The sequence below is a fragment of the Luteimonas sp. A611 genome, from assembly GCF_054072715.1.
In genome coordinates this window covers 1-48523 of the sequence record NZ_JBSVRP010000007.1, presented here as the reverse complement: position 1 = coordinate 48523, position 48523 = coordinate 1, and the positions used below count along the sequence as shown (strand labels likewise).

Here is a 48523-nt window from a genome sequence, read left to right as displayed (position 1 = left end):
CGGGGCGGGGGTTGCGGAAAGCAGCGCATGGATGCGCTGCGGCGGCGAGTCAGCCATGGATGGCTGACCGAGCCGAGGAGCAACCCCCGGCTCGCAATGACCGCCACCACAGGCACGAATCCAACCCGCTTCTTCGATGGCCGGAGCCCGGATCGCCCAGCCCGTCTACTTCTGGTCCGCCTCGCCCACTGCCGCCTCCAGCGGCACGCCGTTGGCCTTCAGCCACTCGACCACGGCCTTGCGCTCGGCCAGGGCGCGATCATTGAGGATGGCGCGGTTGTAGCCGAAGTAGTACGGCTGGAACGTGGTGCCGCCCGAGTTCGCGGCAAGCGGGGAGGCGCCCTTGGCGAGCAGCGCCAGGATCGCGCCGCCGTTGTTGGTGCGCGCGGCCACGTGCAGCGGCGTGTCGCCGTTGCGGTCGGCGATGTCGGGATCGGCGCCCGCTTCAAGCAGGACACGATACTGACCGGCATCGGGGGACAGCAGCGCCTGCACCAGCGGTGTGGCGCCGGTGTTTGGATTGCGCGCGTTGGCGTCGCCGCCGTGATCGAGCACCAGCTGCAGCAGTTCGGCTTTGCCCGAGAACGCCGCCGCGTGAACGGGCGTCTCGCCGCGCGGATCGACGCGATTGGGGTCCGCGCCGCCCGCAAGCAGCGCTTCCACGCTGGCTGTGCGGCCCTGCCGGATTGCCGACATCAGCAGGGTGCTGCCGTCGCTGCCCGGCGCGTCGGCGTCGATGCGTTCGAGCTGGCGGCGGATCTCGGCGGCGTCACCGCGGTCGACGGCATCGGCCAGCGGGCTCAGTTCGGAACTGGAGAAGGCATCGTTGCTCATGGACGGCCGGGCGCACCCTGCGGCAAGGCATAGGAAGAGCGCGGACGCGATCGCGGAAGAGCGGCGCATGCGCGGCATTGGAAACGCGATCATAGCGCCGCGCAAGCGGCCGACCGGTGCATGTGGCTATCGGCCAAACAGCCCGCCGACGAAACCGGCGAAGTCCCTGCCGGCATCGGCTGCGCCCTGCGCGACCCAGCCTGCGCCATCGGCGAGGGATTCGACTGCCTGTCCGCCGGCGTCGGCCACGAACTCGACCGCGTCGCCGCCGCCATCGACCGCGCCCGACAGCAGATTGCCGGCCCAGCCATCGACGCGCGCGTCGATCTCCGCCGCCAGCGTGTCGGCATAGCCGTCCACGGTGTCGCCGGCCGAATTCCAGGCCCCTTCGGCGAAGTCGCCGACCAGGCTCGCTCCGCCCTGCACGTAACGGCCGTTGGCGAACTCGTTGCCCACCACCGCCTCGATGTCGCTGGCGAAGTCATGCACGTTGCGCGCGTAGTCGTCCTTGGCTGCGTCCGGCAGCAGGTTCTGCAGGTCGCGGCCGAGGTTGGACGGGTTCTCGTACCCCGCCTGCCAGGGCTGGTGTTCGACCATGCCCGCGGTCAGCGCGTTGGGGCTGTGGCTGATCGCGCTGTAGGCGAGATTGCCCGCCAGGTTCGTGCTGCCGGTGATGACGCCGGTGACCGGATTGAGCGCCACGAATGGCGTGTGTCGTGCGGTCTCGACGCCGGCATTGAGCAGGGCCAACTGCTCGGGGGTCATCCCCTCGAGCTCCATCGGCCCGTACTGGTTGAACATGTCGTGCGCGTCCGCAGCGGCCGGCTTCACCACGATCTGCGTGCCCAGCGCGTCCGGTGCGAGCACACCGGTGATCCAGCTGTCCTGCAGGTTGGTCAATGCATCGGCTTCCAGGGAATAGGCGCGGATCTGCCCGCCCCCGGCGAGATCGCGCGCGCGCTGTGGATCGATTCCGATCCGGTCGAGGGTATTGGGATGGATGCCCGAGGCATCGAAGGTCACCGCCGGCACGCCGCTGGCGAGCGCGCCAACCGAAGCCAGTCCACCGCCCTGGGAATGGCCGGTGATGGCGAGGTTGGTCGACACGCCGCCCGGGTTGTCGCCGAACACGCGCGCGAACTCGACCGCGGTGTTGACCGCGGTGACGCTGAACTTGTCGCCGTCGGGTGTCTCGAAGCCGGCGCCCTGGTGGAAATTGTTGTCCCAGTCCGCGCCACCTTCGGCCGTGCCGCGGTAGGACAGCACGTAGTTGCCGCTGCCGTCGCTGTAGATCTCGGCGCGAAACTCCTGCGCATTGCTGCCCACCGCGTCGTTGGCGCCAAGGAACTGCAGGCGCCACGCCTGCGGATCCTGCACGCCCAGATCGCGCAGCTGCTGGTCGGTCACCGCGCTCCAGCCTTCCGGCGGCGCGCCCCGCGTGCCGTACACCGCGGTGGCCAGCTGCGACAGGGTCACGTCGAACGGCTGCGCCTGCGTGCCGCTGGCCACGTCGGCGAGGGTCTGGCCCGGCGGGATTCCGTGCGGGCCGCCTGCCTGTGAAGGCTGCACGCCGCCGGCGGGGGAGGTGACCGGCGGCTGCAGCTGGGGGTGGTAGCTGGCTTCCGGGCGATAGCCACCGGCGAAGGCGGCCGGCAGCGCCGCGCGATCGGCGGTCGACTGCGCCGCAGGCGGCAGCTGCGTGCGCGTGCCTGAATCGATGACCGGTGAAATCCCGCTGACCATGACGGTCTCCGTACCAGCTGGTACGGCCACGCTAGCGCGGCGGCACGCCGTTGACAGCTAGGGCGTCTACCAGGGCACGTGTTGATCGGACAACACAGGTAGAAACCTGCCGACCCGGTCGCGCTTCCGGGCCTGCCTGCTGCGGCGCAACATGCGTCGGGTTAGAATCGAGCGCAGCAATCGCTGCAGTTCTACAGGGGGACTTCGCAATGGAATCGATGCCACGCGTGTGGTCGCACGCTCGCCGGCTGTATCTCTTCGTCCTGCTCGCGGGGCTGTGCGCGGGCGCCGGCGCACAGTCGCTGCCGCGGCCTGCCGAGTTCTATTTCGACGAGGACAGCAGCGCGCGTCCGATCGTCGCCATCGAAGGAAACGACGAGGCCACCGTGGCGCAGCTGGTGCGCATGATGGAGCGCGGCGGCCGCAATGCCGAGCAGGCCGTCCCGCAGCTTGCGCACCTGTCGATGGCGGCGGGCCGCACCGAGACCGGCATGGCGCTGTATGCGCAGGGGCTGGCCTCGAGTTCGGAAGGCAGCCAGCGCCACCGCTCGCTGCAGTGGAACCAGGCCTGGGACCTGTACCGCGCCGGCGATGTCGAGGCCGCGCTGCCGCTGTGGCTGCAGGCGTCCAGTAACCGCGTGGTGAAGCCGTCCTGGGTGCCGCCGACGTTGGCGCTGGCCTTGTGGAAGCTGGGTCGGCGCGAAGAAGCCGTGGCCTGGTATGCCGCAGCTGTCCGCACCTACCCCGATCGCTGGACCAACGCCGGCGCGCTGCCCGGCCTGCTGCCCGACTGGAGCGACGACGACCGCGCCACCCTGGTCGAAGTGCTCGCGGCCTGGAGCCAGAATCCGCCGGCCTGGCCGTGAGCGCCCGCCTGCACGCGCCGCGGCTTCCGCGCTAAGGTGCCGCGCATCGACTCCCACCCAAACGGTGAACCGGTGCGCCAAACCGTCCTGATCATTGCGCTCGCCGCCGCCGCGGCGCTGGCGCCGCCGGCATCTGCCGCCGACCGCATCACCGGCAAGCCCTTCGCCACCCGCAGCGAAGTACATGCGCCGCAGGCGATGGCGGCCACGTCCCACCCGCTGGCCACCCAGATCGCGCTGGACGTGATGAAGGGCGGCGGCAGCGCGGTCGATGCCGCCATCGCCGCCAACGCCGCGCTCGGGCTGATGGAGCCGACCGGCAACGGCATCGGCGGCGACCTGTTCGCGATCGTGTGGGATCCGGCCACGCGCAGGCTGCACGGCTACAGCGGTTCGGGCCGCTCGCCGAAATCGCTGACCCTGGCCGAATTCGAGCGCCGCGGGCTGACCGAGATCCCCTCGCACGGGCCGCTGCCGGTCACGGTGCCGGGCGCGGTCGACGGCTGGTTCGCACTGCACGAGCGCTTCGGCAAGCGCACGATGGCGCAGAACCTGGCGCCGGCGATCAGCTACGCGCGCGACGGACATCCGGTGCACGAGGTCATTGCCTACTACTGGGATCGATCGGTGCCGCGGCTGTCGAAGTGGCCGGGCTTTGTCGAGCAGTTCACCATCGACGGCCGCGCGCCGCGCAACGGCGAGACCTGGAAGAACCCGCATCTGGCCAACACGCTGCAGCAGATCGCCGACGGCGGCCGCGACGCGTTCTACAAGGGTGCGATCGCGCGCACCATCGACGCCTACTTCAAGGCCAACGACGGCTTCCTGTCCTTTGATGACCTGGCCGCGCATCGCGGCGAATGGATCGAACCGGTCTCCACCAGCTACCGCGGCTTCGACCTCTGGGAGCTGCCGCCCAGCGGCCAGGGCATCGCTGCGCTGCAGATCCTCAACCTGCTCGAGCCCTACGACCTGAAGTCCTACGGATTCGGCAGCCCCGAGCACGTGCACCTGTTCGTCGAAGCCAAGAAGCTGGCCTTCGCCGACCGCGCCGCCTCCTATGCCGATCCGGACTTCTACGCGACCCCGGTCGAGCGGCTGATCTCGAAGGACTACGCGCGCGAACGCGACGGGCTGATTTCCATGGACCGTGCGATGCAGGCCGCCGAACCGGGCGTGATCCCGCAGCTCAACGAAGGCGACACCATCTACCTCACTACCGCCGATGCCAGCGGCATGATGGTCTCGCTGATCCAGTCCAACTACCGCGGCATGGGCAGCGGCATGGCGCCGCCGGGGCTGGGCTTCATCCTGCAGGACCGCGGCGAGCAGTTCGTACTCAAGGCCGGGCACCCGAACTCGTTCGCGCCGGGCAAGCGGCCGTTCCACACCATCATTCCCGCCTTCGTGACCAAGGACGGCAAGCCCTGGCTGAGCTTCGGCCTGATGGGTGGGGCGATGCAGCCGCAGGGCCACGTGCAGATCCTGCTCAACATGATCGACTTCGGCATGAACCTGCAGGAGGCCGGTGATGCGCCGCGCATCCAGCACGATGGTTCCACCGAGCCGGCGGGCCAGGCCGTGGCGATGGCCGATGGCGGCCGCGTCGAGCTGGAAACCGGCTTCCCCTACGAGACCGTGCGCGCGCTGATGCGCAAGGGCCACAGCGTGCGCTTCGCCGACGGCCCGTTCGGCGGCTACCAGGCGATCATGGCCAATCCGCACGGCGGCTGGACCGGCGCCAGCGAATCGCGGAAGGACGGGCAGGCGGCCGGCTACTGATCCGGCCGCGACGGGCCGCCGGTATCCTGTGGCGAACCTCCACGGATTCCGCACCATGAGCCCACGCCTGCTGCTGGTCGCCGCGCTGCTGCTCCTGCCCGTCGCCCAGGCGCAGGTCCCCCGTGACGCCGATACGGCGCAGATGGCCCAAGCCGATGCGCACCAGGCCTACATGCAGCGCCTGGTCACCGCGCTCGCCCGCGACGGTGGCGCCCGCGATCTGGCGCTGGCAGCGCTGCTGCGCCACGCCAGCGCTCCGCAGGCGCAGGCGCCCGACGACCCTACGGCGCCCCCGCCGCCGCCGCCGCGCGATGCCCAGGCCGAGGCCTGGCTGCGTGCGGCTGCCGCCAAGGCGGGCGACGACCTCGTCGCCAACCGCCTGCTCGTGCTGGCGGCGGGTGCCGATGATGGCGCGGTGCGCCTGGAAGCCGCCCGCCGCTGGCAGGCGGCCGAGCCGGACAACCTGATGCCGCTGCTGCATGCGGGCCTCACCGTCGATGCGCTGCTGGCGCAGGCGCGCAATGCTTCGCGTGCCGATGCGGGCATGTACCCAAGCGTGCGCTGGATTGCCTCGGCCTGGCAGCGGCATCCGCCGAACGCCGCCGAGCAGGCGGCGATGAGCCGCGGCCAGCCCTTCCACGGCGACGAGGCCGCGGCGGTCTCGGCCATGGCGCTGTGGGCTGCGAGCGCCGACCCCGGTTACGACGCCCTGGTCGAGGGCTGCAGCCAGCAGATGCTGCGGGCGATGCCGGCGCGGCGCGGCGACTGCGCGCACGTGGCGAGCCTGCTGGCCGACCGTTCCACCAACATTGCCGACGAACACGCCGGCCTTGCGATGCTGGGCGCGCTGGCATCGACCCCGGCCGAGCGCAGCGAACTGCAGGCGCGCCTGCGGCGCATGGACTGGCGCATGCTGGAGTGGGGTCGACTGGGACAACAGCAGCCGCGCTACGGCGCGGAACAGTTCGCGCGCCTGCTGGCCGATTCGACGATCACGACCGAGCAGCAGCTGGTGGAGCGCGTGCTGGCCGAAGGCGGCGTGTCAGCCGACCCGCCGCCCGGCTGGGCGCCGCCGCGACGGTGATGCACGCCGCCGCGAATGGCGAACGCGGCGAGCCTCAGTCCGCGGGCACCGTCCGGCTGCCGGCCCAGGCGCGCAGCGCGTCGACCTGTTCGCGCATCACCACCGACAGTGGCCGCGTGGCGCGCAGCTCCTCCTGCAGCAGCGCGTTGTCGACGCCGCGGCCGTCGGCGTGGGCCGAGTACAGCGCGGCGACGATGGCCTGCTCGATCTCCGCGCCGGAGAACCCTTCGGCCACCTGCGCCAGCGCAGGCAGGTCGAAGCGCTCGGGGCCCAGCTGGCGCCGCCGCAGGTGCAGTTCGAACACGTGCGCGCGGGTGTCGGCGTCGGGCAGGTCGACGAAGAAGATCTCGTCGAAGCGGCCCTTGCGCAGCAGTTCGGCCGGCAGCTCCTGCACCTGGTTGGCGGTGGCGACCAGGAACACGTTTGACTTGCGCTCGGCCATCCAGGTCAACAGGTAGCCCAGCACGCGCCGTGAGACGCCGCCGTCGCCGTCGGCGCTGCCGGCAGCCAGGCCCTTCTCGATCTCGTCGATCCACAGCACGCAGGGCGCGAGCTGTTCGGCCTGCGCCAGCGCCGCGCGCAGGTTGGACTCGGTTTCGCCGTGGTACTTGGCGTAGAGCGTGCCGAAATCCAGCCGCACCAGCGGCACGCCGAAGCCACCGGCCACCGCCTTGGCTAACAGCGACTTGCCGCAGCCCTGCACGCCCAGCAGCAGCATGCCCTTGGGCGGATCCAGGCCCGGTGGCGCGTCGCCGCCGGTGAACACGTGCCGGCGCTGCTCGACCCAGCGCTTGAGGCGACGGGCGCCGGCCACGTCGGCAAAGCGGGCGGTGTCGTATTCGTAGTGCAGGTGGCCGCTCTTGTTGAGCAGCTCGAACTTCAGCCGCATCAGCTCGGGCAGGTCGCCCGGGCCCAGCGCGCCGTCGTCGTGGATCAGGTGGCGCGCGATACGGCGCGCGTGCATCACGTCCAGGCCCTGCAGGTTGCGCACGATCCTGCGCACCACCGCTTCGTCGGCCTCGACCCGGCGGCCTTCGTGCTCGCGCTGCCAGGCGGCGATCTCCTCGCGGACCAGCTTGAGCAGGGCATTGCCGTCGGGCAGACGCAGGCGCAGGCGCGCGGCCCTGGCATCGAGCTCGCTTGGCAGCTCGATCCTGTGCCCGACCAGGACCACGGTATGCGCCAGGCAGTCGCGCCGCTGCAGGATGTCGCGCAGCTGCCGCTGGGTGCCGGCATAGCCCAGGTAGGGGTGGAAATCGAGCAACACGTAGACGCCACGTTGGTCCGCGTTGCGGATCGCGCCCAGGGTGGTGCCGGCGTCGGCGGGCAGCTGGGCCGGATCCTCGCCGTCCAGGTCCATGCGGCGCAGGCCCTCGGTGATCGACCAGCGGTACAGCGAGCGCCAGACGTGGGTCAATGACTGCCGGAACAGTTCCACCACCCGCATCTCGTCGGGTGTCTCGATCACGATCAGCGGCGTGTCGGCGCGAATCAGCGCCACGAGGTCCTGCAGGTCGCTCATGTACACGGGGTGGTTGCGGGGCCGGGCGACGATAGCAGACGCGACGGGCTGTCCGCCGGTCAGTCGCGTGGCAGGGCGGAAGCGCGCGGCCGGCCATTGAACAGCCAGCGCATCGTCGGGTGTGGGCGCACCAGCCAGTGGTGCATCGCCAAGGGCACCAGCGCGGCCACGGCCAGCACCACGCCGAACTTGGCCGGTGCCGCCCAGGGCATCGACAGCAGCACGCTGGCGGTGGCCACCACGCACAGGTGGTGGAACAGGTAGATCGAGTAGCTGGCGTCGGACAGGTAGCGGAACACGGGGCTGGGCGCGCCGGCCCAGCGCGAGAACCCCGCGAACAGCATCCGCACCAGGCACCAGGCCAGCCCGGTGCGCGCCAGGATCGTCACCGCCGCCGCAGCAGGCCCGCCCCCTTCGGGCAGGTGCCGCAGGGCGGCCCAGGTAATGCCGGCGCCGATCCACACACCCGCGCCGGCGCATGAGAACCGCCGCAGGAGTGCGGGCTGCACCTGCAGCAGGCAGCCGATCGCGAAGAACGGGGCGTGGTCCAGCAGTTCCTGGGGATTGACCAGGCCGGCCAGCTGCCGGGCCAGCATCGGCGCCAGGTGCGCCGCCATCGCGCTGGCCAGCGGCACCAGGGCGGCCGCCGCCAGCAGCACGGGCAGTGCATGCGGTTGCGCCAGCAGCGTGCGCCCCTGCCCGCCGGCACGGGCATCCAGCCAGGGTCGCAGCGCGGCCAGGGCGATGCAGTACAGCGCCAGGTCGACCAGGAACCAAAGGTGCCCGAGCCAGTCCCCGCGCAACAGGGCGGGCAGCAGCGCGCCGCGCCAGAACCCGTCCGCGGGCGCTGCGGGCGCCAGGAACCAGACCTGCACCAGGTTGAAGGTCAGCAGCACTGCCAGCGCCGGCAGCAGCGTGCGGCGCAGGCGCTCGCGCAGGAACACCGGCGGCGCCTGCCGCCCCAGCAGCAGCATCGAGAAGTAGCCCGCGACCACGAAGAACGCCGGCATCCGGAACGCGTGGATCGCGACCGCGAGCGCTTCGAGCAGCGGGCTGCGGCTGGCGTCGGCGACCAGCCAGTCGCCGTCCAGGCCGTAGGGATTGATCGCGTGCAGCACCACGCCCAGCAGCATCAGCACGCTGCGCATCGCGTCCAGCTCGTGCAGGCGGACGCCGTGCGTTGCGGTCGCCGCGACGGCGAGCCTTGCGTCCACCACGCCGGCCGTGGCCGCGCCGCAGTCAGGCAACGTGGCCAGGGGGGAGGGACGCTCGCTCATCATGTAAAGGTTGCGTCAAGAGCGTGGAGGGGTCGCCCAAGTAACGTGGTCCGGTGGTCGCTACGGCCACGCCGCCGGTGTACGCTCGCGGCACGTTCCCAGGCGGAGGCGATGCATGAAGACAGTGCTGGTGGCCAGTTCCAAGGGCGGTGTCGGCAAGACCACGATCGCGACCCATCTGGCGGCGGAGTCGGCCGTGGCGGGGCGCAGCACGGTCATCATCGATGCCGATCCGCAGGGCTCTTCCACGCGCTGGGCCGAACGCCGTGCCGTGCTGGAAAGCGCGGTCCTGCCGATCAACGGCAGCAGCCGCCACAAGACCGCATGGAAGTCGATCCCCGAAGGCACCGAGCGGGTGGTGGTCGATGCCCCGGCCGGGGCCCACGCCGATGCGCTGGAGGTCTACCTCGAGCACGCCGACGCGCTGGTGGTGCCGGTGCTGCCCTCGGCGCTCGACATCGACGCCACCGTGCCCTTCCTCAACGCCCTGGCCAAACACCCGCGGGTGCGCAGCGGCGCGCTGCCGGTGGGCCTGGTCGGCAACCGCCTGCGGCCCTGGACCAATGCCTCGCAGCAGGCGATGGAGCTGCTCGGCCAGTGGCCATACCCGCTGGTGGCACAGCTGCGTGACAGCCAGGCCTACGTGATGCTGGTCGGCTTCGGCAAGAGCCTGTTCGACTACAACTCGGCCCAGGTACGCGACCACCAGGCCGACTGGCAGCCGCTGCTCAAATGGCTCAGGCGCGCCTGAGCGAGACCTTCGGAGTACGACCGCCATGCGTGAATTGATCCTGTTGCGGCATGCCCATGCCGAGCTGCCGCGCACCGGCCAGGCGGACTTCGACCGCCCGCTCTCGGACGAGGGCCTGGCCGAGGCCGATGCGGTAGCCGCCTGGCTGCGCGAGAAGTCGCTGCTGCCCGACCTGGTGCTGTGCTCGCCCGCGCGGCGCGCCCGCGAGACCCTCGACGCGGTGACCCAGGTGGTCGGCGAACTGGACAAGCGCCTGGAGCCGTCGATCTACGAAGCCACGGCCGGCACCCTCGCCGGCCTGGTCGACAGCCATCGCCACGCCGACCGCCTGCTGGTGGTCGGCCACAACCCCGGGCTGGAGCGGCTGCTGGCGCTGCTGCACAGCGGCCAGTCCGGCGACTACCGTGGCATGCCACCCGCGGCGGTGGCCGTGCTGCACCTGCCTGAAGACGCACAGATCGAACCGGGAATCGCCTCCGTCTCCGCCTTCTGGTGGCCCTGAGGGCGGATGGGATGCGCAATGTCTGTCGACGGCTGCGGTGGCTGGTGCTACTGGCGGCCGGGATCGCCCTGTCCGCGCCCGCGGTGGAAATCGACACGGCACTGTCCCGCATCGGTTTCACCCTGAAGACGCGCTGGGGACAGACGCTGGACGGCACGTTCCCGGACTGGCACGGCGAGATCGTGGCGGTGTCCGATGCGCGCAGGCAGGTGCGCCTGCGCCTGCCCACGGGCGATGTGGAGATCCTCGATCATCCGCAATATTCCCGGGTCACCCGCGGGCGCGGTTTCTTCGACGCGGACCGGCACCCGTGGGTGGAGTTCGTGTCCGACCCGTACACGGACGAACTGCTGCGCGAGGGCGGGCTGCTGGGCGGCGCGCTGACCATCCGCGGCGTGCGCCGGCGCGAGGTGTTCACGCTCGAGCCCGCGACCTGCGCTCGCCCCACCATCGACTGCGCCGTGGTCGCCAGCGGCGTGGTCTACCGCAGCGACTACGCGATGGACCGCTGGGGCCTCGCCCTGTCCGACCGGGTGGTGTTCAACCTGCACATCCGCACGCGGCCCGCCGCGACGCCATGAGAGCGATGCGGGCGTTGTTCGCGCTGCTGGTCCTGGTCGGCAGCGGCTGCGGCAGCCTGTCCGCGCTGCAGCGCGACCAGGCTGCGGCGATCGCCGCGCAGGCCCGCTCGACCCTGGTCAGCTGCGATGCGGCCGACGCCTGCGCCCGGCCCTCGCCGCTGCGCGAGCTGGGCGAGCGCGCGATGGCCGACAGCACGCCGCAGCAGCCGCGCCACTACGCGCTGCTGCTCGATTACGGCCAGGACGCGCTGGTGTCGCGCCTGGACCTGATCCGCGGCGCGCAGCGCAGCATCGACCTGCAGACCTACATCTTCGACGAGGACGATGCCGGGCATCTGGTGCTCGACGAGCTGATGGCGGCGGTGCAGCGCGGCGTGCGCGTGCGCATGCTGGTCGACCAGCTGTCCGCGCTCAGGCAGGTCGATACGCTCGCCGCGCTGGCCTCGGCCCACGTCAACTTCGAGATCCGCATCTACAACCCGGTGCTCGACCGCGCCCGTATCACCTATCCCCTCTACGCCTGGGCGGCCGCCTGCTGCTGGCGCCGGCTCAACCAGCGCATGCACAGCAAGCTGCTGCTGGTCGACGGCCTGGTCGGCATCACCGGCGGGCGCAACTACCAGAACGACTATTACGACTGGAGCGCCGAGTACAACTTCCGCGACCGCGACGTGCTGGTCAGCGGGCCGGTCACGGCCGACATGGCGGAGAATTTCGAGGCGTTCTGGAACGCGCGCCTGAGCGTGCCGGTGGCGCGGCTCGACGACGTCGGCCGACACCTGCTGCGCAAGGGCGCGCCGCCGCTGCCAGACTGGCCCTACCAGCGTCCGGCGCGGGTGGAGGCGGTCTTGCGCGCGGCCGACGACCCGGCGCTGGTGCGCGAGCGCCTGGCCGATGCCGCGATCCCGGTGGGCGACGTGGTGTTCATCGCCGACCTGCCGCAAAAGCACCGGCGCGACCGCGAACTGGCGGCCAGCGCGGTCCACGCGTCGCCACTGCTCAACGAGCTGATTGAATCGGCGCGCACCGAAGTGCTGCTGCAGACGCCGTACCTGGTGCTCTCGCCGTATGCGCAGGACATGTTCCGGCGCATGCGCGCGCGGCCCTCGCCGCCGCGCGTGATCGTCTCGACCAACAGCCTGGCCGCGACCGACTCGTTCATCACCTACGCGCTGTCGTACAAGTACAAGCGCCGCCACCTGCGCGACTTCGGCTTCGAGATCCACGAGTTCAAGCCGTTCCCCGAGGATGCGCCGATCGATCTGGATGCGACCGGCGCGGTCGATATTTCCTGGAATGCCGACGGCAGCGCCAACGTCGGCGACGCCGCGCCGGCCGACACGGACGATGCCGACGACGATGACGACGATGACGACGAGCGCCGCACGCCACCGCTGGCGCGCGAGTACGCCGCGCTGCGCTACGCCGGCATCGGCGTGCACCAGCGCGTGCCGCTCAAGCGCGCCGGCGTGCGCTTCGGGCTGCACGCGAAATCACTGGTGATCGACGAGCGCATCGGCGTGGTCGGTACCCACAACTTCGATCCGCGCGGCGACGACTACAACACCGAGAGCGCGGTGATCATCGACGACCCGGCGTTTGCACGCGCGCTGGGCGACAGCATCCGCCGCGACATGGCGCCGGAGAACTCCTGGGCCATCGCGCGCCGCGACCGCCCGCCGGTGTTGTCCGGCCTCGAGTACTCGCTGAGCAAGGTGTCCGAACACCTGCCGGTGTTCGACCTGTGGCCGGTGCGCTACGCGACCAGCTACGAATTCCAGCCCGGTCCCGACTGCCCCGAGCCGCTGCCGGCCTTCGACGCCGGCTTTCGCGCCTGCTACGAGCCGGTCGGCGACTTCCCCGAGGTCAACCTCGGTTTCCGGTCGCTGCTGACGCGCATCTTCACCGCCTTCGGCGCAGGGCTGGCACCCATCCTCTGACCGGCCTCCGCGGCCGCACACCGGCTACGGCCGGGCCGCGAGCGGGCGGGGTGTCGTCAGTCATGCCTGCGCGGCTGCAACCCGTCGCCGCCTGACTCCATCAAATCAACAGGTTCCGGCCGATTCGCGGGCATTCGCGAGGACCGTGACTTCCGGCCCATGTCAGCGCTTGGCTGGTGTACTACTCTACCAACACACCGAAACACACTTCCCCCGAGGACGCCATGAACCAGCTCACCACCACCTCCGTCACCAGCCGCAATGTGAAGGTCGCCCAGATCGTCCAGCGCCCACTTCCGGCGTTCGAGCGCCGCGAGCGCGACTTCGGCATCGGCTACGGCAACAGCAGCGGCTACGCCAGCGGCAAGCGCTATACCCCGGCGACCGCCACCGCACGCTTCCGCTTCGCCTGATCCTGCCGCTGTGCGCGCGCACCTGCGCGCCTGGCGTGGACGATTGACGCACGCGCGCCGCCGGCCCTAGGCTGCGCATCTTTACGCCCCCCGGGACCCGTCATGTCGCTTTCGTTGACCATCGATCTCAATGACCAGGACCTGGAGCACTTCGCCAGTGCGCTCAAGGCCGCGCGCAAGGCCGCGGCCGACAAGAGTCCCGAAGACATCGTGCAGGCCGCGGCGGCGCTGCTGGAAGGCGCGCAGCAGGTCAAGATGCCCGACTTCATCCGCGAGCGGCTGGAGCGGCTGGACGACATGATCGCGATGGCCCGCGACGCGGGCTGGCACCTCGACGAGGGCGACCTCCAGCACGTGCTGTCGGCGCTGGTGTACTTCGCCGACCCCAAGGACGTGATCCCCGACCACGTGCAGGTGCTGGGCTACCTCGACGACGCAATCATGATCGAGCTGTGCGTGCGCGAGCTCAGGCATGAGCTGGACGCGTACGACGACTTCTGCGAATACCGCGAGCGCGAGGCCAGCAGGCGCGGCATCGAACCGTCCGCGGTCGGCCGCACCGACTGGCTCGACAGCCGCCGCGACGAGCTGGTCGAACGCATGCACGCGCGCCGCGAGCGCAGCGGCGACAGCGAATTCGGCATGGGCTACGGCGGCAGCAGCGGCTATGGCCGCCCGGCGTACTCGCGCGCCTGGCGTCCGAGCCTGTTCCGCTTCAAGTGAGCACGGCGCGGATGTTCCGCACCGACACCGGACTGGACGAACTCAACGCCATGTCGCGGGACACCGCGATCCAGGCGCTGGGCATCGTGTTCACCGGCATCGGCCCGGACTGGCTGTGCGCCACGATGCCGGTCGACGCGCGCACCCACCAGCCCCATGGCCTGCTGCATGGCGGCGCCTCGGTGCTGCTGGCCGAGACCCTGGGCAGCAGCGCCGGCGGGCTGTGCGCGCCGGAGGGCTGCGGCGTGGTCGGCATCGAGATCAACGCCAACCACCTGCGCGGCGTGCGCAGCGGCATCGTGACCGGCACCGCGCGCCCGCTGCACGTGGGACGCAGCACCCAGGTCTGGGAGATCCGCATCGAGGACGAGGCCGGGCGTCCGGTCTGTGTCTCCCGGCTGACGCTCGCGGTCGTCTCGCGCGCCTGACATCGCGCTACCGCATCGAAACCTTGGCACCGCGCCGTCTTCGTTCGCGGCTGAAGCCGCTCCTACACGCGGTGGTGTCGGGCGGCCGGGCAGCGCCGCACTGCTTCCACTGCGCCTCCCTTCTTCTGCAGGAGCGGCTTCAGCCGCGATCGTGGTCTTCGGCCTCCGCGCAAGCTGCCATGCCCGGGGCGTCCATCGCGGCTGAAGTCGCTCCTGCAGATGGGACGGAGGCGAGTCCGACGACGACTGCCCGGTGACGGCATCGCGGCGAAGGCAGTCCGCGACGGCTGCCCTCCGGGAACCGGCCCTGCACGCCCGTCTGCCCTCGCTGGCCCGCCATGGCACGCATTCGGTATCGTGGGCGGCTTCGGACTCCCCCGGTCCTGCTGGCTGCCCTCCTTCGTGCGCGTCCTTCGTTACACCTTTCGCATCCCCTTCCTGCTGTGGCACGTGCTGGTACACCTGCCGTTGACGCTGCTGTTGATGACGCCGCCGCTCGGCCGGCTGCGGGTGGCGGGTGACTGGCTCGACCACCGCGTGCTGCGCTGGTGGTCGGGTGGGCTGATGCGCGTGTTCGGCATGCGCGTGCGCCGCGTCGGCGAGCCGATGCCGGGCGCAGTGATGTTCGTGGCCAACCACGTCAGCTGGATCGACATCGTCGCCCTGCACAGCCAGCGGATGATGGGCTTCGTGGCCAAGCGCGAGATCGCCGGCTGGCCGGTGGTGGGCTGGGTGGCCTCGCGCGGCGAGACGATCTTCCACCAGCGCGGCAGCCAGGAATCGCTGGGCGGCGTGCTGCACGAGATGCTGGCGCGGCTGCGCGACGGGCGCGCGGTGGGCGTGTTCCCGGAAGGGCGTACCCGCGACGGGCGCTCGGTCGGGCCGTTCCATGCGCGTATCTTCCTGGCCGCGGTCGAGGCCGGCGCGCCGGTGCAGCCGGTGGCACTGCGCTATGGCGAACGTGCCAGTGCGCAGCCGGTGGTGGCGTTCGCGCCCGGCGAGAGCTTCTTCGGCAACTTCATGCGCCTGCTCGGCGAGCCGGTGCGCCCGGTCGAAGTGGTGTTCCTCGAACCGGTGGCGCCAGGTGATGCCGAAGGCCGCCGCCGCATCGCCGACACCGCGCGCGAGCGGATCATCGCGGCCATGCGCACATGAACCCGGCCGCTGGCGACGGTGGCGACGGCATGGCGGCCTTCGCGCCGCCGCGCTGGCTGCGCAGCCCGCACCTGCAGACCATCCTCGCCACCAGCGCCTGGCGTCGCAATCGCGGCGCGCAGGCACTGGGCGCGACCGGCGCGGTGACGCGGCCGCATGTCGTCGACGGCGGCGAAGGCGTGCGCCTGCTCGGCCTGCACAGCGCCGTGCCCGGCGTGCAGTCGCGCGGCCTGGCCCTGCTGCTGCACGGCTGGGAGGGCAGCGCCGAATCGAGCTACATGCGCCTGACCGCGGCGCAGCTGCTGACGCGCGGCTTCGAGGTGTTCCGCCTCAACTTCCGCGACCACGGCGACACCCACCACCTCAATCCCGACATCTTCCACTCCTGCCGGATTGAGGAAGTGGTGCATGCGGCCTGCGACGTCGCGCGCCTGTTCCCGGCGCGGCCGATGGTCGCCGCCGGCTACTCGCTCGGCGGCAATTTCGCCCTGCGCCTGGCGCTGCGCGCACCGGCTGCCGGCCTGCCGCTGGCGGGCGTGGCCGCGGTGTGCCCGGTGATCGACCCGGCCCGCACCATGCTGCAGATGGAAAACGGGCTGTGGCTGTACATGCGCTACTTCGAGCGCAAGTGGCGCGGCTCCCTGCTGCGCAAGCGCGCGCTGTTCCCCGAGCGGGTCGACGTCGACGACGCCACCCTGCGCCTGGGCATGCGCGAGCTCACCGACTGGCTGGTGCGGCGGCATACCTCGCTGGGATCGATCGAAGCCTACTTCGACGGCTACTCGATCGCAGGTGATCGCCTGCGCGGCCTGCAGGTGCCGGCCCACGTGCTGATGGCGGCCGACGACCCGGTGGTCCCGATCGACGAGTTCCATGCGCTGTCGCTGCCCGAGGCCGCGCGCGTGGAGATCCAGCCCTGGGGCGGCCACTGCGGCTTCCTCGAGGACCTGCGCTGCAGCGGCTACGCCGAGCGCTGGACGGCCGCGCGGCTGGCGGGCGCGACCCGTTGTTGACCGGCGCTGCTCAGGTCAGCTTGACGCAGACGACCTAGAATTGGCGGATCGAGCCCACCGGCTCAACCCTGACGGACATGGCGACATGCTTGATGACGTAATCGCAGCCCTGCGCAACGGGCGTGTGGCCGAGGCTCTGGCACTGGCGGACAGCCACGCGACGGCTGCGCCTGACGATCCGGAGGCCCACCGGCTGCTGGCCGCCGCGCAGGCCGCCAGCGGCGACCTCGCCGCGGCGCACGCCAGTCTCGACCGCGCCTTCGCGCTGGCGCCCGACGACGCAGGTCTGCACTATCAGCGGGCGACCCTGCTGGTGGGGGAACGTCGGGCGGACGATGCACGCTCCGAGCTCGCGCAGAGCGTTGCACTCGATTCCAACGAACTGCGCGCGTACCTGCTGCAGGCACAGCTGGCGCTGTGGGATCGCGATGTCGCGCGGGCCGAGCAGCAGTTGCGACTCGCCGCGAAGGTCCAGCCCGATCATCCAGGCGTATTGACACTGCGTGGGCTGGTATTGCTCGAGCAGGGGCGTCCAAAGGAGGCCTCAGCGCTGCTGGTCCAGGCCGTGAGCCAGGCGCCGGAGAATCCGCAGACGCGATACACCCTTGGCTTGGCCTTCCTCGCGGAAGGACACGCCGCGTTCGCCGAACAGGCGTTTGCCCGTGTGCTGGAACGGATTCCCGGCATGCACGCGGTACGCCTCCTGCTTGCCGAGGCCATCCGACAGCAGGATCGGCCCGCCGATGCTGCCGACGTCGTCGAGGCGGGGTTCGCCTCCGGACATGCTCCGCCCGCGGACATGCTTCGCCTTGCCGGTGAACTCCGCCTTGCAGCCGGCCAGGACGCGCGTGCGCTGGCCTTGCTCAAGCGCGGTGCCGCGGCCGCGCCGGAGGACCGCCGGCTGCTCGATGCGCTGATCGAGGCCCTCCGCCGCCAGGGCGACGCGGCGGATGCCCGGCAGACGCTGGAAACTGCCCTGGCTTCCGCTCCGGATATCGATGGACTCTGGTCTGCCCGGCTCTCGTTCGAACCCGGCGACGGAGACCTGGCCGGAATCGCCGAGCGCTGGGAGCTGGCAATACCTGGCTCGCTGCCTGCCATGCAGCTGCAGATGTGGCTGGCCGACCGCGCTGGCGACCGCCAAGTGGCCAAGGGTTACGCGGACCGCATCGTGGCCCTGGACCCCGGCCATTTTGAAGCGCACGTCCAGATCATCCACTCCCTGTTCCTCGATGATCCGCCTGCCGCGGTGGCGCACATCGAAACGCTGCTGCCGCAGGTCAGCGACGAGCGCACCTTGCGGATGATGCTCGGCTGGCTCGGACGCGCGCAGGACCGGGCAGGGTGGCCTGCCGATGCGGTGGGGACGTGGGCGCGGATCACCGCCATCGCCGATCCGCTGGCGATCGATCTTCCTGTCGGCAGCGGTGCAGAGAGCATGTCGGCGACGATGGCGGAGCGGTCTTCGGACCAGGGCCCGGTTTTCCTATACGGCCCGCCCGGATCCGGCGTCGAGCGCGTGGTCGGCACGCTGTACCAGGCGCTGCCGCAACGGACGCGAATGGATCGGATGGACGCGACGCCGCCCGACGATCTGCTGCAGGCGCAGGACACCGCGCGGCGCATCGCCGCCGGCGAGCTCAGCGCCCAGGCCGTGGCGGCCACATGGCGGGTAGCGCTGCCCGCACGCAAGGCTGCGGCCGCGACGGTCATCGACTGGCTGCCCTGGTGGGACCAGGCACTGTTGCCGGTCCTGGGTGACGCCATTGCGGATGCGTCCTTGTGGCTGGTACTGGCCGACCCGCGCGACATGCTGCTGGACTGGCTGCAGAGAGGCGGCACTTACCGACGCTACAAGGTGCAATCGCACTTGGCGATGGCGGACTGGCTGGCCGGCGTACTCCGGCAAATGGCGGCCGTCATCGCGGACAATCCAGTCTCTGTCCGGGTACTGCGCGTCGATGAGACTGCCGACAACGCCGTAGCGCTGGCGACCCAGGCAGGCGCGCTTGTTGGCACGACCCTGGTCCCGTTGCAGGCGTTGGGGCCCACCCGCTTTCCGTCCGGCCATTGGCGCCGCTATGCCGACGTCCTGGCCGAACCGTTCGCGCTGCTGACGCCGGTCGCCAAGGCGCTGGGCTATCCTGAAAACTGATCCCTCCCGGAGGTCCGTGATGCAGATCCGCAGCGACAGCTTCGAACACCGCGGCGTGATTCCCGCGGAATTCGCGATGGGCGCGGCCGACGGCTTCGGCGGCAACCGCAATCCGCACCTCGCCTGGGACGATGCGCCGGACGGCACGCGTTCGTTCGCGCTGCTGTGCATCGATACCGACGCGCCGACCGATCCGACGCTGGCCGGCAAGGAGGGCGTGGAGATCCCGGTGGACCATCTGCGCGGCGACTTCGTGCACTGGGTGATGGTCGACATCCCCGCCGACGTGCGCCAGATCGCCGCGGGCAGCTGCAGCGACGGCATCGACAAGCGCGGCAAGGTCGATCCAGCGGGGCCGGCCGGTGCGCGCCAGGGCCTGAACGACTACACCGGCTGGTTTGCCGGCGATGCCGACATGGGCGGCGACTACCTGGGTTACGACGGCCCCTACCCGCCGGCCAACGACCTGCGCGTGCACCGCTACTTCTTCCGCCTGTTCGCGCTCGACGTGCCACGGCTCGAGGTGCCGGTGAAGTTCGCCGCCGCCGACGTGCTGCGCGCGATGCAGGGACACGTGCTCGCCGAGGCGGCGATCCACGGGACCTACTCGCTCAACGTGCGGGCCGGGGCCTGACCCCGGACGATCCCCGCCGTAGGCCTGTGGCCGCCGGCGACACGGTTCAGGGCGCCACCGCCTCCGATTCCACCACCATGTCGAGCACGTAGGCGGTCGACGAACCGTCGGCCGGCGGGTTGGCGAGGTTGAAGCGGTCGAGCCGCAGCACGTTGCGGATGCCCGGCTCGTGGGTGTAGCCCTCGATCTCCTGGTAGAAGAACTCCCACTCGCCAGCTTCCTGGCGCAGGCCGTTGGCGTCGAACGTGACCTCGCGCACATGCAGGCAGCGATGGTCGGGCATCAGCGGGTGGTGGCAGGCCACGCGCTGCGGCGCGACCTCCAGGAACACGCGTTCGCCTTCGCCGCCGTGCCGCGAGGCCGCCGTCGGCTCGCCGGTGAACACCAGCCGGTCGCCGCCGGCGGTGGTCAGCACCAGCGTGTCGTTTTCGCCGGCCACCAGCGTGCCGGCGCCGGCCAGGCGTGCGCCGATCGCCTCGTCGGTGGCCATCAGCGCGCCACCGCCGCAGAACATTTTGGTCTGCGCCAGCGCACCGACCTCGAACCGGTCGCCCGATAGCGTGTAGCCCCCGTTCATCTGGTTGCAGCCGCCGCTGATCGAGACCCGGCCATCGGCGAAATCGAGCTGCAGGGGCTTGGCCGGATCCGGGAGCAGCGCGTCGATGCGCTGGCCCGCGGCATCCGCCGCATCGGTCAGGCGCCAGTGCGAGGCGGCCAGGGCCGCGGCGTCCAGCGCCGGGGCGGGGGCGGTGGCGGCCGCGGGTGGCGGGGGCGTGTCCGCCGGCGGCTTGGACGGGGCGCAGGCCGCCAGGGCGACGGTCAGCAGCAGCGGCAGGACAGGACGCATCGCAGTCTCCTTCGGGCGGGACGGCCCCAGCCTACGCGCCTGCCGCCCGGAGGCAAAGTCCCGGGATGTCGATCCGCGCGACGGGCGTTCGTCGTCGATGCAAGACGCGGTCGCTGCGGCGGCGCGATCGGAAACGTCGCACGCACAAGGAGATCCCATGTCCCGCCGGGGCTTCGTCAATTTCCCGGTCAGGGACCTCGATGTTCCGGTGCGGTTCTTCACCGCGCTCGGCTTCGACTTCAACCCGGAGTTCACCGACGCGAACGCGACCTGCATGGTCGTGTCCGACGACATCTTCGTGATGCTGCCGCTCGCGGCGTCGCTGCCGCACGCGCGCGACTCGCGCCCCGGACCAGCGGCCGGCGATGCGCCATGCAACGATCCGCCGCCGCGCATCGAGCCGGCGCCGGCGACATGACTTCCGCGGCTTGCATGCCGGTCGCGTGCGATGTTCTGATCCGGGTCGATGGTCGTCCCGGACCCACGCCGCAGCATCGACGCCGTCTGGCGCGCCGAATCACCGAAGGTGATCGGGGCGCTGATGCGCATGGTCCGCGACATCGACCTGGCCGAGGAACTGGCGCAGGACGCGCTGGTCGCCGCGCTGGAGCGCTGGCCCGGCGGTGGCGTGCCTGACAACCCGGGCGCATGGCTCATGGCCGCCGCCAAGAACCGCGCGCTGGACCATCTGCGCCGCGACCGCATGCTCACGCGCAAGCACGCGCAGATCGCGCACGAGCTCGACGGCCTGCACGACGAGCTGCATGCCGCGCGCGAGGCCGCGCTCGACGACGACATCGGCGACGACCTGCTGCGCCTGATCTTCGTCGCCTGCCATCCCATGCTGTCGATCGAAGCGCGGGTGGCGCTGACCCTGCGGCTGCTGTGCGGGCTGACCACCGACGAGATCGCGCGCGCGTTCCTGGTGCCCGAGGCGACGGTCGCGCAGCGCATCGTGCGCGCCAAGCGCACGCTCGGCGAGGCCGACGTGCCGTTCGAGGTGCCGCGCCGCGACGAACTGCCGGAGCGGATGTCGGCGGTGCTGGGCGTGGTCTACCTGGTGTTCAACGAAGGCTACGCCGCGACCACAGGCGACGACCTGATGCGGCCGGCGTTGTGCGCAGAGGCGCTGCGGCTGGGGCGCCTGCTGGCCGGGCTCGCGCCCGGCGAGGCGGAAGCCTGCGGCCTGCTTGCGCTGATGGAACTGCAGTCCTCGCGCGCGGCCGCACGGGTCGGGCCGTCGGGAGAGCCGATCCTGCTGCAGGACCAGGACCGCGCCCACTGGGACCGCGCCGCGATCGAACGCGGCCTGGCAGCGCTGGCACAGGCGGAACGTCTGTCCAGGGCGCACGGGGCCTACACGCTGCAGGCCGCGATCGCCGCCTGCCATGCCCATGCCGCGCGCATCGATGACACCGACTGGACGCGCATCGTCGCGCTGTACGACGCGCTGGTGGCGCTGGCGCCGTCACCGGTGGTGAAGCTCAACCGTGCAATGGCCGTGTCGATGCGTTCCGGGCCCGCGCAGGCGCTGCCGCTGGTCGATGCACTGATGGCCGAACCCGCGTTGCGCGACTACCACCTGCTGCCGGCGGTGCGCGGCGACCTGCTGCACAGGCTTGGCCGTGCCGGCGAAGCGCGCGCGGAGTTCGAGCGCGCCGCCGCCCTGACCCGCAACGCACGCGAGCGCGCGCTGCTGCTGGCGCGCGCCGACGCCGCGGCCCGAGGCTGAGCACGCCGGCGGCATCAAGGGATGACGGCCACCGCCTCCGCCTGGATGCGCAGCGACACGGTCATGTCGAAACCGTAGTCCTTGCCTGCGTCCATGCCGAAGTCGTCGCGGCGGAACGTGGCCACGGCATCGGCGCCGCACAGCTCGCGCCGGTGCAGCGGATGCGCCGGCCACGCGCGCTGCAGGCATGCGGACCGGAGCCTGCGCGGTAAAAGGCGCGTTTCGCTCAGTCGCCCGCCGGCAGCCACAGCAGCAGCGCGGCGCCCAGCGCGATGCGGTACACCGCAAAACCGGTAAAACGGTGCTGCTTGATGTAGCCCAGCAGCCACTTCACCACCACGAAGCCGGTCACGGTGGCCGCCGCGAAGGCCAAGGCGACATCGCCCCAGGCTTCGCCGCCGAGGCCGCCATCCTTCCACAGCTCCAGGAACGCATACGCGCTGGCCGCGAACATCGTCGGGATCCCCACCAGGAACACGAATTCGGTCGCCGCCGAACGTCGCCCCAGCCCCGCCAGCATCGCCATGAAGATCGCCGCGGCCGAGCGCGAGGTGCCGGGGAACACGCCTGCCACCACCTGCGCCAGGCCCACCAGCACCGCCACCGTCCAGGTCACGTGGACCGCGTCGCCGCGGCGCTCGGCCATGCGCTCGGCGAAGATCATCCACACCCCGCCCAGGATCAGCGCCCAGGCGATCGGCGTCACCGTGTCGGGCAGTTCCCAGCCGGCCAGCCGCACCGGTAGGCCGACCACGGCGGTGACCAGGAACGCCACCGCCAGCTTCATCGCGTAGTCGCGGTGCTCGCGTTCGCCAAGGCCGGTCGCCAGCTGCCAGATGCGCTGGCGGAACACCAGGGTGATTGCCAGGATCGCGCCAGCCTGGATCACGATGTTGAAGAAGTCCGAGCGCGCGCCCAGCCAATACTGGGCGATCAGCAGATGGCCGGTGCTCGACACCGGCAGGAATTCGGTCAGCCCTTCGAGGATGCCCAGCAGCAGGGCGGACAGCGGATCGGACATGGGGTCGCTTCTGGCGGAGTCGGGCAGGATAACGGAAACCCCTGCAGCAACCGGCGTGCGCGCATGGTCGTGCGCAGTGGCGTCGGTGACCCGGCAGGATCCGACAGCAGGGCGGGTTGCCGATCCCCCCGATGGTGCAAACCCAACGAAACCTTCACCAGAATGAGGCGTGATTTCCCGAGGGATGGTTCGTATCCGTCTGATATCAACAACTTGGAGGTTGGCACGGCCTTTGCGTATCAACCTGCATCATTCGCACACCAGAGGCTCCCATCCGATGTCGCTCGAGAACGTGGAAAAGCTGATCAAGGACCACAAGGTCGAATTCATCGACCTGCGCTTCGTGGACATGCGCGGCGTGCAGCAGCACGTCACCTTCCCGGCAAACATCGTCGAACCGGCGCTGTTCGAGGACGGCAAGATGTTCGACGGCTCGTCGATCTCCGGCTGGAAGGGCATCGCCGAGTCGGACATGATCCTGCTGCCCGACGCCTCCACCGCCTACCTGGATCCGTTCTACGCCGATCCCACGCTCAACCTGACCTGCGACATCCTCGATCCGGCGACGATGCAGGACTACTCGCGCGATCCGCGCGGCATCGCGCGTCGTGCCGAGGCCTACCTCAAGTCCACCGGCATCGCCGACCAGGCCTTCTTCGGCCCCGAGCCCGAATACTTCATCTTCGACTCGGTCCGCTTCGCCAACGAGATGGGCCACACCTTCTTCCACGTCGAGTCCGAGGAAGCGGCCTGGAACACGGGCAAGGAATACGAAGGCGGCAACAGCGGCTACCGTCCTGGCGTCAAGGGCGGCTACTTCCCGGTCCCGCCGACCGACTCGCTGCACGACCTGCGCGCGGAGATGGTCAAGACGCTCGAGCAGATCGGCATCGAAACCGAAGTGCACCACCACGAGGTCGCGACCGCCGGCCAGTGCGAGATCGGCACCAAGTTCAACTCGATGGTCAAGAAGGCCGACGAGTTGATGGCGACCAAGTACGTGATCCGCAACGTGGCGTTCCGCAACGGCAAGACCGCGACCTTCATGCCTAAGCCGATCGTCGGCGACAACGGCAGCGGCATGCACGTGCACATGTCGCTGGCCAAGGGCGGGCAGAACCTGTTCTCCGGCGACGGCTACGGTGGCCTGTCGCAGATGGCGCTGTGGTACATCGGCGGCGTGTTCAAGCACGCGCGCGCGATCAACGCCTTCGCCAACTCCGGCACCAACAGCTACAAGCGCCTGGTGCCGGGCTTCGAGGCGCCGGTGATGCTGGCCTACTCGGCGCGCAACCGCTCGGCAAGCTGCCGCATTCCGTGGGTGTCCAACCCCAAGTCGCGCCGCATCGAGGTGCGCTTCCCCGATCCGCTGCAGTCGGGCTACCTGACCTTCACCGCGCTGATGATGGCCGGCCTGGACGGCATCAAGAACCAGATCGACCCGGGCGGCCCCAGCGACAAGGATCTGTACGACCTGCCGCCGGAAGAAGAGAAGAAGATCCCGCAGGTGTGTTCCAGCCTCGACCAGGCGCTGGAAGCGCTGGACGCCGACCGCGACTTCCTCAAGGCCGGCGGGGTGATGAGCGACGACTTCATCGACGCCTACATCGACCTGAAGATGCAGGAAGTCACGCGCTTCCGCGCGGCGACCCACCCGCTCGAATACCAGATGTACTACGGCCTCTGATGCAGGTTTGACCCCTTCCCCCGCGTGCGGGGGAAGGCCGGGATGGGGGCAAGGCGCGCGGCGCCGAGCGTTCCCGCAATGAACATCCATCCATTGATCCAGCGCCCGGCGGCGAGCCGGGCGTGCGGCCCTCCCCCACGCGGGCCGCGGACTTTTCCAGGGCGAGGAACACGCAACGCCGAAGCAATCGACAGCACGGACAGGAAAGGTGATGACCGGTCGAGGCGCCACAGAGTGCCCGTCGGCACCCACGTCGGGCATGGGGATGCCGGGCCGGGTGGAACGCGCAGTACGCAAGACCGGGGAGGGCTTTCCACTCACTAAGGAGCCTGTCATGTCGTCTCGCAAGATCGCAGTTGCCACACTCCTGTCCGCCGGGCTGATGCTCGCCGGCAATGCCTCTGCCGAGGTGTCGGGTTCCGTCACGGTGGTCAGTGACTACGTGTTCCGCGGCATCACCCAGACCAACGAAAATCCCGCCCTGCAGGGCGGCGTCACCTGGAACCACGACAGCGGCTTCTACGCCGGTGCCTGGGGCAGCAGCATCAGCTGGCTGTCCGATTCCGATCCCGATGTCTCCAGCCAGGTCGAACTCGACGGCTTCGTCGGCTACGCCGCCGATTTCGGCGACAGCGGCGTGGGCTACGACGTCGGCGCCAACTACTACTGGTATCCGGGCGACTACCCGGCCGGCTTCACCGACGTCGACACGCTCGAGCTGTACTTCGGCCTGAGCTGGAACGTGCTGAAGGCGAAGTACTCCTACGCCACCACCGATCTGTTCGGCATCCCCGACTCCGACGGCAGCGCGGCACTCGATCTGGGTGCGGGCTGGGAGTTCGACGGCGGCTGGAGCATCGGCGCGGGCTATGGCCGCCAATGGGTAAGCGGCTACAGCGGCGAGCTCGACTACGACTACTGGAAGCTCACCGGCGGCAAGAGCTTCGAGAACGGCTTCGCCATTGGCGTGGAATGGCACGACACCGATCTCGCCGGACTGGACGACACCGTACTGGTGTCGCTGTCCAAATCGTTCTGAGCGCGCACACCAAGAGAGGCGACCCATGAAACTGATCATTGCCATCATCCGGCCGTTCAAGCTCGACGAAGTGCGCGAGGCGCTGGCCGAGGCCGGCGTCAACGGCCTGACCGTCACCGAGGTCAAGGGCTTCGGCCGCCAGAAGGGCCACACCGAGCTCTATCGCGGCGCGGAGTACGTGGTTGATTTCCTGCCCAAGCTCAAGGTCGAGGCCGCCGTTTCCAACGAGGCTTTCGAAGCGGCGCTGGAGGCGATCAGCCGCTCCGCGGGCACCGGCAAGGTCGGCGACGGCAAGGTGTTCGTCGTCGCGCTTGACCAGGTCATCCGCATCCGCACCGGCGAGATCGGCGCCGATGCGCTCTAACCCACCTGTGGAGGCTCATTCCATGAAATTTCTTTCGTTCTCCGGGTGGAAGACCCGTATGCAGGTGCTGGGACTGGCCCTGCTGGTGGGCGTGGCCGGGCTGACCGGCACGTTCGATGCACTCGCGCAGGATGCGACGGCGCCTGTGGCCGAGGCGGTTGCCGAAGCCGCCGCCGCGCCGACCGTCGACAAGGGCGACGTCGCCTGGATGCTGACCTCGACCATGCTGGTGCTGCTGATGGTGGTACCGGGCCTGGCGCTGTTCTACGGCGGCATGGTGCGGTCGAAGAACGTGCTGTCGGTGTTGATCCACGTGATCTCGGTGTTCTCGCTGCTGGTGGTGCTGTGGATCGTCTACGGCTACTCGCTGGCGTTCTCCGGCGAAGGCGCGTGGATCGGCAACCTCGACAAGCTGTTCCTCAAGGGGGTGACGATCGACACGCTCGTGGCCACGTTCACCGACGGCGTCAGCCTGCCGGAGTACGTGTTCGTCGCGTTCCAGTCGACGTTCGCCGGCATCACCGGCGCGCTGATCGTCGGTGCGTTCGCAGAGCGGGTGAAGTTCTCGGCGGTGCTGCTGTTCTCGGTGATCTGGTTCACGCTCGGCTACCTGCCGATCGCGCACATGGTCTGGGCGACCGGCGGATTCCTGTTCGAGCGCGGCGCGCTGGACTTCGCGGGCGGCACCGTGGTGCACATCAACGCGGGTATTGCCGGCCTGGTGGGCGCGTACTTCGTCGGCAAGCGCGTGGGCTACGGCCGCGAGGCGCTCAAGCCGCACAACGTCACTATGACCTTCGTCGGTGCGTCGCTGCTGTGGGTGGGCTGGTTCGGCTTCAATGCCGGCTCCAACCTGGAAGCCACCGCCGGCGCGGCGCTGGCCTTCATCAACACCCTGGTGGCCACGGCCGCGGCGGTGCTGGCGTGGGCGCTGACCGAGAAGCTGACCAAGGGCAAGGCCTCGGCGCTGGGCGTGGCCTCCGGTGCCGTCGCAGGCCTGGTCGGCATCACTCCGGCGGCGGGCCTGGTCGGTCCGCTGGGCGCGATGGCGATCGGCGTTGCCGCGGGCGTGACCTGCGTCTGGGGCGTGACCGGGCTGAAGAAGCTGCTCAAGGTCGACGACACTGCCGACGTGTTCGGCGTGCACGCGATTGGCGGCATCGTCGGCGCGATCCTGACCGGCGTGTTCTACGCACCCGCCCTCGGCGGGCAGGGCGGCGACGACTTCAACATGGCGGCGCAGGTGGGCACGCAGGCGCTGGGCGTGGCGCTGACCATCGCCTGGATCGGCATCGTTTCCGTCATCGGTTTCCTGGTGGCCAAGCTGGTGTTCGGCCTGCGCGTGAGCGAGGAAGCCGAGCGCAACGGCCTCGACATCAGCAACCACGGCGAGTCCGCCTACGAGAGCTGATCATGCAGTGATACACCTCCCCCACGAGGTGCAGGCGGGCAGCGCAGGCTGCCCGCTTTTTCTTTTGGGTGTGCGGGGCGGCTGCGGCTGCATTGTGACCGCTGCGCCTGGCGGCCGGCTGGATCAGGATCGCTTGCCGATGCCGGCGAAACCAGTTCCCGCCCGTTGCGCACACGGGCGATGCAGGATTCCGACGGCGCCGTCTATCATGGGTCTCCAGGCGCCCGAGCCGTTCCCGCCGATGTCCCGTCCCGCTTCCACCCTGCGCGTCGCCGTCCTCGAGGACGATGCCAGCCTGCGCGACAACCTGCTGCTGCCCGAGCTGCGCGAACACGGCTTCGCGCCGGTGGGCGCCGCCTCGGCCGCGGAGTTGTACCGGAACCTGCTGCAGCATCGGTTCGACCTGGCGCTGCTCGACATCGGGTTGCCAGACGAGGATGGCGTCAGCGTCGCCGGCCACCTGCGCGAACTGCTGCCCGACATCGGCATCGTGATGCTGACCGGCAACCAGCAACGCGCCAGCCACCTGCAGGCGCTGGTCAATGGCGCCGACGCGTTCCTGCCCAAGCCGGTCGACATCGACATCCTGATGGCGACGCTGCACTGCCTGGCCAGGCGGCTGCGGGCGCCATCGGCCCACGGGCGCGAGCCGACGGAGCATGGCGGGTCCAGCCCCTGGCGCCTGGAGTCGGACGGCTGGTGCCTGGCCGCGCCGACCGGCACGCTGCTCGCGCTGACGGTGCTCGAGCGCGAACTGATGCGGCGGCTGCTGGACGCGCGTGGCGAGGCGGTGTCTCGCGATCAGCTTGTCCAGGCGCTTGCGCGGGGAGGCGATGTGCACGACTTCGATCCGCGGCGGCTGGACATGCTGGTCCACCGGCTGCGCCGCAAGGTGGCCGGGACGGTCGGCAGCGCCGCACAGTTCCCGCTGCTGGCCGCGCGCGGCGTCGGCTACCTGTTCGCCGGCTGAGGGTCTGCACCGGCCCCGGCACGCGGTAATTCGATCCGGAACCGGGTGCCGCGGCCAGGCTCGCTCTCGACGCCGATCTCGCCGCGTGCGCTCCGGATCATGTCGCGCACCAGCGCCAGGCCCAGTCCGGTCCCGCTGCCGGCCGGCTTGGTGGTGTAGAACGGCTCGAAGATCCGCGCGCGAAGGGCTTCGGGAATGCCCTGTCCGGTGTCCTCCAGGTCGAGTCTGACGCGCTGGCCGTCGGCCCCTCGCGCGTCGCCCGCGCTGACCGTGAACTCGCCACCGTCGGGCATCGCGTCGCGTGCGTTGCCGGCGATGTTGAGGAGCATGAGGATGAAGCTCGCGCGGTCCAGCCGCACCGGCAGCGGTTCGTCGCCGGCGTGGATGCGCACGCGGATGCCCGTGGGGAACAGCTGCCGCAGCATCGGTCGCAGTTCCGCCAGCGCCTCGCGCAGGTCGAACACCTCGGGCCGCAGGATCTCCTGACGACTGAAGTCGAGCAGCTTGCGATTGATCTCCAGTGCGCGACGCGCCTCCACTTCGACCCCGGCGAGCGCGTCGACCAGCCCCGGCTTGCCGCGGTCGGCCAGCCGCTCGCGCCGTTGCGCGTAGCCCAGGATCACGCTGAGCACGTTGTTGAAATCATGGGCGACGCCGCTGGCGAGCTGGCCGGTGGCCTCGACCTTCTTCGCATGGATCAACTGGGCCTGCGCGCGCTCGCGGGCGCTCATCTCCTGTTCCAGTTCGCCCTGGCGGACGTCGGATTCGTGGAGCGCCTCGCGCAGCGCCGCCACCGTGCGGTCGAGCATGATCGCGACGATGAAGTACGAGGACGCGATCGACGGCGCGTTCTGGAACGCGCGCGGACCCAGCTCGGCGTAGTCGACCAGGCAGCCGGTGGCCACGATCGCGAGCAGCGCGCAGAAGATCAGCCACAGCGCGCGCCGGCCCAGCACCAGGCCGCCCACGATCAGCGACAGGAACTGGTCCGACTGCCCGATCATCATCAGCTGGAAGCCGGACGTGAAGTGGTTGACCCAGGTCGTGGCCACCAGCGTCGCCAGGTAGAGGACCACGGCTGGGCGGAACAGGCCCCTGCGGATCCACGCCAGGCTCACGCCCGCCGCGATCACCATCAGCGCCGCCAGCGCGATGTTGACCTGGCCGCCGCGCGGTACGCCGAGCTTGGCCAGGTGGTAGCCCCACATGGTCGGCAGTGCCACCAGCAGGAACAGCAGCAGGATCTGCATCGCCGGGGCGTTGCGCCGGTCGACCGGGTCGTCGATCGGCACGTCGTGCAGCCAGCGGACAAGCGCATCGAGCATGTGGGCGGCACCTGCGGCCAGCGGCCGGACCAGCGTCCCGGACCGACGAAAGAAAGCGCAATTATGCGTAGGCAAGCCGCATTTTTTGCAAGGTTTCGTGGATGACGCGCGCAGTCGTCATCACCCATCGTACCGGGAGTTGGCGGTTGCGGTGCCGTGTTCCCGGCGGGAACGGCCGTCGCTGGTAGCGCCGGCAGCGCGTCCTGCCGCAGCCGGTGCAGGCTCCGCCAACCGCCCGGCAATTGTCCCGATCGAGGAATCCGATTTTGAACAGGATCTACCGCAAGGTGTGGAGCAAGTCGTTGTCGATGCTGGTCGTGGCTTCGGAGCTGGCGGGTTCCACGCGTGGGGGTCCGGTGTCGTCGGGCGGTACCAGACCCAGTCGGCGGCGGTCGCTGCTGGCGTTGGCCTGCGTCGGCGGTTTGGCGACGGGCTTGGCCGGACAGGCCCTTGCGGCGGACGCGATCTGCATCGATCCAGTCGCTGACGCGCCTGTGGGCGGGACCCCTGGCAGCGGGAGCGGGGTGACCTGCGGCGAGGGCGCGCTGGCTGATCGCGCCGGCATCGAAGCGACCGATGCGGTGACCGCGGCGGACCGGTACTTCCAGGCCACCGGCAGCGAGGCCAGTGACGCCGGCGCCTGGGCCGAAGGCGACGAGGCCACGGCCGCGGGTGAAGCGGCGAACGCGATCGGCAGCGGCGCCTCGGCTTTCGGCGGCGGGGCGCTGGCCTATGCCGACGGCACCACCGCGATCGGCCACAGTGCGTCCGCGCTCGATGCCAACGCCACCGCGATCGGCAGCCAAAGCGCTGCGACCGTCGCCCACGCGACCGCGCTGGGCAACGGCAGCACGGCCAGCGCCGCGTATGCGACCGCGATCGGCTCGGCCAGCACGGCCAGCGGCGGCAATGCGGTGGCGATCGGCTTCATGAGCGCGGCCTCCGGCCCGAATGCGCTGGCAATCGGCGGTGCAGCCGCGAGTCAAGGCACCAATACGATCGCACTTGGCGTCAGCAGCCAGGCCACCGCCGCGTTTGCTGCCACGGTCGGCTTCGCCTCCGCCGCGACCGGCGTCGCTTCGGCGGCCTTCGGCCCCGCCGCCCGCGCGACCGCCATGAATGCCGCCGCGTTCGGCGGCGGGGCCCAGGCGACAGCCGGATACGCCACCGCGGTCGGCTATGGCGCGCGCGCCACGTTCGCCTACACCACCGCAGTCGGCAACGGCAGCCTGGCCAGCGGCCAGTCCGCGACCGCGGTTGGTGGCGCAGGCATCTTCGCCGGTGGCGCCAACGCCTCGGGTGCCTACGCATCGGCGTTCGGGCACAACGCACGCGCCACCGCCGGCAATGGCACCGCCATCGGCACCAACACGCTCGCCGGCCCCGATACCGCCAGCCTCACCGCCGCGATCGACACCACCGCCGTGGGCACCGAAGCCTGGGCGACCGAGGACGGCGCGACGGTAGTCGGCTACAACAGCTACGCGCAGGCGCTGGACTCGGTGGTGCTGGGTTCGAATGCCTGGACCACCAAGGACGCGCACAACAGCGTCTCGCTGGGCGCCGGCTCGCTGGCCGACCGCGCCGACACGGTGTCCGTGGGTGCGGCTGGTGACTGGACCGACGCGTCCGGCGTGGTCCACGGCGCGATCGATCGCCAGGTCACCAACGTGGCCGCGGGCACGGAAGCCACCGATGCGGTCAACGTCGGCCAGCTCAACGAAGCCGTCGCCGACATCGAGGAAGGCAACAAGTATTTCCATGCGACCGGCAGCGAGAACAGCGACGCTGGCGCCTGGGCCGAAGGCGACGAGGCCACGGCCGCGGGCGAAGCGGCGAACGCGATCGGCGACGGCGCCTCGGCCTTTGGCGGCGGCGCGCTGGCCTATGCCGACGGCGCGACCGCGATCGGCCAGGGCGCGACTGCGCTGGGGGCCGACTCGATTGCGATGGGCACCACCGCCAATGCGCAGGACGTGAACGGCGTGGCCATCGGCAACGCCAGCAGCGCCGCTGGCGCAAATACCGTGGCGCTTGGCCTACAGGCCAATGCCGAAGGGCCGTCCTCGATGGCGATCGGGGCGCACAGCCTCTCTTCGGGCATGTTTTCGATTGCGGTCGGCGGACTGGCGGAAGCGACCGGTCTCGCCGCCACGGCGATCGGCCCGACCGCCTGGGCGACCGGCCGCGAGTCGACCGCGGTCGGCTCTGCCGCAACCGCAAGCCAGTGGTACGCGTCGGCGCTGGGCGCCGGATCGCAGGCGGGGTTCTTCGGCACCGCGATCGGCGCGCTGAGCAACGCGGCGGAGGTCGCGACCGCGATCGGCCAGGGCACGATCGCCGCCGCGGCCGGTACCGGCGTGGGCGTGCAGGCATCCGCCGGCCAAGGGGGAGTCTCGATCGGCAACAGCGCCACCACCGCGCAGTTCGGCACTGCGGTGGGCTCGAACTCGCTGGCGGGCCGTGACTTCGACTCGGTGACCGATGCGATCAACACCGTAGCCGTGGGCGGGGAAGCCTGGGCGACCGAGGACGGCGCGACGGTAGTCGGCTACAACAGCTACGCGCAGGCGCTGGACTCGGTGGTGCTGGGTTCGAATGCCTGGACCACCAAGGACGCGCACAACAGCGTCTCGCTGGGCGCCGGCTCGCTGGCCGACCGCGCCGACACGGTGTCCGTGGGTGCGGCTGGTGACTGGACCGACGCGTCCGGCGTGGTCCACGGCGCGATCGATCGCCAGGTCACCAACGTGGCCGCGGGCACGGAAGCCACCGATGCGGTCAACGTCGGCCAGCTCAACGAAGCCGTCGCCGACATCGAGGAAGGCAACAAGTATTTCCATGCGACCGGCAGCGAGAACAGCGACGCTGGCGCCTGGGCCGAAGGCGACGAGGCCACGGCCGCGGGCGAAGCGGCGAACGCGATCGGCGACGGCGCCTCGGCCTTTGGCGGCGGCGCGCTGGCCTATGCCGACGGCGCGACCGCGATCGGCCAGGGCGCGACCGTGTTCGGCCTCAATGCCACCGCGCTGGGCAGCGGTGCGTTCGCCGAGGCCGAAGAGGCCTTTGCCGGCGGCCATGGCGCGCAGGCGCTCGGCGGCGCCAGCATCGCGCTGGGCAGCAACGCCATCGCCGAAGGCACCGGCGGAATCTCGATCGGCATGGGGACCGAATCGGCCGGGTTCATGTCCGCCGCGGTCGGCACCTACGCCGTGGCCGGGGGACCGTTCTCCACCGCCGTCGGCGCCACGGCCTGGGCGGTCGAATGGGACGCCACCGCGATAGGCACCGGCGCGACCGCGTACTACGCGGGTACCGCGCTGGGTTCAGGCGCCACTGCCGGTGCGTTCTCGATCGCCATTGGCGGGTACGCGCAGACCGGGCACTGGGTGTTCGACGAGGTTTCGGGCACGTCGTACTACGAGTCGCTCGGCGGCACCGCGATCGGCACCAGCGCCAATGCGACGGGGCTCAATGCCGTTGCCCTGGGCACCTACAGCAATGCCACCGGCGCCGACAGCATCGCGATCGGCTTCAACACCCTGGCTGGCACGTACTGGGATTCCCCGCTGGTGGGCGACCACACCACGGCGGTCGGCAACGAGGCCTGGGCGATCGGCATGCACGCGGCCGGCTTCGGCTACAACAGCTTCGCCGCTGCCGACCAGGCGACCTCGCTGGGTGCCAACGCGTGGGTGCTGGGCTCGGCAGGCAACAGCGTGGCCCTGGGCCACGGCTCGCTGGCCGATCGCCCCAATACGATCTCGGTGGGCGCTGCGGTCGACTGGTCGCCCTCGTACGACGGCGATGGGGACGGCCTGCCCGATGGCATCACGATCGCCGCCTTCGATCGCCAGATCGCCAACGTCGCCGCCGGCACCGAGGACACCGATGCGGTCAACCTCGCGCAGCTGCGCGAGGTGTCCGACGGGGTGGGTGCGCTGGCCGATGGCGTGGTGAGCTATGACGACGCGTCGCGCGGGACGGTCACCCTGGCTGGTGCAACCGGCACGGTGATCACCAACGTCGCCGCCGGCGCCCTGGCCGAAGACAGCATCGACGCGGTCAACGGCAGCCAGCTGTTCGAGACCAACGAGCGCGTGGGCGTGGTCGAGGGCCGGGTCGACGAGCTCGACGGCCGCATCGGCGACATCGAGGGCGTAGCCGCCAACGCGGTGGCCTACGACGACGCCAGGCGGGCAACGGTCACGCTGGGTGGCGACGATGGCACCCTCATCGACAACCTCGCGTCCGGTGCAGTCTCGGCCGGCAGCGGACAGGCGATCAACGGCGGCCAGCTGTACGAAGCGCTCGACAGCGCCGCGCAGCTCATCGGCGGCGGTACGGCGGTGACCGCACTGGGCACGCTGTCGGCGCCCACCTTCATGATCCAGGGCGCCAACTACTTCAGCGTCGGCGACGCGCTGGGCGCGCTGGACGCGCAGGTCAGCCTGCTCGGGCAGCGCCTCACCGGAGTCGAGGGGCAGGTTGCGACCGGCGCAGGGAACGACCGCGTCGCGGTGGGCGGGGAGACCCCGGCGCGGATCGGCGAGGACACCAACGCGGTCGCGATCGGCGATGGCGCCACGGCGAATGGCGAGAACGGCGTGGCGGTCGGTGGTGGTGCCCATGCCGAAGGTCCGGATGACGTGGCGATCGGCGGCAATGCCCGCGTGGGTGCCGACGGCAGCGTCGCGGTGGGGGCCAACGCAAGCATCGGCGCGGCGGCCACCGATTCGGTGGCGCTGGGCGAGGGCGCGGGTGTCACCGCGGCCTCGGGCACGGCGATCGGCCAGGGCGCGAGCGTGACCGCCGAAGGTGCCGTGGCCCTGGGCCAGGGCTCGGTGGCCGACCGCGCGAACACCGTCTCGGTCGGCAGCGCCGGCGGCGAACGCCAGGTCACCAACGTCGCAGCGGGCACCGAGGACACCGACGCGGTGAACGTGGCCCAGCTCGACACCTCGGCCACCCGCACGCTGGCGCAGGCCAACGAGTACACCGACCAGAAGTTCGCGGCCTGGAACGACAGCTTCAACACGATGCGCAACGACATCGAGCACCGCTTCGGCGACATCGAGCGCCGCGTGGACCGCCAGGGCGCGATGAGCGCGGCGATGCTGAACATGGCGACCAACGCGGCGGGCGCACGGACCGAGCGCGGCCGGATCGCGGTCGGTGCCGGCTTCCAGGGCAGCGAGGCGGCGCTCTCGATCGGCTACGGGCGCAGGATCGGCGACCGCGGCTCGTTCAGCGTCGGCGGCGCGTTCAGCGGCGACGACAGATCGGCGGGCGTCGGCTTCGGCCTCGACCTCTAGGGCAGCGCCCCATCCGCGTCGCCGGCGCTGCGCCGGCGACGCACACCACGTTGCGCGCAGGCGCACCTACTCAGCGGAGATCGGTTGATGTTGAAGAAGAATACGCTCGGCCTGGCAGTTGCCGGCATCGTCCTGGCAACGGCTGCGGTGGGCCCGAACGAAGCGGCGGTCGGGCCGAAGCCGCCGCAGGTGGCGGCACTGCGCACGGTTCCGGTCACGAGCGCCGGCGGCGACCGCCTCATCGTCAAGTACCGGGCAGGCGCGGCCGCGGCGCGCAGCCTGGGGGGCAAGCTGGCAACGGTGAACAGGGCAGCTGCGCGCGCCCTGGTCGCGACGGCGCGCGCGGGCATCGGCGCCAGCATCGCACCGGTCTCGGCCAACCACGTGCGGGCGATGGCGGTCGGCTCGGACGTCATCAGGCTCTCGCGCAAGCTTGGGCGCAACGAACTCGACCATCTGGTGCGCGAGCTGTCGGCGGACCCCGCGGTCGAGTACGCCGAGATCGACGCACGGATGTACCCGCTGCGCACGCCCAACGATCCCCACTACGCCAGTCACCAGTGGCACCTGCAGGACACCGCCGGCGGGATCAACCTGCCCCCGGCCTGGGATCTGTCGACCGGCGAGGGCGTGGTGGTCGCGGTGCTCGATACGGGCGTGCTGCCCGCGCACCCGGACCTCGGAGCGAACCTGCTTGAAGGCTACGACTTCATCACCAACCCGTTCATGTCACGCCGGGCGACCGCGGACCGCGTCCCCGGTGGCTTGGACCTGGGCGACTGGACCGTTGAGTACGACGAGTGCTACGCGGGCTCGGAGCCTGCACCCAGTTCCTGGCACGGCACCCATGTGTCCGGCACGATCGCGCAGCTGACCGACAATGCCGAAGGCGTAGCCGGCGTGGCGTTCGACGCTCGCGTGCTCCCGGTGCGGGTGCTCGGCCGCTGCGGTGGCCAGCTGTCGGACATTTCCGACGCCATCGTCTGGGCCTCGGGTGGCGGCGTGGCTGGTGTGCCCGCGAACGAGAATCCGGCCGAGGTGATCAACATGAGCCTGGGTGGCTACGGCAGCTGCGGCCCGACCTACCAGGACGCCATCGACATCGCCGTGGGCAACGGCAGCGTGGTGGTGGTCGCGGCGGGCAACTCGGCCGAAAACGCCAGCGACTTCCGTCCGGCCAGCTGTGCCAACGTCATCAACGTCGGCGCCAACCGCTACAACGGCGGCATCGCGTTCTACTCCAACCATGGCACCTCGGTCGACATCTCGGCGCCCGGCGGCGGCGCCTGGGAGGATCCGGGCAACAGCGGCTGGGACGGCTACATCGTGCAGAGCGGGTCGCTGGACCCGGAAACCGACCAAGGGAACTACGACTACGTCGGCATGATCGGCACGTCGATGGCCGCGCCGCACGTCGCCGGAGCCGCAGCCCTGGTGCAGGGTGCGCTGGTCGGCGCCGGCCGCGACCCGCTGGACCATGCCGGCATGGAGGCGCTGTTCAAGCAGACCGCGCGCGTGTTCCCGGTCGCGATCCCGGCCAGCACGCCAATCGGCGTCGGCATCCTCAACGTCAAGGCGGCGCTGGACAAGGCGCTGGAGGTCCCGTGCGAGGTGGACTGCGCCCCGGACGCGATCGCGCTGGTCAACAAGGCCGAGGTGCGCGGCCTGTCCAACACCAGCAACGATGGCGTGTACAGCTTCGAGGCCGCGGCCGGCCAGACGCTGAGCTTCCTGACCATGGCCGGCAGCGGCAACGTGTCGATCTTCGCCAGCCGCGGCGTGGTGCCCACCGAAGCGACGTTCGACGCGAAGTCGACCCGAGCGGGCAACACCGAGACGATCCGCTTCACCGCGCCGCAGGCCGGCACGTACTACGTACGCCTGACTGGGGTTTACGCCGGGCTGACGCTCGTCGCGCGGCAATAAACGCTCCAGGGGACGGGGGGCCGGAGGGCGTGCGCCTGCTCCCTCCGGCCTTCCCGGTTTTCCCATGGCTTGCAATCGCGGCAGGCAGGGGCTGCAATGGCCCCATGCATGCATTCCTCCGCCTCGCCGCGGCCACGGCCTGCCTCATGGCCCTCTCCGCCTGCCAGCATGGGGCGCCGCGAAATCCGATGGCGACATGGGTGCCGTCGCCGAACTTCGATGTCCGCCGCGCGCAGGTGATCGTGCTGCATTACACCGAGCAGGATTCGGTCGAGCGCAGCCTGCACACGCTGCGGACCGCCAACAGCGGTGGCCGGGTGAGTGCGCACTACCTGGTCGGCGATGATGGCCGCATCTACCAGCTGGTGTCGGACGAACACCGCGCCTGGCATGCGGGTGCCGGCAGCTGGGGCGCGATCCACGAACTCAACTCGGCCTCGATCGGCATCGAGATCGACAACGACGGCGTGGAGCCCTTCAGCGAGCCGCAGGTCGCGGCGGTGGTGCGCCTGCTCGAGGACCTCACCACGCGTCACCGCATTCCGAAGGCCGCGGTGATCGGCCACTCGGACCTGGCGCCGGGGCGCAAGATCGATCCGGGTCCGCTGTTTCCATGGCAGCGGCTGCACCAGGCCGGCTTCGGCATCTGGCCCGATGCCGACGCGCCGTCGCCGCCGCCCGGGTTCGATCCGATCAACGCGCTGCGGCTGATCGGCTACCCGGTCGACAGGCCCGAGGCGGCAATCCACTCCTATCGCATGCGTTTTCGTGGCGACAACGGCAAGGCGCTGGACGATGAGGACCTGCGCATCCTGCATGCGCTGACCTGGTGGCGCTCGCCGGTGTCATCCACGGACGCCGGCGCTCCGTAACCCCGATCGAAGCGCCGGTGCGCCGGGACACCCGGTATCCGTGTTGCCGGCTGCCCTGCAGCCAGGATCCCCGCAGATCGCAGCCGAGTTCAAGCGCAGTCTCGTCACCGGCCGTCATCGGCCTGCGGGCGGAATCACTGCGACGCAAAAACACGGCGCAGCGGTGTCCCACTCAACCTGCCTTGCTCGCCCGGCCGCCCGACTTGGCCGGCTTCTTCGCCGGCTTTTTCTTTGTCGCGACCTTTTTCGTCGCCTTCTTCGCCGGCGTGCGCTTGTTGTCGCCCAGGCTCTTTTGCAGCAGGGCCACGAAGTCGACCACGTTGGTGGTCGCGTCCTCGCTGGTGGCTGGCTCTTCCAGCACCTGGGTGGTCGCGCCCTTGTCCTTGATGCGCTTGCGGATGATCTCGGACAGGCGCTCGCGGAACTCGTTGCGGTACGCGTCCGGCTGCCATTCCGTGGCCATGGAATCGACCAGCTGCGTGGCCATCTCCAGCTCCTTCGGGCTGATCCGGTAGTCGCCGGTGTTGCCCTCGGGCAGCTTGTATTCGGCCGGGTCCACCAGCTCCTGCGGGTAGCGCATCATCATCAGCACCAGCGCATCGCCCAGCGGCATCACCGCAGAAAGATATTCGCGGGTGCGGATCACCACCCGCGCTACGCCGATCTTGCCGGCCTTGCGCAGGGTTTCGCGCAGCAGCACGTAACCCTTCTCGGCCTTCTTGCCCGGCACCAGCACGTAGGGCTTCTCGAAGTAGCGGATGTCGATCGCCTCGGCGTCGACGAAGGCCTCGATCTCGACCGACTCGTGCGTCTCGGGCGAGGCCGCGGCGATGTCGGACTTGTCGATCACCACATAGCTGCCCTTGTCGTACTCGAAGGCCTTGATGATCTCCTTCCACGGCACTTCCTCGCCGGTGTCGGCGTTGACCCGCTCGAAGCGGATCGGCTTGCGGTCGCGCGCATCGAGCATGCGGAACGACAGGTCGTTGCTGCGCGCGCCCGACATCAGCGAGACGGGCACGTTGAGCAGTCCGAAGCTGAGGTTGCCGGTCCAGATCGGTCGGGCCATGCCATCGCTCGCAGGTGGAAACGGACCGACAGCCTGCCCCGGGCGGTGTCGTGGCCTTGTGCAAGCGGCAAAACCCGGGGGCGCGTCGCCGCGGTGGCGGAGCCTCAGCTTTCGGTGGCGGTTTCGGCCATGGCGCGCCAGCGCGGCAGGCGGTCGAGCTGGCCGACCGAGGCCAGGTAGGCCTGGTCGACATCGCGGCCGTTGACCAGGGCCGCAGCGACATGCACCGCGCCGGTCACCCAGAAGCTGCCGCGCACGCGTGCCGGGCGGTCGTGGAACGCGACGGCTTCGACGATCGGGCCGGGCAGGCCCCACAGCCCCAGCAGGTAGGCGCCGGTGGTGCTGTAGGGCGTGGTGGTCGTATCGATGCCGGCCGAACGTGGCAGCAGCAGGCCGACCTCGGCCAGCAGGCCGGCGGTGGACGCGAGGTCCGCGCTGGGCCCGGCCAGCAGCTTGCCCGCTAGCTGCGAAATGCGCAGCGAGCGATCGCGCAGCTCGTCGGCTTCGGCGCCCGCGGAGAACACCTCGCTGGCGAGCACCAGCTGGCGCAGCGTGTTGTGGCCCAGGCGGGTCACCGCCGAACGCAGGTCGGTGATCTCGCGGCCGCCGGAGTAATAGGCGGAGTTCGACAGGCGCAGCACCCGCGCCGCGACGGTGGGATCCTGTGCGACCACCTCGGCGACCTTCGCCGCGTTGCTGTCGGGGTCGCGCAGCAGCGCGGTCAGCGCCAGGTACTGGCGCGGCGCCGCCGGCAGCGTGCCGACGCGTTCGATCGCATGCTTGAGCGCCGGGTCGTCGAGCAGTTCGCGCAGTTCGACCACGCTCTCGATGGCATCGATGAGCGCCAGCGAGTCGAGCGGCTCGTTGAGGATCCGGTGGCTGGTGCCGAGCGCATCGAGCAGGTCGTGGGCGGCATCGGGCTCAAGCAGCAGGATGCGCACCGCGCCGGGATGGCGCGGGCGCAGGCCCGCGAGCACGGCCAGCCCGCTGCTGCTGCCCACCCGCGAGGCGCAGACCAGGACGTCCGGCGCGCGGCCGCCATCGCCCGCAGGCACGTCCGCCGCGCTCGCCACGTGTTCCAGGTGCCAGTCCGGGTCGTGATCCAGCAGTTCGCGCCGGACGCCCGCGACATGACCGGCGTCGCCCCCTACAACCACGATCTGCACGACAGTTTCCCCTTTGATTGCACTGGATACGGAAGATACCGCGCCGCGACGGGCGGTCGTAGCCTGCGCTGCACGTTCTTCCACCTTGCGCACAGTTCGCGGGCGTGCGGCGTGCACAGCTTCCCGCTATCCATCCATCGACATCGGCAGGATCGCGCGCAGCACCGTTCCGCCGCCCGGCCGTGCCGAGATCGTGACGCTTCCGCCGAGCTGGGTCGCGCGTTCGCGCATGGTCACCAGGCCGAGTCCACCCGCGCGGCTCGCATCGAAACCGCGGCCGTCATCGGAAACGCGCAGCAGCAGTCGCGCACCTTCCGCGTCATCTTCGAGCTCGACCTCCACCTCCGCCCGTGTCGCGCCGGCGTGGCGTGCGATGTTGGTCAGCGCTTCCTGCGCGATGCGGAAGCACGCCAGTTCGACCGCGGCCGGCAGGCGCCCGTCGATCGGCGCGACCTCCAGGCGGATGTCGAGCGCCGTGTTGCGTGCGAGCAGGGTCACCTGGCCGCGCAATGCGGCCTCCAGTCCCAGCGAATCGAGCTGCGGCGGACGCAGCAGCAACGACAGGTTGCGCAGTTTGAGCACGGTCTGGTCGGCGATCGCGATGATCTCGTCGAGGATCTCGCGACGCATCAGCGGGTCCGCGGCAAGCGTGTCGTCGGTGAGTGAGGTCGCGGCGAGCTTGATCGCGGTGATCGACTGGCCGATGTCGTCGTGCAGTTCGCGCGACAGCGTGCGGCGCTCGTCCTCCTGCACGGTCAGCAGGCGCTGCGCGACCGACTGCAGCTCCTCGCGCAGCCGGCTCTGCTCCTGCAGGCTCAGGTTGACCTCGTGGAACGAGGCTTGCGCACGCGCCGCCAGCCCGTTCATGGCGTCGGCCAGCGGCAGCAGTTCGCGCGGGAGGTTGTCCGGGACCAGCGGAGCGGCATCGCTGTCGAGCGCGAACTGGCGCATGCGCTTGAGCAGCTGGCGGACGCTGCGGCCAAGGCGACGCATCTTGATGACCACCACGGCGAGCACGCCGGCGAGCACGAGCGCCAGCAGCGCCAGAACCGCCAGCGCCGTGCGCCGCAGCTCGGCTTCGATCGAGCCGCGCGGCTGCAGCAGCACCAGTCGCCAGCCGTTGTCGAGCCGCACCGCGATCGCGAACGCGTCGCCGCCGCCGTCAAGCACGCCATCCAGAGACTGCACGCCGCCCAGCGTGCGCGCCAGACGGACGAGCGCGCGGTCGGTCGCCGAACTGCCCATGACGTCGAGTGGACCCTTCGTTACGCCTTCGCTCGCATGCACGACGGTGTACGCGCGATCCAGCAGAAGCAGCTCGAACCCCTGTTCATCCGCGCCGCGTTTCGGGAACAGCGACTCCACCAGGACCGAGCCTTCGACCACGCCGGCAAACCGGCCGTCGGCCAGCAGCGGCACCGATACCGCGACCAGCGTCGCGTTTCCCGGGCCACGGCCCAGGAACGCGTTGGAGATATGTCCCCGGCCGGTCTGGCGCGGAACCTGGAAATATTCGCGGTCGGCGACCGAGGCGGGCGTACCGCTGTCCGGCATGAGAGGCACGCTGGTCGACACGCTGCCTTCCGCATCGGTGACCACCAGGCGGGCGAACGCGGGATAGTGGCGATTGACGCGCGCCAGGTCGCTCTGCCAGCGGCCGATATCGGCGATGTCGCCGTCGCTGTTGCGGCGGTCGGCGAGTACCTGCATCGCCGCCAGGTGGATCTGCAGGAAGCCTTCCAGCTCGCGCGCGCTGGAGGTGGCGGTGGCCGCCAGGCGGGTCGCGCTTTGCGCCCGCACCGACATCGACGCCTGCCAGAGCAGCACCCCGGCCAGCACCAGTACGGGCAGAAACACCGCCAGCAACACCAGTCCGGTGAACTCGCCCAGCAGCGTGCGACCTGGGCGTGCCGCGGATTCTGTTGCGTCGGTCATGGCGGCCACGCTACCGGCCGGGACCGCGTGGCTGCAAGCCCGGGCCACGGCGATGACCCTCAGAACAGCTCGACGCTGCCCGCATCCATCGACTGCTGGGTCACCGGCTTGTGCGGTGGCCGCTCCCATTCACCGCGCATCTGCGCGATGCGCTGGCCGATCTGGGTGAGCGCGCGTTGCAGTTCGGCGTCGGCGTGCCCGCCGCTGCGATGCAGCAGGTCCTGCAGCACCGTGGCTTCGCGGTTGATCGCGCCGAGCCGGTCCAGGTGCACGTTGGCGGCGGTCAGCGCCTGGGTGGCGATGTCCTCGAACTGCAGCGAGCGCACGGCCTCGGCGACCGAGCCATCGATGGACTTGGCGCATTCGGCGATCTCGCGCATGCCGTTGCCGAGGTTGCGGTTGATGCCGTCGACGCGCTCGAGCATTGCGGCTGCCTCGATCCGCGCCAGGCGGCTGCGGTCGAGGTCGCGCGATGCCATCGTGCTGACGGTGTCGCGGACCCGCGCGATCGAATCCTTGGAGCTGTGCGCGAGCTTGCGGATCTGTTCGTTGAACGCGGTCGAGCGCTCGGACAGGTTGCGCACCTCGTCGGCGACCACCGCAAAGCCGCGCCCGGCCTCGCCGGCACGCGCCGCCTCGATCGCGGCGTTGAGGGCCAGCAGGTTGGTCTGGTCGGCGATCGACTTGACGTCCTCGAGCAGCGAGAAGATGCCGTCCAGGTGCTCGGCCATGGCGTCGATGTGGGTCACGGTGGCGCCGCTCTGGCCGCTGACCGCTTCCAGCGCCTCGACCAGCTGTTCCATCTGCTGGCTGGCCTGCAGCGCGAATCGGTGCACGTCCGAGCCGTTGCCGTTGCCGTTGCCGTCGCCGTCGTTGCGGCGATCGATGATGCGCGAGGCCACTTCGCTCTGCTGGCGCGAGCGGCGGTTGACCGCGTCGAAGCTGCCGCCCAGCTTGGCGACCGATTCGCGGATCAGTTCGCGGGTGCGCTCGATCTCGCCGCGCGAACCCTGCACCTCGGCGCCGATGAAGTTGCGCAGGTCCTCGAGCAGACGACCCTGTTCGCCGAGCCGGGCGGAGTCGCCGGCCGACGGGCGCAGCACCGTCCATGCAAAGCCGAGCCAGGCCAGGGTCATGGCCGCGAGCGCGCCCCAGCGCACCGGCGGAGGCAGGTCGAGCGCCTGGGCCACGATCAGGACCAGGGTGAGCACCAGCGGCGGTGCCAAGCGGAGCAGTACGCGCGAATCCATCATCGGTTCCGTGGTTGGTCGAAACGGTCTGCCCTAGGTAACGGCAGTAACGGGTCTTGCTTTAGCCGTCGCGCGAGGCCGCGAGCAAACGCTGCGCCACCTGCGGCAGCGGCACGACTTCCTCGGCCGCGCCATTGGCCACCGCGGCGCCGGGCATGCCCCAGATCACGCTGCTGGCTTCGTCCTGTGCCAGGGTGCGCGCGCCGGCCTTGCGCAGGGCCAGCAGGCCGGCCGCGCCGTCGTCGCCCATGCCGGTGAGTAGCGCCGCGCTGGCGTTGCGCCCGGCGTGCGCGGCCACCGACTGGAACAGCACGTCGACACTGGGCCGGTGCCGGCGCACCGGGTCGTCCTCGCCCAGCCGGCACACCCAGCGCGCGCCGCTGCGCAACACGCGCAGGTGGCGGCCGCCAGGCGCGACATAGGCGTGGCCGGCCAGCAGCGGCTGGTTGTCGGCCGCCTCCATCACGGTCATGCGGCTGTGGCGGTCGAGCCGTTCGGCGAAGGGCCCGCTGAACGCGGCCGGGATGTGCTGGACGATGAGCGTGGCCGGTGCGTCGGCCGGCATCTGCGCCAGCACTTCGCGGATGGCTTCGGTGCCGCCGGTCGATGCGCCGATCGCCAGCAGGCGCTCGGTGGTGCGATAGCCGATGGGTCCTTCGCAGCGCGCGGCCGGCGCCGGCGAGATGCGCGCGACGCGCGCCATCGCGGCCTGCTTCACCTTGTCCACCAGCACGGCGCCGTATTCGACCAGGCCGCGGGCGATGTCGATCCTGGGCTTGGCGATGAAATCCACCGCGCCCAGCGCCAGCGCATCAAGCGTCACCGAGGCGCCGGCCTCGGTCAGCGACGACACCATCAGCACCGGCATCGGCCGCAGCCGCATCAGGTTGCGCAGGAACGTCAGCCCGTCCATGCGCGGCATCTCGACGTCCAGGGTCAGTACGTCCGGCGCGAGCTGCTTGATCTTGTCCCGCGCGATGTAGGGGTCCGACGCGGTGCCGACCACCTCGATGCCCGGGTCTGCGCCAAGCAGCTCCGACATCAGGGCGCGCACCAGCGCCGAATCGTCCACGATGAGCACCCGGACCGGACGCCTGGCCATGTCAGAACAGCTCCACGCTGCCGGCGGCAGGGGCGCGGGCGAGGCGCCCGTACAGCGCGCGCTCGGCGTCGACGACTTCCTTGCGGGTCGCCGGCAGGCGCCTGACCAGGCTGCGCCCGGACTGCACGAAGAAGGCGACCTTGCGCGCCTGGTTCTCGCCCAGGTCCTTGGCGATCACCGGGATCTTCTCTGCGGCCAGGTAGTCGAGCACGAAGTCGGCATTGCGCGTGCCGATGGGATGGCTGTGGAAGCCGCTCAGCACGTTGCCGCCGCCAAACACCTTGGCCTGCAGGCGCTGGCGCCGCGCGCCGCGCTTGAGCAGGTCGTTGATCAGCAGCTCCATGGCGTTGACGCCATAGCGCGCCGACGTGGCGTTGATGTCGCCGCCCGGCAGCATGAAATGGTTCATGCCGCCCAGGCCAAGCAGGGGGTCGTACAGGCAGGCGGCCACGCACGAGCCCAGCAGCGTCACCAGCGCCACCGGCTGGTCGGTCGCCAGGTAGTCCGCCGGCAGCAGGCGGATCGCCTGGGTCTGCAGCGCGGAGTCGAAGTAGCCGCCGGCGGGCGACGTCGCCACTGCGCTGCTCATCCGGTGCCCGCCCTCGCTGCAGCCCGGTAGACGGTGCGACCGCAGGGCGACACCAGGTCGGCCGCGTGGTTGAAGCTTTCGGAGTGGCCGGTGTACAGCCGGCCCTCGGCCGTCAGCAGCGGGGCGATGCGCTGCAGCACCCCGTACTGGGTGGGCTTGTCGAAATAGATCATGACGTTGCGGCAGAACACGGCGGTCCAGGCGCCGTGCTTCAGGCCGTAGTCGGCATCGAGCAGGTTCAGCGCGCGGAACTCGACCAGCGCACGCAGCTCGGGCCGCACCCGGCACAGGCCGGCGTTGGCGCCGGCGCCGCGCTGGAAGAAGCGGCGCTTGCGGGGCGTCTCGATCGCATCGATGCGCTCGAGCGGGTACACCCCGCGCGCGGCCGCCTGCAGCACGTTGGTGTCGATGTCGGTCGCCAGGATGCGCACCGGCGGGGTCAGCGTGTCGAATGCCTCGCAGGCGGTCATCGCGATCGACCAGGGCTCCTCGCCGGTCGAGGCCGCGCAGCACCAGACCTGCAGCGGTGGGCCGCCGCGATGCGCCGCCTGCAGCTGGCTGGCCAGCAGCGGGAAGTGGTGCGCCTCGCGGAAGAACGAGGTCAGGTTGGTGGTCAGTGCGTTGACGAAATTCTGCTCTTCGTCGTCGGCGTCGTCCTCGACCAGGTCCAGGTAGTCGCTGAAGCGGTCGAAGCCGCATGCGCGCAGGCGCCGGACCAGGCGGCTGTAGACCATGTCGCGCTTGTGCGCGCCCAGGTTGATGCCGGCGCGGTCATGGATCATGCGGCACACGCGTCGGAAGTCGCGGTCATCGAAGACGAACGTGCGGTCCTCGACGGTCTGTGCGTGGCTGTCGCGGACCGGCTCAGGCACGGTCGAGCTCCCCCTGCGCCAGCGCCATGGCCAACTCGGGTGCCGCCAGCCGGGCCCCGAGCCAGTGTTCGAACACCGGCTGCGCCAGCGCCTGCGAATACAGGAAGCCCTGCACCTCCTGGCAGCCGAACTCACGCAGCAGCGCCGCCTGGCCGACGGTTTCCACGCCCTCGGCGATCACCGCCATGTCGAAGTTCCTCGCGATCAGCGTGATCGAGCGGACGATGGCCTTGTCGCCGCGGCTGCCGACCAGGTCGCGGACGAAGGAGCGGTCGATCTTGACCCGGTCGACCGGCAGCCGGTGCAGCATCGACAGCGAAGCGTGGCCGGTACCGAAGTCGTCATAGGACACGCGGATGCCGCGCTTGCGCAGCTGCAGCAGGGTGCGTTCGGCGACGCCGTCGTCGCGCAGTGCGATCGTCTCGGTCAGCTCGATCTCCAGCTGCGCCGCCGGCAGGCCGCTGGCGGCGAGCGCGAGGTCGATCTTGTCGACCAGGGCGTCGTCGTTGAACTGCGCCGGGAACAGGTTGACGCCCACCGTCAGCCCGCGGCCGCGCACGAGCGGCCAGCGTACGGCGTCGCGGCAGGCCTGATGCAGGATCCAGGTGCCGACGTGGGTGGCGATGGCGCTGCGCGACAGCGCATCGATGAAGGCGCCGGGCATCAGCAGGCCGCGCACGGGATGGCGCCAGCGCAGCAGCGCCTCGGCACCCGAGGGCAGCCCGCTGGCGAGATCGATCTGCGGCTGGTAGTGCAGCTCGAACTCGCCGTCGCGGAATGCGCGCCGCAGCTCCAGGTCGAGCTGCCTGCGGTCCACCGCCTCTTCGCGCATCGATGACGAGAACCGGCGCAGCTGCATGCTGCCGCCGCGCTTGGCGTGGCGCAGGGCCAGCGCGGCGAGCGCGAGCAGCCCGCTGCTGCCACAGTCGTCGTATGCGGCCAGGTCGGGATTGCCGGCGTCGTCGAACGCCAGGCCGATGCAGGCCTCGACGTGGACGCGCTGGTGTTCGATCTCGCAGGGGCGCGCGACCTCGCGCAGCAGCGCCTGCAGGCGTGGCTCGAGTCCGTCGATGTCGTCCGGAGCCGGGAACAGGATCACGAACTCGTCGCTGCCAAAGCGCGCCAGATGTGCGTCGACCGGCAGCCACGCCATCAGGCGCGAAGCCACGACCTGCAGCACGGTGTCGCCGATGACGTGGCCAAGGGCCTCGTTGACGGCCCGGAAATTGTCGAGTCCCAGCAGCGCCACGCCCAGGCGTGCGCCGCGGCCGCGCAGCGAGTCGACGGTGGCGAACAGGGCCTCGCGGTTGGGCAGTCCGGTCAGCGCATCGAGCCGCCCCGAACGCGGTTCGCGCCGCGGGACGGCATCGTTGGAGTCGCGCAGGACCAGCACAATGCCCCGGGCGTTGCCATCGTGCCAGGCGCAGCGTGCGGCCTGCACCGTGCGCAGCTCGCCGAACGCGTCGCGGATCCGCAGTTCACGCAGGCTGCGCGCGTTGTCGCGGCTGCCGGACGGAGCACGCAGCCAGCTGGCCACCGCAGCGGGGTCGAGCTGCAGCTCGGCGGGCACCAGCAGGTCGAGCGCCTGCCCCGGGGTCGCGACTGGCCCCAGCAGATCGCGTGCGGCCGCGTTGGCGAAGATCGTCGCGCCGTGCGCGTCGGCCATGATCACCGCGCTGAAGCCGGCTTCGGCCACCTGCCGGCAGCGTGCCAGCACGTTGCCGCCGAACACGCGCGTGGCCAGCGTGGCCAGCGATCCGATCCGGGCCGCCACCGTCGCGGCGCAGACCTCGCGCCGGTGCGGGCTGCCCGCACCGAGCACACCGAGCAGTTCACCGGTGGGGCCGAACAGCACGGTCGCGATGAAGTGGCGGATGCCGGCGGGACCGGCCACCAGGACATCGTCGGCCAGGCGCGGATCGTCGCTGGCGTCGGCGATCACGGCCAGGGGGTTCGCGGCGTCCACGATCGTGCATAGCCGGCTACCGGCGAATGCGGCGGTCGGCGCCAGGCCCCGCACGGCGGCCAGGCGCAGTTGGCCGTCCTCCATCACCCACAGCATCGTGCTCGGGCAGTCGAGCAGGTCCGCCGCCACCTCCAGGACCGCGGTGAAACCCGCATCGCGCTCGGCGTCATGCGGCTCGGTGTCCGACAGTGTGGAAGGCTTTCCGGACCGCGGCACGGGAGCGGCAGGCGCCCACGGGTGTGCGGTGGCGCGGTCTGCTGGGAGGGAAAGCATGGGCGTTCGATCCGGACGTGGGGCGAAGGACGGAGAGGAGGTCGTGGGCGGGTGTCAGGCGGGGACTTCGACGGTCTTCGCCGGCGCGGCGGCGGCCGTGCGGCGAGCGCCCCGTACGTCGCCCGCGGCGACGGCCGCCGCAGCGGGCGCGCCTGCCGCCGGCGCATGCACTGCGCCCTGGGTCGAGAACACCGCCACCGTGTGCACCAGTTGCCCGGCCTGCTGCTCCATGCTGCGCGCAGCGGCCGTGGCTTCCTCGACCAGCGCGGCGTTCTGCTGCGTGCTTTCGTCCATCTGGGTGATCGCCTGGTTGACCTGCTCGATGCCCGCGCTCTGCTCCTGCGAGGCGGCCGAGATGTCGGCGATGATGTCGGTGACGCGCTTCACGC

38 protein-coding genes and 3 pseudogenes are annotated in these 48523 nt (G+C 70.5%); 25 read left to right on the top strand and 16 right to left on the bottom strand.

Annotation, left to right across the window (positions count from 1 at the left end; all coding sequences use genetic code 11):
• Positions 1-165: 165 nt before the first annotated feature.
• A complete protein-coding gene (locus ACW5EG_RS16525; RefSeq protein ID WP_457020406.1) occupies positions 166-834 on the bottom strand; it encodes an ankyrin repeat domain-containing protein in 669 nt (222 codons plus the stop codon).
• A 126-nt stretch (positions 835-960) separates the two neighbouring features.
• Entirely contained in the window at positions 961-2577 is a 1617-nt protein-coding gene (locus tag ACW5EG_RS16520; RefSeq protein WP_457022387.1) for a hypothetical protein, read from the bottom strand.
• Positions 2578-2786: 209 nt separating this feature from the next.
• Between ACW5EG_RS16520 and ACW5EG_RS16515 the strand changes: the two genes are divergently transcribed.
• The 3 genes from ACW5EG_RS16515 to ACW5EG_RS16505 all read left to right on the top strand — a co-directional run bounded on the left by ACW5EG_RS16515 (position 2787) and on the right by ACW5EG_RS16505 (position 6309).
• A complete protein-coding gene (locus ACW5EG_RS16515; protein WP_457022385.1) occupies positions 2787-3443 on the top strand; it encodes a tetratricopeptide repeat protein in 657 nt (218 codons plus the stop codon).
• Positions 3444-3530: 87 nt separating this feature from the next.
• Positions 3531-5225 (top strand): gamma-glutamyltransferase, encoded by a 1695-nt coding sequence (gene ggt, locus ACW5EG_RS16510; protein WP_457022389.1) that lies wholly within the window; start codon positions 3531-3533, stop codon positions 5223-5225.
• A 55-nt stretch (positions 5226-5280) separates the two neighbouring features.
• On the top strand, positions 5281-6309 hold the full coding sequence (locus ACW5EG_RS16505; RefSeq protein ID WP_457022383.1) for a hypothetical protein: 1029 nt from the start codon (positions 5281-5283) through the stop codon (positions 6307-6309).
• Positions 6310-6343: 34 nt separating this feature from the next.
• Here ACW5EG_RS16505 and ACW5EG_RS16500 read toward each other — a convergent pair whose 3' ends face one another.
• Together ACW5EG_RS16500 and ACW5EG_RS16495 are read right to left on the bottom strand one after the other, a co-directional pair.
• A complete protein-coding gene (locus ACW5EG_RS16500; RefSeq protein WP_457022382.1) occupies positions 6344-7831 on the bottom strand; it encodes an AAA family ATPase in 1488 nt (495 codons plus the stop codon).
• 59 nt (positions 7832-7890) lie between these two features.
• The gene (locus ACW5EG_RS16495) at positions 7891-9108 is read right to left on the bottom strand and encodes an acyltransferase family protein (protein WP_457022380.1); all 1218 of its coding nucleotides are present in this window, start codon (positions 9106-9108) and stop codon (positions 7891-7893) included.
• A 115-nt stretch (positions 9109-9223) separates the two neighbouring features.
• On the opposite strand from ACW5EG_RS16495, the gene ACW5EG_RS16490 reads away from it, so the two are divergent.
• From ACW5EG_RS16490 to ACW5EG_RS16440, 11 genes are all read left to right on the top strand, one after another.
• The gene (locus ACW5EG_RS16490; RefSeq protein ID WP_457020412.1) at positions 9224-9859 is read left to right on the top strand and encodes a nucleotide-binding protein; all 636 of its coding nucleotides are present in this window, start codon (positions 9224-9226) and stop codon (positions 9857-9859) included.
• 25 nt (positions 9860-9884) lie between these two features.
• Entirely contained in the window at positions 9885-10361 is a 477-nt protein-coding gene (locus ACW5EG_RS16485; protein WP_457020413.1) for a SixA phosphatase family protein, read from the top strand.
• Positions 10362-10372: 11 nt separating this feature from the next.
• A complete protein-coding gene (locus tag ACW5EG_RS16480; RefSeq protein WP_457020414.1) occupies positions 10373-10942 on the top strand; it encodes a YceI family protein in 570 nt (189 codons plus the stop codon).
• The gene (locus ACW5EG_RS16475) at positions 10939-12882 is read left to right on the top strand and encodes a phospholipase D family protein (protein ID WP_457020415.1); all 1944 of its coding nucleotides are present in this window, start codon (positions 10939-10941) and stop codon (positions 12880-12882) included. The genes ACW5EG_RS16480 and ACW5EG_RS16475 overlap by 4 nt, the downstream gene beginning before the upstream one ends.
• A gap of 224 nt (positions 12883-13106) precedes the next feature.
• On the top strand, positions 13107-13295 hold the full coding sequence (locus ACW5EG_RS16470; protein ID WP_457020416.1) for a hypothetical protein: 189 nt from the start codon (positions 13107-13109) through the stop codon (positions 13293-13295).
• 102 nt (positions 13296-13397) lie between these two features.
• Positions 13398-14018: a YkvA family protein gene (locus ACW5EG_RS16465; RefSeq protein ID WP_457022378.1), complete on the top strand. Its 621-nt coding sequence runs from the start codon at positions 13398-13400 to the stop codon at positions 14016-14018.
• Between the two features lie 11 nt (positions 14019-14029).
• On the top strand, positions 14030-14446 hold the full coding sequence (locus tag ACW5EG_RS16460) for a hotdog fold thioesterase (RefSeq protein ID WP_457020418.1): 417 nt from the start codon (positions 14030-14032) through the stop codon (positions 14444-14446).
• 402 nt (positions 14447-14848) lie between these two features.
• Entirely contained in the window at positions 14849-15601 is a 753-nt protein-coding gene (locus tag ACW5EG_RS16455; protein ID WP_457022376.1) for a lysophospholipid acyltransferase family protein, read from the top strand.
• The gene (locus ACW5EG_RS16450; protein ID WP_457020420.1) at positions 15598-16614 is read left to right on the top strand and encodes a YheT family hydrolase; all 1017 of its coding nucleotides are present in this window, start codon (positions 15598-15600) and stop codon (positions 16612-16614) included. The genes ACW5EG_RS16455 and ACW5EG_RS16450 overlap by 4 nt, the downstream gene beginning before the upstream one ends.
• 85 nt (positions 16615-16699) lie before the next feature.
• On the top strand, positions 16700-18769 hold the full coding sequence (locus tag ACW5EG_RS16445) for a tetratricopeptide repeat protein (RefSeq protein ID WP_457022374.1): 2070 nt from the start codon (positions 16700-16702) through the stop codon (positions 18767-18769).
• Between the two features lie 19 nt (positions 18770-18788).
• Positions 18789-19403: a YbhB/YbcL family Raf kinase inhibitor-like protein gene (locus ACW5EG_RS16440; RefSeq protein WP_457022372.1), complete on the top strand. Its 615-nt coding sequence runs from the start codon at positions 18789-18791 to the stop codon at positions 19401-19403.
• A 46-nt stretch (positions 19404-19449) separates the two neighbouring features.
• Here the strand turns inward: ACW5EG_RS16440 and ACW5EG_RS16435 are convergent, their stop codons facing one another.
• Positions 19450-20250 carry a DUF4377 domain-containing protein gene (locus ACW5EG_RS16435; protein WP_457022370.1) on the bottom strand — a complete coding sequence of 267 codons (801 nt, stop codon included), beginning with the start codon at positions 20248-20250 and terminating at the stop codon, positions 19450-19452.
• 157 nt (positions 20251-20407) lie between these two features.
• Between ACW5EG_RS16435 and ACW5EG_RS16430 the strand changes: the two genes are divergently transcribed.
• On the top strand, positions 20408-20668 hold the full coding sequence (locus tag ACW5EG_RS16430) for a VOC family protein (protein ID WP_457022368.1): 261 nt from the start codon (positions 20408-20410) through the stop codon (positions 20666-20668).
• Between the two features lie 48 nt (positions 20669-20716).
• Complete coding sequence (locus ACW5EG_RS16425) at positions 20717-21982, top strand: RNA polymerase sigma factor (protein ID WP_457020424.1); 1266 nt, start codon at positions 20717-20719, stop codon at positions 21980-21982.
• 226 nt (positions 21983-22208) lie between these two features.
• Here ACW5EG_RS16425 and ACW5EG_RS16420 read toward each other — a convergent pair whose 3' ends face one another.
• Positions 22209-23003, bottom strand: coding sequence for an undecaprenyl-diphosphate phosphatase (locus ACW5EG_RS16420; protein ID WP_457022366.1), 795 nt, complete (start codon positions 23001-23003; stop codon positions 22209-22211).
• Between the two features lie 277 nt (positions 23004-23280).
• Here ACW5EG_RS16420 and glnA point away from each other — a divergent pair, with 277 nt between their 5' ends.
• The 5 genes from glnA (at position 23281) to ACW5EG_RS16395 (ending at position 28474) form a co-directional block, all read left to right on the top strand.
• Positions 23281-24690 carry a type I glutamate--ammonia ligase gene (gene glnA, locus ACW5EG_RS16415; RefSeq protein WP_457020426.1) on the top strand — a complete coding sequence of 470 codons (1410 nt, stop codon included), beginning with the start codon at positions 23281-23283 and terminating at the stop codon, positions 24688-24690.
• A gap of 334 nt (positions 24691-25024) precedes the next feature.
• Positions 25025-25729, top strand: coding sequence for a TorF family putative porin (locus tag ACW5EG_RS16410; RefSeq protein WP_457020427.1), 705 nt, complete (start codon positions 25025-25027; stop codon positions 25727-25729).
• A 25-nt stretch (positions 25730-25754) separates the two neighbouring features.
• Positions 25755-26093 (top strand): P-II family nitrogen regulator, encoded by a 339-nt coding sequence (locus ACW5EG_RS16405; RefSeq protein WP_457022364.1) that lies wholly within the window; start codon positions 25755-25757, stop codon positions 26091-26093.
• A gap of 91 nt (positions 26094-26184) precedes the next feature.
• A complete protein-coding gene (locus tag ACW5EG_RS16400) occupies positions 26185-27504 on the top strand; it encodes an ammonium transporter (protein WP_457020444.1) in 1320 nt (439 codons plus the stop codon).
• Between the two features lie 241 nt (positions 27505-27745).
• Positions 27746-28474: a response regulator transcription factor gene (locus tag ACW5EG_RS16395; RefSeq protein ID WP_457020429.1), complete on the top strand. Its 729-nt coding sequence runs from the start codon at positions 27746-27748 to the stop codon at positions 28472-28474.
• On the opposite strand, the gene ACW5EG_RS16390 is transcribed toward ACW5EG_RS16395, so the two are convergent.
• Positions 28456-29799: a sensor histidine kinase gene (locus ACW5EG_RS16390; protein ID WP_457020430.1), complete on the bottom strand. Its 1344-nt coding sequence runs from the start codon at positions 29797-29799 to the stop codon at positions 28456-28458. The two genes, ACW5EG_RS16395 and ACW5EG_RS16390, sit on opposite strands and share 19 nt — an antisense overlap.
• A 308-nt stretch (positions 29800-30107) precedes the next feature.
• Between ACW5EG_RS16390 and ACW5EG_RS16385 the strand changes: the two are divergent.
• The 4 genes and pseudogenes from ACW5EG_RS16385 to ACW5EG_RS16370 all read left to right on the top strand — a co-directional run.
• Positions 30108-33893, top strand: a pseudogene (locus ACW5EG_RS16385) (hypothetical protein); the annotation flags it as partial.
• Positions 33894-34322: 429 nt separating this feature from the next.
• Positions 34323-35114, top strand: a pseudogene (locus ACW5EG_RS16380) (YadA family autotransporter adhesin); the annotation flags it as partial.
• Positions 35115-35201: 87 nt separating this feature from the next.
• Positions 35202-37040: a S8 family serine peptidase gene (locus ACW5EG_RS16375; RefSeq protein ID WP_457020431.1), complete on the top strand. Its 1839-nt coding sequence runs from the start codon at positions 35202-35204 to the stop codon at positions 37038-37040.
• A 104-nt stretch (positions 37041-37144) separates the two neighbouring features.
• Entirely contained in the window at positions 37145-37912 is a 768-nt protein-coding gene (locus ACW5EG_RS16370; RefSeq protein WP_457020432.1) for an N-acetylmuramoyl-L-alanine amidase, read from the top strand.
• Positions 37913-38084: 172 nt separating this feature from the next.
• Here ACW5EG_RS16370 and ku read toward each other — a convergent pair whose 3' ends face one another.
• The 9 genes and pseudogenes from ku to ACW5EG_RS16325 form a co-directional block, all read right to left on the bottom strand.
• Positions 38085-38981, bottom strand: a complete 897-nt coding sequence (gene ku / locus ACW5EG_RS16365; protein WP_457020433.1) for a non-homologous end joining protein Ku — start codon at positions 38979-38981, stop codon at positions 38085-38087.
• 104 nt (positions 38982-39085) lie between these two features.
• Positions 39086-40147, bottom strand: coding sequence for an HDOD domain-containing protein (locus tag ACW5EG_RS16360; protein ID WP_457022362.1), 1062 nt, complete (start codon positions 40145-40147; stop codon positions 39086-39088).
• Positions 40148-40273: 126 nt separating this feature from the next.
• Positions 40274-42082: an ATP-binding protein gene (locus tag ACW5EG_RS16355; protein WP_457020435.1), complete on the bottom strand. Its 1809-nt coding sequence runs from the start codon at positions 42080-42082 to the stop codon at positions 40274-40276.
• A 59-nt stretch (positions 42083-42141) separates the two neighbouring features.
• Positions 42142-43332: a methyl-accepting chemotaxis protein gene (locus ACW5EG_RS16350; RefSeq protein ID WP_457020436.1), complete on the bottom strand. Its 1191-nt coding sequence runs from the start codon at positions 43330-43332 to the stop codon at positions 42142-42144.
• 61 nt (positions 43333-43393) lie between these two features.
• Complete coding sequence (locus ACW5EG_RS16345; protein ID WP_457020437.1) at positions 43394-44434, bottom strand: protein-glutamate methylesterase/protein-glutamine glutaminase; 1041 nt, start codon at positions 44432-44434, stop codon at positions 43394-43396.
• A gap of 1 nt (position 44435) precedes the next feature.
• Entirely contained in the window at positions 44436-45023 is a 588-nt protein-coding gene (cheD, locus tag ACW5EG_RS16340) for a chemoreceptor glutamine deamidase CheD (protein ID WP_457020438.1), read from the bottom strand.
• The gene (locus tag ACW5EG_RS16335) at positions 45020-45895 is read right to left on the bottom strand and encodes a CheR family methyltransferase (protein ID WP_457020439.1); all 876 of its coding nucleotides are present in this window, start codon (positions 45893-45895) and stop codon (positions 45020-45022) included. The genes cheD and ACW5EG_RS16335 overlap by 4 nt, the downstream gene beginning before the upstream one ends.
• Positions 45888-48077, bottom strand: coding sequence for a putative bifunctional diguanylate cyclase/phosphodiesterase (locus tag ACW5EG_RS16330; RefSeq protein ID WP_457020440.1), 2190 nt, complete (start codon positions 48075-48077; stop codon positions 45888-45890). Before ACW5EG_RS16330 ends, ACW5EG_RS16335 begins: the two co-directional genes overlap by 8 nt.
• Positions 48078-48188: 111 nt before the next feature.
• Positions 48189-48523: pseudogene (locus ACW5EG_RS16325) on the bottom strand (methyl-accepting chemotaxis protein); the annotation flags it as partial.

Bases quoted from the DNA above. Each gene is read 5' to 3' on its own strand.
- ACW5EG_RS16525 (WP_457020406.1), bottom strand. From the start codon at position 834: ATGAGCAACGATGCCTTCTCCAGTTCCGAACTGAGCCCGCTGGCCGAT.
- ACW5EG_RS16520 (WP_457022387.1), bottom strand. From the start codon at position 2,577: ATGGTCAGCGGGATTTCACCGGTCATCGATTCAGGCACGCGCACGCAG.
- ACW5EG_RS16515 (WP_457022385.1), top strand. From the start codon at position 2,787: ATGGAATCGATGCCACGCGTGTGGTCGCACGCTCGCCGGCTGTATCTC.
- ACW5EG_RS16505 (WP_457022383.1), top strand. From the start codon at position 5,281: ATGAGCCCACGCCTGCTGCTGGTCGCCGCGCTGCTGCTCCTGCCCGTC.
- ACW5EG_RS16500 (WP_457022382.1), bottom strand. From the start codon at position 7,831: ATGAGCGACCTGCAGGACCTCGTGGCGCTGATTCGCGCCGACACGCCG.
- ACW5EG_RS16495 (WP_457022380.1), bottom strand. From the start codon at position 9,108: ATGAGCGAGCGTCCCTCCCCCCTGGCCACGTTGCCTGACTGCGGCGCG.
- ACW5EG_RS16490 (WP_457020412.1), top strand. From the start codon at position 9,224: ATGAAGACAGTGCTGGTGGCCAGTTCCAAGGGCGGTGTCGGCAAGACC.
- ACW5EG_RS16485 (WP_457020413.1), top strand. From the start codon at position 9,885: ATGCGTGAATTGATCCTGTTGCGGCATGCCCATGCCGAGCTGCCGCGC.
- ACW5EG_RS16480 (WP_457020414.1), top strand. From the start codon at position 10,373: ATGCGCAATGTCTGTCGACGGCTGCGGTGGCTGGTGCTACTGGCGGCC.
- ACW5EG_RS16475 (WP_457020415.1), top strand. From the start codon at position 10,939: ATGAGAGCGATGCGGGCGTTGTTCGCGCTGCTGGTCCTGGTCGGCAGC.
- ACW5EG_RS16470 (WP_457020416.1), top strand. From the start codon at position 13,107: ATGAACCAGCTCACCACCACCTCCGTCACCAGCCGCAATGTGAAGGTC.
- ACW5EG_RS16465 (WP_457022378.1), top strand. From the start codon at position 13,398: ATGTCGCTTTCGTTGACCATCGATCTCAATGACCAGGACCTGGAGCAC.
- ACW5EG_RS16460 (WP_457020418.1), top strand. From the start codon at position 14,030: ATGTTCCGCACCGACACCGGACTGGACGAACTCAACGCCATGTCGCGG.
- ACW5EG_RS16450 (WP_457020420.1), top strand. From the start codon at position 15,598: ATGAACCCGGCCGCTGGCGACGGTGGCGACGGCATGGCGGCCTTCGCG.
- ACW5EG_RS16445 (WP_457022374.1), top strand. From the start codon at position 16,700: ATGCTTGATGACGTAATCGCAGCCCTGCGCAACGGGCGTGTGGCCGAG.
- ACW5EG_RS16440 (WP_457022372.1), top strand. From the start codon at position 18,789: ATGCAGATCCGCAGCGACAGCTTCGAACACCGCGGCGTGATTCCCGCG.
- ACW5EG_RS16435 (WP_457022370.1), bottom strand. From the start codon at position 20,250: ATGCGTCCTGTCCTGCCGCTGCTGCTGACCGTCGCCCTGGCGGCCTGC.
- ACW5EG_RS16430 (WP_457022368.1), top strand. From the start codon at position 20,408: ATGTCCCGCCGGGGCTTCGTCAATTTCCCGGTCAGGGACCTCGATGTT.
- ACW5EG_RS16425 (WP_457020424.1), top strand. From the start codon at position 20,717: ATGGTCGTCCCGGACCCACGCCGCAGCATCGACGCCGTCTGGCGCGCC.
- ACW5EG_RS16420 (WP_457022366.1), bottom strand. From the start codon at position 23,003: ATGTCCGATCCGCTGTCCGCCCTGCTGCTGGGCATCCTCGAAGGGCTG.
- glnA (WP_457020426.1), top strand. From the start codon at position 23,281: ATGTCGCTCGAGAACGTGGAAAAGCTGATCAAGGACCACAAGGTCGAA.
- ACW5EG_RS16410 (WP_457020427.1), top strand. From the start codon at position 25,025: ATGTCGTCTCGCAAGATCGCAGTTGCCACACTCCTGTCCGCCGGGCTG.
- ACW5EG_RS16405 (WP_457022364.1), top strand. From the start codon at position 25,755: ATGAAACTGATCATTGCCATCATCCGGCCGTTCAAGCTCGACGAAGTG.
- ACW5EG_RS16395 (WP_457020429.1), top strand. From the start codon at position 27,746: ATGTCCCGTCCCGCTTCCACCCTGCGCGTCGCCGTCCTCGAGGACGAT.
- ACW5EG_RS16390 (WP_457020430.1), bottom strand. From the start codon at position 29,799: ATGCTCGATGCGCTTGTCCGCTGGCTGCACGACGTGCCGATCGACGAC.
- ACW5EG_RS16375 (WP_457020431.1), top strand. From the start codon at position 35,202: ATGTTGAAGAAGAATACGCTCGGCCTGGCAGTTGCCGGCATCGTCCTG.
- ACW5EG_RS16370 (WP_457020432.1), top strand. From the start codon at position 37,145: ATGCATGCATTCCTCCGCCTCGCCGCGGCCACGGCCTGCCTCATGGCC.
- ku (WP_457020433.1), bottom strand. From the start codon at position 38,981: ATGGCCCGACCGATCTGGACCGGCAACCTCAGCTTCGGACTGCTCAAC.
- ACW5EG_RS16355 (WP_457020435.1), bottom strand. From the start codon at position 42,082: ATGACCGACGCAACAGAATCCGCGGCACGCCCAGGTCGCACGCTGCTG.
- ACW5EG_RS16350 (WP_457020436.1), bottom strand. From the start codon at position 43,332: ATGGATTCGCGCGTACTGCTCCGCTTGGCACCGCCGCTGGTGCTCACC.
- ACW5EG_RS16345 (WP_457020437.1), bottom strand. From the start codon at position 44,434: ATGGCCAGGCGTCCGGTCCGGGTGCTCATCGTGGACGATTCGGCGCTG.
- cheD (WP_457020438.1), bottom strand. From the start codon at position 45,023: ATGAGCAGCGCAGTGGCGACGTCGCCCGCCGGCGGCTACTTCGACTCC.